Below are 57,671 nucleotides of genomic sequence, written 5' to 3' on the forward strand. Positions count from 1 at the left end.
CTAGTATACTATTATTTTCACTGCGTGTGTAATGTTTTCATAAAAAATGTTACATTTCTGTAATAATTGTCACTTCTTGTCACAATGTGTATGAAAAATATGTTGAAAAATATAATAAAAAGGCTGTCTAGAAAGATCTAGCAGCCTTTTTATTATAATTTTTTATGTTCATTTTTATTCGTAACACCGAGATGTTTTTGAAGGGTAGTTGAAATAGTATCGACGCTTTTTTCATTTGGCACGTAATAATAAATACCACCTATATATTTATCTGTACCTTCTACTTGCATTTTTTCCATCTTTAAATTTGAATCCATTGAATTTTTTGTAATTGTCATCATATCATCAAAAGTTAAATTGGTTTTTAAGTCTTTATCGACAGCGTCTAGTAGGCCACCGATTTTATTAATGGAATTAAGAGATAGTGCCTTTTCAGCAATGGCCTCTAATACAAGCTGTTGTCGTTGGCCACGCATATAATCACTATCGATGTGACGAGTTCTAGCTAGTGCCAGTGCCTCTTCTCCATTTAAATGTTGACGTCCTTTTTTTAGATGAATTGCATCTGCTTCATCTTTACTATTTTGCTCTGTGAATTCAACTGGAACGTCCACAGTAATGCCACCAAGAGAATCAACAATTTTAATAAAGGATTTAAAATTGAATTTTACATAATAATCAACTGGAACATCTAAAAAGTTCTCTACCGTATCAATTGTGCTGTCTACACCACCGAATACGTGCGCATGTGTGATTTTATCGTATTTATCACGTGATTTAATGTAGACGCGTGAGTCACGTGGAATGCTTACAAGTTTAACGGATTTATCGTTTTTATTAATTGTTGCAAGTAATAACGCATCTGTTCGAGTTGCTTTTCCATAACCTTTTTCCCTAATATCACTTTCATCAACACCCATAATTAGTACGGAAATATTGTCGGTCATAGGTTTAACAGCTTTTTCACGTTTACTGGACTTATCTCCTCGGCCTAGTTCAGCATAAGCATTATTTAAGACGGACTTTGCTTTACTGTATATATGGAAGGAATAGCCTCCTGCTCCAAGTGCTACAATTAGTAATGGAATAAGAAGGAACCAAAGTAGGCGTTTTTTCTTTGAGCGTCCTTTTTTGGCTCGCGTATCTTTGTTCGTGTCGGATTTCATCATTTTTTCTCCTTTAAAACTATCAAAGTGTATACATTTAGAAGTGTATTCAAACACATAAAAAATATTTTACGCTAAATAAAAGCGATTGTACATGTATAAAAAATAGATGTCTTGATTATTTATCCCGTATTAACGGGTAGTAAAACTCCCACCTCCAAGTCCAGTGAATGCAATGAAGTTAGGTGGGAGATAACTGCCCGTAAATACCCGATTGGTGAAGGCTAATAATCAGAGTGGGGATAGCCCCACTCTGATTATTAGCCTTCACTTTATAAGACATCTATTCGTTATTGTATACAAAAGATAGGGATAAGAAAATGATAAAATTTTACCTAATTACAACATAATGCTTACGATAATTGCAGATAAAATACTAACGAGAGTAGCTCCATATAGTAATTTAAGGCCAAACCTCGCAACAACGTTTCCTTGTTCTTCGTTTAGTCCTTTTACCGCACCTGAAATAATACCAATGGAAGAAAAATTGGCAAAAGATACAAGGAAAACAGAAATAATACCAACTGTACGGGGAGAAAGGCTATTAGAAATTTTACTAAGGTCCATCATTGCGACAAATTCATTCGTTACAAGCTTCGTTGCCATAATGCTGCCAGCTGCTACAATTTCAGAGCTTGGTACACCGATAAGGAATGCGATAGGTGCAAATACGTAGCCAATTAATTGTTGGAACGTAATACCGAATATAATGAGGAACAAGTCATTAATACAACTAATTAATGCGACAAATCCGATGAGCATAGCGCCGACAACAATGGCTACACGAAAACCATCAAGAATGTATTCTCCAAGCATTTCAAAAAAGCTTTGTTTTTCACCTTTGATTTCTAAAATATCTTCGTCATCTTTAACGTCGTAAGGGTTAATGATGAGTACGATAATAAAACCGCTAAATAAATTGAGAACGAGTGCAGTTACTACATACTTAGGTTCAATCATTGTCATATAGGCACCTACGATAGACATAGATACGGTTGACATAGCGGAGGCACAAAGTGTATAAAGACGGTGTTTTGGAATTTGAGCTAATTGCTTTTTCACTGTAATAAAAACCTCTGATTGGCCGACAATGGCAGAGGCGATAGCGTTGTAAGATTCTAATTTTCCAAGACCATTTATTTTACTAAGAAAGTACCCGATCCAACGAATGAAAAATGGTAGTATTTTGAAATGTTGTAATATACCAATTAAAACAGAAATAAAGACGATTGGTAATAATACAGTAAGGAAAAATGGCATTTCACCTTTATTTGCAAGACCACCAAATACGAAATTTATTCCATTAGCAGCATACTCGAGTAGCTTTGTAAACAAACTGGAAATGATTCTAATAAGTATGAGGCCGATTTCTGTATTTAATAGTAAATAGGTTAAAATTAACTGTATAATAAGCATGATAAAAATTGGTTTAAATTTAATATGCTTCTTATTATTGCTAGCAATATAAGCGAGCAAGAAAACAACAATTAATCCGACGAAAAAAGTAATGAATTTCATGGTAAGCCCCCTAAAAGAGATATTCTGCTATATATGTTTTTCATTTCAAGGGAGAATATGCATCTTTGGTAAAGAAAGGAATAGAGAGAGTATGAATATATGTAGAGTGCATCACGTTGCAATTATTTGTTCGAATTATGAGACGTCAAAGGATTTTTATACTAGAATATCAGGGTTTAAAGAAATGAATGAAGTATATAGAAAGGAACGAGATTCTTATAAATTAGATTTATGTGTAGGAGAAGAGTATCAAATCGAATTATTTTCATTTCCAAATCCGCCTGAGCGCAAAAGTTTTCCAGAAGCAGCCGGTCTTAGACATTTAGCATTTGCTGTTACAAATATAGAAGAAGCTGTGAAGCATTTAAATCAATGTGGTGTTGAGACCGAACCGATCCGATCCGTATTGATGAAATAACGGGGAAGAAATTCGTCTTTTTCCAAGACCCTGATGGTTTACCTTTAGAATTGTATGAGGTTTGAAAATTGGTGGATTTTATATAGAGTTGCTTTCCAATAATTGAAGAAACTAAAGTGAAACTTCTTTTTAAAAGGAGGTGTAACTTTAGCTAAGAAAGCTAAAGAGCATATGTGGATATTTTAAAATTATTGATGGTAGTCATTCTTATTGGGTTAACAGCATTTTTTGTGGCTGTTGAATTTGCAATTATTAAGGTACGTAGCAGTCGTATTGATCAACTCGTTAGCGAAAAAAGACGAGGTGCACTGGCCGCTAAAAAGGTAACTACAAATTTAGATGAATATTTATCGGCCTGTCAGCTAGGTATTACAATTACTGCTTTAGGGCTCGGGTGGTTAGGAGAACCAACCATTAAACATTTACTCGAGCCGTTGTTTTTAAAATTGCAATTCTCACCTGCAATTTCCAGTACAGTTTCATTTATTATTGCCTTTGCAGTAATTACATTTTTACATGTTGTCATTGGGGAACTTGCTCCAAAGACCTTTGCTATACAAAAAGCAGAACAAGTTAGCTTATTGTTATCGAAGCCACTTATTTATTTTTACCGAGTTATGTATCCGTTTATTTGGGCTTTGAATGGTTCAGCGAGGATTGTAACTGGTTTATTTGGATTACATCCAGCTTCTGAACATGAAGTAGCTCATTCAGAAGAAGAATTAAGGTTAATCTTATCTGAGAGCTATGAGAGCGGAGAGATTAACCAAAGGGAATTTAAATATGTAAATAATATTTTTGAATTTGATAATAGAGTAGCAAAAGAAATTATGGTACCTCGTACGGAAGTTGTAGGCTTATATGAGGACGAACCATTTGAAACACATATTAAAGTAATCGCGCAAGAAAAGTACACGAGATATCCTGTATTTGGTGAAGATAAAGATGAAATTATTGGGATGGTTAATGTAAAAGATTTATTTATTCGTTATATGGATGGTAGTCGGGACGAGGAGTGCTCGATTATGCCATATACAAGGCCAGTTATTGAAGTGCTAGAAAATATTCCAATTCATGATTTACTATTACAAATGCAAAGAAAACACATTCCATTAGCTGTATTGTATGATGAATATGGTGGTACAGCAGGGATTGTTACACTAGAAGATATTTTAGAAGAAATTGTTGGAGAAATTCGAGATGAATACGATGAAGATGAGAATCCACCTATAGAGCATATAAGTGAAGGCTATAAAATCGTAGAGGGAAAAGTGCTTATTAGTGAAGTAAATGATTTGCTTGGCATACATTTAATTGCTGATGATGTAGATACAATTGGTGGCTGGATTATGGTACAAAAACAAATCGTTGCTGAAGGAGATATTATTGAGAAACACGGTTTTTATTTTAAAGTCCTTGAAAAGGATATGCATCAAATTAAACGAGTGGAAATAAGGAAAGTAGGAGAATGATTTTCTATAAACTTTAATAAAAAGGATATACAGAAAAATAAATGTTTGCGCTTTCAAAAAAGGTGCTATATAGTGAAGGTGGATACTGAAAAATTCTTCTGAATGATACTCGTGTTTTTAGAGGGCGGATTTTTTGGATAAGGATTTAGAATGAAAAAGTATAGGTGATAAAAATGATAGCAACGAAGGATATACGTATAGAAAAAGATTTTTTAGGTGAAAAAGAAGTACCAAGTGCAGCTTATTATGGTGTACAAACATTACGTGCTGTAGAAAACTTCCCAATTACAGGATATCGCATTCATCCATCACTCATTACAGCAATGGCAATTGTGAAAAAAGCGGCGGCACTTGCGAATATAGATACTGGTTACTTAGCTAAAGACATTGGACATGAAATTGCAGAAGCAGCGCAAGAAATTGTTGATGGAAAGTTTCATGATCAATTTATCGTGGACCCTATTCAAGGCGGAGCCGGAACTTCTATTAATATGAATACAAATGAAGTAATTGCGAATAGAGCGTTAGAACGTATGGGATATGAAAAAGGTGCTTATGCGAAAATTAGCCCAAACACTCATGTGAACATGGCCCAATCAACGAACGATGCGTTTCCAACAGGGATTCATATTGCAACTCTTATGATGTTAGAAAAGCTTCTTATTACAATGGAAGAACTTCATTCTGCTTTTCGTAAAAAAGCAAAAGAGTTTGATCACGTTATTAAAATGGGACGCACACATTTACAAGATGCAGTTCCAATTCGCCTTGGACAAGAATTTGAAGCGTATAGCCGAGTGCTTGCGCGCGATATAAAAAGAATTAAACAGTCTCGTCAACATTTATATGAAGTGAATATGGGGGCGACAGCTGTTGGTACAGGATTAAATGCAAATCCTACGTATATTGAACAAGTAGTAAAACATTTAAGAACGTTTAGTGGGTTCCCACTTGTTGGTGCAGAGCATTTAGTTGATGCAACGCAAAATACAGATGCATACACAGAAGTATCTGCAGCACTTAAAGTATGTATGATGAACATGTCTAAAATTGCAAACGATCTTCGTATTATGGCGTCTGGGCCACGTGTTGGGTTGGCTGAAATTCAATTGCCAGCACGTCAGCCAGGTTCATCAATTATGCCAGGTAAAGTAAATCCAGTTATGGCAGAAGTGATTAACCAAGTCGCATTCCAAGTAATCGGAAACGATCATACAATTTGCTTAGCATCAGAAGCAGGACAATTAGAGTTAAACGTAATGGAGCCTGTGCTTGTATTTAATTTAATTCAATCTATAAGTATTATGAATAATGGATTCCGTGTATTCCGTGAATATTGTATTGAAGGAATTACAGCAAATGAAGAATTGCTGAAGCAATATGTTGAGAAAAGTGTTGGAATTATTACAGCAGTTAATCCTCATATTGGTTATGAAGCAGCATCTCGTATTGCACGTGAAGCGATTGAAACAGGAAAATCTGTTAGGGAGTTATGTTTAGAGCATGGTGTACTGACAGAAGAGGAATTGGATATTATTTTAGATCCATTCGAAATGACTCACCCTGAAATTGCTGGAGCTTCTTTATTAAAAAATAAAAAAATGTAATGTGAAAAACACCAATCCATTTGGATCGGTGTTTTATTTTTAAAAGATATTAAATACAGCGTTTAATTGAAGTAAGCTAATAACAGCTAAGAAGATTAAACTGTATTTCATTGCTGTTTTAAATAGAGCAGATTCTTTACCAACTAGTCCAACTGCGGCACAAGCAACTGCTACAGATTGTGGTGAAACCATTTTTGCCATTGTACCACCTACTACGTTTAAGGCAACGAGTGTAGAAGGGACGATGTTTAACTGGTCTGCTGTTACTGCTTGAAGTGGTGCGAATAAAGAACCACTTGAAACTACTGAACCTGTAATGAATACGCCAATCCATCCTAAGATTGGAGAAAGAATTGGGAATGCATTACCAGTAGAAGAGAATGCAAGTCCAAGTGTAGATGACATACCAGAGTAGTTCTCTACGTAAGCTAATGCGATAACGCTACAAATTGTATATACTGGAGCTTTTAATTCTTTCATTGTTTCAATCATTAATTCTTTAACCATTTTACCTTTTACGCGGTAAACGATAAGTGAAACGATAATTGCTAGTACAATCGCAGTAGTTGTAGAAGAGAATACATCAAATTTGAAAACAGCTGCGAAAGGTGTATCAGCTTTTGTAATTGGTGTAGTTTTCATAACAGCATTATGAAGACCAGGGAACTGAATGTTAAATACTAAGTTTGCTAACGCACCATCTGGAGCAAATAAAGCTTTAATCGGTTTTAAGTTAAAGATTGTTACAAATGCAGTTAAGAATACGAATGGAGACCAAGCATATAAAATTTGATTGAATGTATGTGATACTTTAGTTTCTTGTTTTTCTTCTTTAGTAGAAGATTTTGGTTGCCAAACACGTAAGAATAATGCAAGAGAGATCATACTTACAACGGCTGCGAAAATATTAGTAAGTTCTGCGCCTAAGAAGTAAGTTACAGCGAATTGAGTAATAGCGAAAGAAACACCACTTACAAGAATACCTTGCCAAGTTTCTTTAATACCTTTAATTCCATCGACCATTGAAACAAGTAAGAAAGGTAAGATAACACTAATGAAAGGTAAAATAAGAACAGTTTGACGACCAATAGTTAATGCGTCAAGTTGAGTTAATTGTGCTGGTACTGTAACTGGAATACCCATAGCACCCATAGCACCACCAGCAATATTAGCTACTAAACAAATACCTGCTGCTTTTAATGGATTAAAGCCCATACCTACAAGTAGTGCAGCTGTAATAGCAACTGGAACCCCTAGACCAGCTGCGCCTTCTAAGAAAGCACCGAAAGAATAAGCGATTAATAATACTTGTAAACGTTGATCATTTGTAATGCTTGAAATACTATCGCGAATAATATTGAATTGCTCTGTTTTAACAGTTAATTTGTAAAGGAAAATTGCAGCGATAACGATAGTACAAATTGGATAAAATCCAGATAAAACACCGAATCCGGCAGATGCTACAGCTACTGTTGCTGGCATTTTATAAACAAATATTGCAAGGATAATAGCGACAATCACACTATAAAGACCAGCCATGTAACTTTTCATTTTGAATCCCATTAAACAAATGATGAAACAAAAGATTGGAAGTGCTGCGATTAGTGCAGATAACCAAATATTGTTTAACGGGTCATAAATTTGTGTCCAAGTACTCATAATAATGACAACTCCTATCTATTATATGTGAAGAAATTCACATTATTTGTGAAACAATTCACAATCAACTTACATGCTTAGTATATTCTCCTTCAACACTATTGTCAACGTAAAAAAGTATAATTATTCCATAATAGTGTTAAAAGAAAAGCTTTGTTCATAAAGTAGACAAAAAACACACTCAAATGAATTTAAGTGTGCTGTATAAACTATTTGCATATTATTTTGCTTATTCAGATGGCATGTTCCTTATAGGCGTATATTAGATGAAGTCTTTTATATTAAGTATAAAGTTTGATATATGCAATTATCTGTCCTGTTTGATCTAGTGGGGGGAACGGTGAGTGGATTTAATAGGAAGTTTTGCACAACAATCCAACCGCTTGCAATACGAATAAAAAATAAGAAACAAATTTTTAATATCACATCATCTCTTTTTACTGAAAATTCCTTTTAGCGTAACAAAGAGGTTAATTATAGTTCAACTACATTACGATAGGTTATCAATTATAGACGGTATTTTACAATACCGTTACTGTGCATTTCAATGAGGTGAAAATATAACAAAAAGCCTGATAAAACAACGTTTGCAAGCAAAGTATTCGTAGGCCATTATTTTGCTTTTTCGTTATATCATATAGTATAATATTCAAAATCAGCAAGGATTTTTTCCTGAATTTTTGCTGATAAAGATGGAAAAATTTTTCGGCTTTATAGGTTGATAAAGTTATGTCGTAACAGGAAATATAAGAACAGATATATAAATAAATAAAAAGAACATAAAAACGCAAATAAAAACGAAAATGAGGGGAACTTTATGAGCCAAAATCAATTCGAATGTCGTATTTCAGAAGAAGATGTACAAATGTTAAGAGCGTTAGCTCACCCACTTCGTCTACGTCTAGTAATGGAACTTATGCAAAGAGGAACATGTAATGTAACACAGCTACAGGAAGTATTAGAAATTCCACAATCAACTGTTTCACAACATTTAACGAAGTTAAAGCAAAATAAAGTAGTACGCTTTGAAAGACGAGGATTAGAAGTGTATTATCAAATCCATAATGATAAAGTAAGTGCAGTAGTAAAAACATTATTTTCTTAAAATTTGAATATTATGGAAAAAGACGTGTAGAATATACGTCTTTTTTTATTTGTCAGAAAGGTAGCGAGAGAGTAAATATTAGCATGTTAGGAAGAAATGACTATCAATCAACATGCTGCCTGACGGAATATATTCTAAAAGGAAAAGAAAAAATAAAAAGGAGTGTAGTAAGCAAAAGGAGGGATAGTAGTATGGATGTGAAACGTGTGAAACAAATCTTATCTTCTTCAAGTAGAATTGACGTTACATATGAGGGCGTACCAGTATGGATTGAGAGCTGTGATGAGCAGAAGGGGAGTGCTCAAGTGTATGATGTATCTAATCCTGGTGAGAGCGTTCATGTGGACGTGACAGCTTTAGAGGAGAAGTAATAAAAAAGACGCTTCTAATTTTAGAAGCGTCTTTTTGTTATTCCATCATATGTGCAATTTTCTTAGAGAACATAAGAAGTACTAATCCCAGTACAATTACGATAATACCGATGCTTGCGAATACTTCTAAATATCCTAAAGATTGAGTGAAAGCGGCTAATTGTCCTGCTAATAAGTTTGCGAAGCCAGTACCAGCTAACCATACACCCATTAATAATGATGCTAATTTAACAGGAGCAATTGCACTTACCATAGATAATCCGATTGGTGATAAGAATAACTCACCGATTGTGTGGAACATGTAAGTGAATACAATGAATAGTAAGTTTGCTTTCATTGTAATGTTACCTTCATCGCTACCAGTTTTTAAAACAGCTAAAGTTAGAACTAAATATCCAATCCCTAGTAAAATCATGCCTAATGCCATTTTTGTTGGGATTTTCAAATCGCCATTTTTTGTTTTTGAAAGCTTAATCCATAACGCAGAAACAGGTAATGCTAGTAAGATAATGAATAGTGGGTTTACAGATTGGAACCAAGGTGTTGGAATTGTAAATCCACCAATTGTACGATCTACGAACTTATCTGTGTAAAGTGTTAAAGAACTACCAGCTTGCTCAAATCCTGCCCAGAAGAATACTACGAAACAAGTTAAAATTAAAATTGCAGCAGTACGTTTTTTCTCTTGTGTTGTTAAAGGTTTTTTCTCAATTGCTTTTGCATTTTTTTCTTTAGATTGTTTACCTACAACAGTTGTTCCGATAGACCCTAAGTAACGAGGTGCTAAGAAATTAAAGGCAAGCTGCCCAATAATCATACCGATACAAGCTGTTAAGAAACCGTATCTATAATCTGCGAAGTAACCGCAAATGAATGGAGCGATAAGAGCTCCTAAGTTAATCCCCATGTAGAAGATAGTGAAGGCACTATCACGACGAGAATCGTTGTCGCTATATAATTGACCTAGTAAAGTCGAAATATTTGGTTTGAAGAATCCGTTACCAATAACTAATAATCCTAATCCTAAGAAAAGTCCAGTTTTTGTGTTCATTGAGAATAATACAAAGTTACCAATTGCCATGATGATACCACCAATAGTAATGGCATGTCGCTTCGTAATGAAATGGTCAGTTAACCAACCACCAATAATAGGTGTGAAGTATACTAACATTGTGAAAATACCGTAAATTTGAACTGCAACTGCTTTATCAAATCCTAAACCGCCGCTTACTAAGCTCGTTGTTAAATAAAGAACTAATAAGCCACGCATTCCGTAATAACTAAATCTTTCCCATGCTTCTGTAAAGAACAACAAGTATAACCCTGGTGGATGTTTTTTTGGTGATTGTTGCTCTCCAGCTTTGTCTAATTTTAAAGCTGCATCCATGTTTGTTTCCCCCTAATCCTGTATAACGGATATTTATGTAATCATTTTAATTTACAAAATATTTAGAAGTCAATAGAATTATATGGAAATAGAAAGAAAATTTCTAAAAAAGTTCTATTTTTCTTCGACCGTTACTGTATTTTGCCCTGAAAACGAGATGATAAGCGTTTTCAAATGTAATAATTGAATTCTAAAAGAAAATAAAATAGTGATTAATCAGAAAATTTAGATTAAAACATTTATTCTGATATAAAGAAAATATATTCTATTTACTTTCTCAATATAACATATTGGGAATAAAAATACAAAACGAAATAATGTGACATTTAAGTGAATTGAAAAATAACCAGCTCCACAGAAGGGAGCTGGTTAAGGAAATATTATTTAACAAAGCGTTTTTCGATGTCATCTAATAGTAGGTTAGCGGCCATTACGCCACCAGCTGTATTCCAAATAACGTCATCAACTTTGTATGCTTTACCATTTTTTACTGCATTTAAATTTTTAAATAGAGGATCGTTTATATACTCTTTTTCTAGTTCAGATCCTTTTTTCTCATTTCCTTTATCGAATGTGAAGTAGAATAATACGTCACCATCCATAGCAGAAATACGCTCTTTAGATACGTTACGCTCTGCAAAATCATCTTTATTTTGATCTCCAGGACGTTTAAATCCAAGTTCTTTTAAAATAACACCAGAGAATGTATCGCCATGATAAATACGAACATCACCAGGCATGAAACGAACCATAGAGATTTCTTGGTTTACTTTATCGCCAAGTTTGCCTTTTAAATCTTTTATACGTGATTCGTAATCTGCTACAACTTTTTGACCTTCTTTTTCTTTATTTAATGCTTTTGCATAAAATTTGAAGTTATCTTTCCATTCACCACGTAATGTTTCTGAGAACACAGTAGGTGCAATTGCTTTTAGTTGTTCGTACACTTTTTCGTGGCGCATTTTATTACCGATAATTAAGTCTGGTTTTAAAGAAGCAATTGTTTCAACGTTAACTTGTCCTTCATCACCAACAACTTTTACATCTTTCATTTTATCCTTAATATGTGGATACCATGGGTCACCAGTCCAAGACTTTACAGCACCAACTGGTTTCACACCTAATTCAAGTAAAGCTTCAGTTCCTTCATTTGTTAAGATAACTACACGTTTTGGATTAGCAGGAACTTCTGTTTTACCCATTGCATGTTCTACAGTAACCACTTCTTTTTTATTATCTTCTTTTGTAGATTCTTCTTTGTTATTTGATTTTCCACAAGCGCTTAAAAGCATTGAAAATGCTAGTAAAAATACAAATACTGTAAACGATTTCTTCCGCATGAAATTCATTATGTACCCCCTACATGTTGAGAATATTTTTCAATAGCAAGCATGATATTAAGCCTTTATCTTTTGATTGTCAATACATATGGGTGAAAATAATTCTCATTTCCGTTGACAATGAGAATTAAGTTGAAATACACTAACAACGTATCATTATACATTGAAGGGGAAACGCTGCATGTTATTAAAAACAAATCGAGCAAAATGGATTGGATTATTTGTTGGAATCATTGCAGTCGTTATTTGTATTTGGGGAAGTATTATTTTCGGGTATACAAATACGAGTTGGAAACTAGCATTGGATGCTTTTTTCCATTTTAACGGTTCCAATGAACATATTATTATTCAAAATGTACGTCTGCCTAGGGCGTTAATTGCAGCTAGTGTTGGTGCTAGTTTAGCCATTGCTGGTTGTCTTATGCAAACTTTAACTAAGAATCCACTTGCTTCTCCAGATTTTATTGGATTAAATTCAGGTGCTGCGTTCTTCATAGTTGTAGCAATTGTAATCTTTTCAGTAACATCATTATCAGCTTTCACATGGATTGCCTTTTTAGGAGCGGCGGTTGCAGCTGTACTTGTATTTGCTTCTAGTTCTTTAGGAAAAGAAGGAACTACTCCTCTTAAGTTAACGTTAGCAGGGGTCGCAATTAGTGCGTTATTTTCATCATTAACACAAGGATTACTTGTGTTAAATGAAAAAGCACTTGAAGAGGTATTATTTTGGCTTGCTGGATCTGTGCAAGGGAGAAAGTTAGAAATTTTACAATCTGTATTCCCATATTTATTAATAGGATGGATTGCATCTCTTATGATGGCAGGGAAAGTAAATACATTGATGATGGGAGAAGACGTCGCGAAAGGACTTGGACAACGAACAATTTTAATGAAATCATTCGTGTTACTTATTATTGTACTGTTGTCTGGTAGTTCGGTTGCGGTTGCTGGCCCAATTGGATTTATTGGAATTATTACTCCGCATTTTGCGAGATTTCTTGTTGGAGTTGACCACAGATGGAGAGTGCCTTATAGCGGATTGTTAGGTGCAATACTACTAATATTGGCTGATATAGCAGCAAGATATGTCATTATGCCACAAGAAGTACCAGTAGGAGTTATGACAGCATTTATTGGAGCTCCATTCTTTATTTATATTGCACGTAAGAGAGGGCTTAGCAAATGAAGAAATATATTCCGTTTCGTATAGGAAAAGGTGAGCTCTCGTTTTTAATGTATAAACGAGCTTGTCTCGTCTTGTTAAGTTTACTAGTTGTTTTAATAGGATTATTCTTTGCGAGCGCAGGTATGGGAGACATGAAAATTGCTCCTTATGACGTATGGCAAGCAATTACTGGAAATGGCGATGCGATGTCAAATATGGTTGTGAATAAGTTTCGTATGCCACGTATTTTAATTGCTATCCTCGTAGGAATTGCGCTTGCTGTAGCAGGATGTATTTTACAAGGTCTCGTTCGAAATCCACTTGCTTCTCCGGATATCATCGGGATTACGGGCGGGGCAAGTGTTGCAGTTGTATTGTTTTTAGCTATATTTAGTGATAAAAATAATGCGCTAACTGTAAGTATTCATTATATGCCGTTAGCAGCCTTTGTTGGGGCAACGATTGTGGCGCTTTTTGTATATTTATTTGCATGGAGAAATGACGGGTTATCGCCGATTAGTCTTGTTTTAATTGGTGTGGGGTTTTGGGCATTAACGAAAGCGGCAACGACTTTGTTTATGTTGTTAGCACCAATTTATCAAGCGAGTCAAGCGAATGTATGGATTACAGGTACTGTTTATGGTTCTTCATGGCAAAACGTTATGGTGCTTGCACCGTGGGTTCTCATTTTAACGGTAATATCATTTATAGCTGCTAGACATTTAAATGCGCAAGAGCTAGGGGATGATATTGCGGTAGGACTTGGTGTTCCTTTAACGAAGTCACGCGTATTCATGTTATTACTTAGTACGGCTTTAATTGGGGGAGCAGTTGCCTTCGCCGGAGGAATTGGATTTGTCGGTTTAATGGCACCTCATATTTCACGAAGGCTAGTTGGTTCTTTATACGGTGCATTACTCCCAGTTGCAGCTATTGTTGGTGCAATTCTAGTACTTGCTGCAGATTTAATTGGGCGTACAGTTTTCACACCACTTGAAATTCCAGCAGGGGTATTTACATCAGCAATTGGTGCACCTTATTTTATTTATTTACTTTATAAAAGTCGGAATTCATAAAGGGAGATGAATATGCAAAAAGCATTGGAGACGAAACGTTTGACGTTGTCTTATGGTGAAACAATTATTATCGATGAGTTGAATTTAGAAATTCCAAAAGGTGAAATTACAATCTTTATCGGTTCCAACGGTTGCGGGAAATCAACTTTATTACGTTCACTAGCTAGATTATTAAAGCCAACAACTGGTGACATTTTGTTAGATAATCAAGCTATTCAAAGTATGCAAACGAAGCAAATTTCTCGTCAAATGGCAATTTTACCGCAAGGACCGCAAGCACCTGAAGGGCTTACAGTATTGCAACTTGTAAAACAAGGACGCTATCCATATCAAACATGGCTGAAACAGTGGTCAGAAAAAGATGAGGAAATGGTACAGAAGGCACTTGCAGCAACAGGTATGACAGAATTTGCTGAGCGTGATGTGCATGCTCTTTCAGGTGGACAACGACAACGTGCTTGGATTGCAATGACGCTTGCACAAGATACAGATATTATTTTACTGGATGAGCCTACTACATATTTAGATATGACTCACCAAATTGAAGTGCTAGATTTATTATTCGAATTAAATGAAACAGAACAAAGAACAATTGTTATGGTATTACACGATTTAAATTTAGCATGTCGCTATGCAGATAACATTGTAGCCATTCAAGATAAACAAATATATGCACAAGGTAAACCTGAAGAAGTGGTAGATGAGAAACTAGTACGTGATGTATTCCGAATGGAGTGTCAAATTAGTACGGATCCGTTATTTGGAACACCGCTTTGTATACCTCACGGAAGAGGAAGACGTGTAGTTAAAGAAGTTGCTCAGGCAATGAGATAAAAAAACGATGAGTGATTCATCGTTTTTTTATTTGGTACAAGAAAATAAGAGGAAGAGAGGAATACGTAAGCGACGTTTATACTCTTCTTCATCTTGAAAATAGGTTGGATTTGGTGTAGCTTCTTTTAATGATGTAATGGTAAATCCGGCTTGCTGTAATAATGTAAAATAATCTTCCGTTGTACGATGATATTTAATAACTTCTTGGTCAATCCATGGTTCAACCCGTTTGCCTAGTTTAAAGTAATCATCGACGAGCCAACTCGTTCTTTTACCACTTGTTTGTAAGCTTTCAAACGAAGAAGTAATAACGGGATGTTGAACGCTAAAGGTAAAGGTGCCATTTGTTTTTAAAGTTTGAAACACATTTTGAAAAATGGTATCAAGATGTTCAATATAATGTAAGGCGAGTCTAGATGTTACTAAATCAAAAGTGGAAGAGGGGTAGGTATAATCTTTGAGGTTTAAAAAATGAACAGTTCCATTTTTATTTTCTAGTTGTTTTTTAGCTTTTTCATACATAAGTTCGGAGCCTTCAATGCCGGTGTAAGAGTAGCATCCCTTTTCTAATAATTCCGCGCCAAACTTAGCATCACCACAGCCTAAATCGAGAATTTGTTTTCCTCGTACATGACCAATGAGCTGAAAGAATATTGGTTTTTCAATGGATTCATTTGGGCTATTTTCTCGGTATCTTCGTTTCATATATTGTTCGAAAAATGCTGTGTTATTGTATACATCAGATTCTGTAAATGCCATGTTTGAAACCTCCCGAAATATTTTTTTAATTCTATCAAATATGAAAAGTAAATAATAGATTTATTGTAATGAATCATATATAATCTAAAATTGTAAGCGGTTACTTTAAACTATTTTTCTATAATAAATTCTGAAAACGTGTTAAGCTAGTAGAGGGATTATTAGAACTATTAAGACAATAATCCGCTTACATGAACGATGGGAGGCTTCACGATGTCTAGTAAAACACTTGCGAAATTTTTAGAAGAAAATTTAGAGGATTTAAAATCAAAGGGGCTTTATAACGTAATTGATCCGCTTGAGAGTTCAAATGGACCGATCATTACAATTGGCGGAAAAGAATATATTAACTTATCTTCAAACAACTATCTTGGATTAGCAACAGATAGCCGTTTGCAAGAAGCAGCAATTGGTGCTATTCATAAGTACGGTGTTGGAGCAGGGGCTGTTCGTACAATTAACGGTACTTTAGATTTGCATATTAAGTTAGAAGAAACAATTGCAAAGTTTAAACATACAGAAGCAGCAATTGCTTATCAATCAGGATTTAACTGTAATATGGCAGCGATTTCAGCCGTTATGGATAAAAATGATGCAATTCTTTCAGACGAATTAAACCATGCTTCTATTATTGATGGTAGTCGTCTATCAAAAGCAAAAATTATTGTTTATAAACATTCGGATATGGAAGATTTACGCCAAAAAGCAATTGCGGCGAAAGAATCAGGTCTTTACAATAAATTAATGGTAATTACAGACGGTGTCTTTTCAATGGATGGAGATGTTGCAAAACTACCAGAAATTGTTGAGATTGCAGAAGAGTTAGATTTAATGACATACGTAGATGATGCACACGGTTCAGGTGTACTTGGAAAAGGTGCAGGAACTGTAAAGCACTTCGGTCTTTCTGATAAAGTTGATTTCCAAATTGGTACATTATCAAAAGCAATTGGGGTAATTGGTGGATATGTAGCAGGGAAACAAAATTTAATTGACTGGTTAAAAGTTCGTTCACGTCCATTCTTATTCTCTACAGCATTAACACCAGCTGATGCAGCAGCTTGCATGAGATCAATTGAAATCTTAATGGAAAGCACAGAGTTACACGATCGCTTATGGGAAAATGGTCGCTACTTAAAACAAGGATTAAAAGAACTTGGCTTTAACATTGGGGAAAGTGAAACGCCAATTACACCTTGTATCATTGGGGACGAAGTATTAACACAAGAATTTAGTAAACGTCTAAATGAAGAAGGTGTATACGCAAAATCTATCGTGTTCCCAACTGTAGCAAAAGGAACAGGGCGCGTTCGTAATATGCCTACAGCAGCTCATACGAAAGAAATGTTAGATGAAGCAATTCTTAAGTATGAAAAAGTAGGAAAAGAAATGGGCATCATTTAAGTAACGACATCTTTTGAATAGCTTGCAAATGAGGAGTGGGGAAAATGAAAAAAATTCTAGTAACCGGTTCTTTAGGGCAAATTGGTTCTGAACTAGTAATGAAACTTCGTGATGTATACGGCGCATCAAATGTTATTGCAACAGATATTCGTGAAACAGATAGTGAAGTAGTAACGTCTGGTCCATTTGAAACGTTAGATGTAACAGATGGACAAAAACTACATGATATCGCAAAGCGTAATGAAGTAGATACAATTATTCATTTAGCAGCTTTACTTTCAGCAACAGCAGAAAAAAATCCGTTATTCGCATGGAACTTAAATATGGGCGGACTTGTAAATGCATTAGAAGCAGCTCGTGAATTAAACTGTAAGTTCTTCACGCCAAGTTCTATCGGTGCATTCGGTCCATCGACGCCAAAAGATAATACACCGCAAGATACAATTCAGCGTCCTACTACGATGTATGGGGTAAACAAAGTGGCAGGAGAATTACTATGTGATTATTATCATCAAAAATTTGGCGTAGATACGCGCGGTGTCCGTTTCCCAGGTTTAATTTCTTACGTAGCTCCTCCAGGAGGCGGAACGACTGATTATGCAGTTGAAATTTATTATGAGGCGATTAAAAAAGGTGCATACACCTCATACATTGCTGAAGGAACGTACATGGACATGATGTATATGCCTGATGCTTTACAAGCGATCATTTCATTAATGGAAGCTGATCCAAGTAAGCTAGTGCATAGAAATGCATTTAACATTACAGCAATGAGCTTCGAGCCAGAGCAAATTGCAGCGTCAATTCGTAAACACATTCCGACGTTTACAATGGATTATGCAGTAGATTCAGCTCGTCAAACAATCGCTGATAGCTGGCCAAACTCTATTGACGCAACTGCAGCAATGAAAGAGTGGGGCTTTAAAGCAGAATACGATTTAGACAAAATGACAACTGACATGCTGGCTAAGTTAAAAAAAAAGCTCACAGCTGAGTTAGTGATGAATTAATAGGAAGAGTCGATTCTTAGGAATCGGCTCTTCATTATTTTTGGGAGGAGAGAAGTCTTATGCAAAGAGTTGATGTCGTATACGCACTAATACATGACGAAGAAACAGATAAAATATTAATGGTACATAATGTAGAACAAAACGTTTGGTCATTGCCAGGTGGGGCTGTGGAAAAAGGTGAAATATTAGAGGAAGCACTAATAAGAGAAGTGAAAGAAGAGACAGGTTTAACCGCCTTGGCTGGGGGGCTTGTTGCGATCAATGAAAAATTCTTTGAAGAATCAGGGAATCATGCACTATTTTTTACATTCCGAGCGAATGTAGTAAAAGGGGAACTTATTGCGGAAGATGAAGGTGAAATTTCTGCAATAGAGTGGGTAGATCGAACAATTGCGAATGAGCGTTTCCCATACTATGACGGAGGATTTGAATCTTTATTAGAAGTAGCCATTCCATACAAGTTTCAACCAGAAACAAAGTAATTGAACGAAAAAACAGGAGCCACAAGGCTCCTATTTTCTATTCAATCGTCTTCAGTAATAGTTTTTTCAGCAATGGTTTAATCTTCAATCGTAAATCTTCAGCATGATTTGCAACTAAGAAGTGATGGTTATAAATGTTTTTCATCAATTGATAAGTTGCTTCTTTCGCTTCGCCTTCTTCGATGAAGATACCGATTACTTCCATACCACTTTTACGCGCGAGTTTAACAGCTTCATGCGTATCTAAAATTCCGTCTTGTTGATAGTCTAGCGCAGAAGGCTCACCGTCTGTGAAGACTAGTAAGAATTTATGTTTCTCAGGTCTTTTGGCAAGTTTTTCAGAAACGATACGAATAATATATCCGTCGCGGTTATCTTCTTCTTCACGAAGTTGCATAATTTCTGGACCAACGTTTGGCAACGTTGAGTTTTTATAATTTACAACTTCATGGATAACGTTCGGCTTATCTTCAGGTTTAGCGCTAGAGGCATCTTCCCAAAATCCGCTAATAGCGTGCGGGATTTTTAAAGACTTTAAAGCTTCATGGAATAGTACAACACTCTTCTTCGTTTCTTCCATTTTGTTATACATAGAACCAGAACAGTCAACTAATAGTTGGAATGCAACATCGAGTTCTTGTGACTCTTGTCCTTTTTTATAAAACATACGCGGTTGTTTTTCGGTATAAATACGAAGGAATTTCTTACGAAGTCTTCCGTAATATTTATCACTATTCGCATTCGTTTTATTTTCAATTGTTTTTTCGATAATTTTCTTTAATTCTTTTACATCTTTATTGACGACTGATTTGATAGCTTGGTAATCTTTTTTCTCATCTGAGTTTGGTTTGCGAGCTTCTTTAAATGTATGAGAAGCACCTACATTATACTTACCGTATGCACCGTCGTGCTGGCTAGAAGCGTGTGAAGCCCTTGCTTCTTCTGTATCAGCGCCATCAAAGTTGGATTGTGTACTTTTTTGTGAGGTACCTTGTACAGAACCAAGTGCTTGGTCGCCATCTTCTGATTCACGGGCAGTATCACCCATCATATTAGTTTTTGTTCCGCTTTCTAATTCAAAGCGTAAAAAGTTCTCGTTTTCGTTATTTTTATTTTCACGATGCCATGTGGAGAAACTTTCATCCATTTTGTTTTTATTTTCATCGTCATCTATAAGCTGCGTATCATCATTTGCTAAATCTTCGACGCGACAGTTCTTTTCGTCTGCAAGGACAGATAAGTAAAGTGGAGCATGTCCGAAATAGTTGTTAAGCATATCGCTTTCAAGAAGCGCCTCTAAGCGATAGCGAATTTTCTCAACGATATACATAATATCTTCTGTATTACGTGCTTGGAATGTTTCATGTAAAATCGCTTCAATTTGCTCAAAATATTCATTATTAAACATTTCGTATTTATCGCTAGTTAATGAAAGATAGCATAGGCAAAATAGACGATCACCGTGATAATTACGAACACGGTTTATTTCATTTTGAGAGCCGAAATAATTGCGGTACATTTCTTTTCGACGTTTAAAAACATGCTTCGTGCCAGGACGTAAGTTCTTTACGATTTCCTCAACGCGTAAATCTTCTAATAGAACAAATAATTGTGTTAAAAACTTTTTTAGGGGCGATTCTTGCAATTCAATCGCATAAGAACGAATTAAAGTCATGTCCGAGTAATGTTTATTACCAAGTGCTTTTAAGAACACTTCGCTTTTTAATCCGATTACTGTATCTTCTTCTTTTCGATCATCCCAAAAGTGACTAATGACAACTTTCTTTTCAATTTCGTCGTAGTATGCTTTATAGCCATATTCAAGATAGGCATCGTCTTCTTTTAGAAGGGCATACATTAAGTTTTCCATTTGTAGAAACAGCGACGCATCAATTTTTTTGTCACTAAAAATTTGTCTCATAAATTATCCCTCAAAGAAATAACTTTCTGCTAATTCACGGACAGTCATTTGTTCTGTTTCATCATTAAGTTTTGCAATTATGCTTCGTTCAATCGCTCGCATAACAGGAATATATACACCTAAATCACATGCGTCGATAATACCACGAATACTTGCTGCTTCTTCACTTACACGTCCATCGCGAGCTAAAGGCATAAGGTCGCTTGCAAATGCAACAAACTTTTCAATTGTTGCAACATCATTTAATTTTGATTCTGCTAATAATAGTTCTTTTAATGTATCACCTTGAATGTAAGGAACTTCAATAATAACGAAACGGTTTTTTAACGCTTCATTTAGTTCACTTGTTCCAACGTAACCTTCGTTAATCGCAGCAATTACACGGTATTCGTCATCACCGTATACAACCTCTTGTGTAAATGGGTTTGTAATCATTTTACGGTAATCTAATGCGCCGTGAAGAAGTGGTAACGTTTCAGGTTTTGCCATATTGATTTCGTCAATATATAGGAAGTGACCGTTCTTCATTGCTTTCATAAGAGGACCGTTAACGAATGAAACTTCAGATGCACCATCTTTCGTTTGTAGTGTGTTGTATCCTAAAATACCCTCTACATCTAAGTCGACAGAGCAGTTAATGCTATGCATTGGTTTTTGGAATAAAGAAGAAAGAGTTTCCGCTAGTACTGTTTTACCACTACCAGTCGGTCCTTTTAATAGAATATTCTTGCCAAGAAGAAGTGCTGTAATCGCATCTTCAATAATGCTATTATCAGACGCTTTATATATTTTCGTTCCGATTAAATGTGCATTTTCACCAGCTTCTTGTTTATTCTTTTCATGAATCGTAGAAAGCTGTTGTTTTAAATCAGCATGTATATGAAATTGTTCTAACATGTATTTCCCACCTAACATTATTTTCATAAAGTAATACATCTTATGATAACTTGTTTTAATATGGTATGCAAAGAAAAGGAAGGAGGATAAAGGGAAAAGAAAAAGCAATCAAGATGAAGTTGATTGCCTACAGTAAAGGAGAAATGAGCCTCATGAAAGACTCCAATATGCGTTTTTTTATACTTCTTTTTTGGAAAGAGTTCCATTTAATTTCAGTTGAATGTTTAAAATCTTCTTCAAAATTACGTTTAATGTCGTGAACTGTTTTTGATTCATAAAGCACGCTAATAATTTCGTAATTCAATTCAAAGCTACGTACATCCATGTTCGCTGTTCCGATAGTTGCAATTGTATCATCAACGAGTACAATTTTTGCATGCATAAAACCATCTTTATAACTGTAAATAGAAGCACCAGCTTTTAAAAGCGGAGTGAAATAGGATTGAGATGCTTGATCACTAATGATGCTATCACTTTTACCTGGATATAAAATCCGTACATCTATTCCGGCAATTGCACTTAAGCGTAATAATGTTAAAGTTTCTTGATCTGGAATAAAGTAGGGTGTAGCGATCCAAATGGATTTTTTTGCAGAGCCCATAACAGCTAATAATGTATTACGAATACTTTTATCATCGGAGCTTGGTCCGCTTGCTACGATTTGAACAGCACCTTCTGCATTTGAAATCTCTTTACCTGGGAAGTATTGTCTATTCATGAATTGATCCCAGGAATAAGTATTTAAACCACTAGAGGCATAGAGCCAGTCTTCTAGAAAGATTGCTTGTAATTTATATAATGCTTTTCCTTCTATTTTTAAATGACTATCACGCCAAACAGGAAATTTCTTGGAACGGCCAAGATATTCATCACCGACATTGAGTCCTCCGGTAAAACCAATTTTTCCATCTACAATAACAATTTTTCGATGGTTACGATAATTGACAGTTTCAAGTAACCAAGCTGAAAAAATAGGGTCAAATTCTACAATTTCAATCCCAGCTTCTTTCATAGGTTGCAAAAATCGTCGTCGTAACGTATTACTTCCAAGGCCATCATAAAGGAAGCGTACAATAACACCATCTTTTGCTTTTTGTATTAAAGCATCTCGAACTTTTGTACCAATTTCATCAGATTTATAAATGTAGTATTGAATATGTATATGATGCTTTGCCTGCTCTATAGCTCGCAAAATTTCTGAAAATGTTTGATCTCCGTTTGTTAAAAGTTTTGTAGTTGTTTTATCTGCGGCAGGACCACCTCCAAATTTTTGTATGACTTCTGTTAAATGTATGGAACGTTCATTTAGTGGGACTGTGAGTAATAACTCTAGTCTTCTTCCTTCTAATATTTCACGGAATAATTTTCTTTGTTCTTCTGAACGATGGAGATGTTTTTTTCTTCTCCAGCGGCTGCGTCCGAAAATAGCGTATAAAAGCACACCTATAATAGGAAGAAGTGCTAATACTAAAAACCATGCTAACGTACTTTGTGGAGATCTATTTTCTATAAAAATAACGAATGAAATTCCGACAATTGTGATGGACCATAGAGCACCGACAAATGTATATAACGAAATATACGATGTATTTAATAGGAACAGAACGATAGATACAATTGTAAATATTAATAGTAATTGAACGATAGGCTTCTTCATTTCTATATAATTCCCCTAATCTTTTTTCAATATAGACTTCTTAAATAGAAGATGTAATATGACATCTTTATTATAAGGTGTTTTGCTTTTTTTACAAAATATAGACATTTCACCTATACTTTCCGCATTTGTCCTACATACAGTGTACTATCCCATTTTTTATCCCACTCTTAACGCATATGAAAATGAAAAAATCGAAAAGGAGCGGAGAAACATGAATTATATAGAAAATAATGGATTGTACTATCGAAATCATCATCATGGAGGACACAATCATGGTGGACATCATCACCATGGAGGACACAATCACTATGATCACCATCATCATCACGGAGGCGGATTTTTCCCTGGAAGCTTTGCAGGAGGAGTGTTAGGCGGACTGACAGCTGGTGCATTAACAGGTGCAACAAGTGGAGGATATTATCCGGCTCCATATCCAGTAGCTTATCCATCACCATACCCTGTAACGTATCCAATGCCATACCCAGGTTATCAGCAAATACCATATTCGTATTAAACTAAAAAAGAGGCTATCCTCTTTTTTAGTTTAATACAGTATTTATTTATAAAATAATTCCAAAGTTAAGGTGGAAATATGTTAATATTTTGTTATTGTAATTCAAAAACATGCACATTAATGTAGATTTTCATATTATTATTTGTGAATAGTTATGTAGTATGATCTAATTTCTATTTCGTTATTAAAAACAAAGAGATCAGATATGAGTGGTATTAGTTGGAAACAAGGCTTGCATAGAGCTACTTAAAAGGATTGCGGTATAATAAGGCGCGAAGTAATTAGAGATATGGGAAGCTACCAGTTATAATTGAAACGGTATAATATTGCTTTTTATTACAAATAATATTATGTTATTTTAATCGGTTTATTTAAAAAGATAATTTATGTAAAGGGCTAGTATTAGAAAATGAAATATCTCTATTTCTATGAAGAGAAACAGGTTGTGTTTTAGTCAGATAGAAGCAAGGAGAGATGCGCATGCTAGAACAGAGAGGTCATGCATTATATGACTCTTCGTTGCGAGATTTAAAGTTAGCATTAGATGAGTCTTCAATTGTTGCAATTACAGATCGAAAAGGTCTTATTACATATGTAAATGATAAATTTTGTGAAATCTCTAAATACAAAAGAGAAGAATTAATTGGAAAAGATCACCGTATTTTAAATTCAGGTCATCATCCGAAAACCTTTTTTCAAAACTTATGGAAACGTATTTTGAATGGGAAAGTATGGACAGGTGAGATTCGGAATCGAGCAAAAGATGGTACATATTATTGGGTCAAAACAACAATTGTTCCATTTTTAAATGAAAAAGGAGAGCCTTACCAGTTTATCGCAATACGAAATGATATTAGTAGTAGAAAAGAAGCGGAACAGAGGTTGCGGCTAAGTGAAAGTCGTTATAGGGAACTTGCCTATCATGATGCTTTAACGAGTTTGCCGAACCGTTTGCAATTAATAACGACCGTTAATAAATTGATTGCAGATAAAAAAGAATTTGGTATGATTTACTTTGATTTGGACCGTTTTAAATTAGTAAATGATACGTTAGGTCATATGATAGGGGACTTACTTTTAAGCGAAGTCGCTTCAAGGTTGCATTATGTACTAGGAGAGAAAGATGTTCTGGCTAGGCTAGGTGGCGACGAATTTGTGCTGTTAACAAAAAATCATAGACAAGATGATATGAGGCAGTTAGCGACATCTGTGTTGTCATGTTTCCAGGCACCATTTATTCTTGAAGGCCATGAAGTATATATTTCAGCTAGTCTAGGACTTTGTTCTTATCCACAAGACGGACAAGACGTGGAAACATTATTGAAAAACTCCGACTTAGCTATGTATAGTGCAAAAGAACAGGGGAGAAATGCTGCATGTTTCTTTACAGATGAGCTACGCGCGAAAATAAATCGTAGAATGAAAGTTGAGTTTGCTTTGCAAAAGGCAATTCGTGATGAAGAGTTAGATGTAGTATTGCAGCCTATTATTGATTTGAAAACGAAGAGATATTCTGGTATAGAAGCTCTAGTACGCTGTATGACAGAAGACGGACCTATTTCACCAAACGAATTTATCCCGGTAGCTGAAGAGTCTGGACTTATTATAAAGCTAGGGGACTGGGTATTAGAAAAATCGTGCCGATTGTTTAAAACATTGCCCAATTATCAAGAAGGACTAAAGTTATCAGTGAATTTATCTATACAACAATTAATGCAGAAACGTTTTATTTTCTCTGTACGTAGCATTTTAAAGAGAACTGGTTTTCCTCCGAACCGTTTAATATTAGAAATAACGGAAAGCATAGCAGTCCGCCATTTTGATTATATTATTGCTACATTACAAGAATTAAGAAATATGGGTGTTTTAATTGCTTTGGATGATTTCGGAACTGGCTATTCTTCCTTATATTATTTAAAACAACTACCACTGGATATTGTAAAAATTGATCGTAATTTTATTCGTGAATTTCATTATGATCACGCACAACCAGAACGAACGATTGTAAAATCCGTTATTGAAATTGCTCATAGTTTAAATTTAGCAGTAGTTGCTGAAGGAGTAGAAACAGTAGAGCAAGAGAGTTTGTTACAATCAATGAGCTGTGATTATGTACAGGGATTTTATTATGCGAAACCTTTATCTGTAGGAGAGCTAAAAGAAAAGTTAATTACAGATTTTTAATAAAAAAGAGAAGCCAGCAGCTTCTCTTTATTTAATCCGTTTTTTGTGAGTCTTTCATTAGTACTGGATAAAGAACAAGACCTAATACGAACAATCCAATTCCTAAGAAGAATGTTTTTAAATCAGCAGTTCCCGTTTTGATAACCCAAATAGAGTATACCAACGCTAATGTCGTAATGATTCCATCTTTTACTCGAGATCCGGGCAGTATATCATACGTTTCTCCTGTAATAACTAATTTTAATTGGTACAAGGTAGAAACAAGGTATGGAATTAAATAGGCTAATGTTGCTACGACGATAGCGAAACTATACGCTTCTGAAACAGTACCAGAAATCGTTGAAAATAAGAAAATTTGCGTCATTACATTTGTAATCAATAGTGATTTTGAAGGACTACCTTTTTTATTTGTTTTCCCGAAAAACTTAGGGAAAAGTCCATTTTTTGCTGCCTGGTAAGGTACTTCTGAACTAACAACAATCCAGCCAACTGTAGATCCAAATAAAGATATAAGAGCGAGTAAGGCCATTATATATGCACCTTTATTTCCAATTGCTAAATTTAATGCATCTACTAACGGTTTTTGAGACTCCTTTAAAGCATCTTGCGGAAGAGCTCCCATTGTAAGTAAAGTAATTGACATGTAAATAAGAAGAGCGATAATTAATCCGAAAATCGTAGCTTTTTTTACATCGCGCTGTGATTTTGCACGGTTAGAAAGCATAACCGCTGATTCAATACCGATAAATGCCCAGAGTGTTGCAATAGCAGCTGAATTGATTTGGCCACCTAACGAGATAGATTGTCCTGCTTCATTCATAAAGGTTTGACCGTCTCCGAAATTAGAAGCATTGAAAATGAATAATGTAATTACAATAAACATTGTAAATCCGATAATTTTTGCAATAGTAGCAAGTAGATTCATATTTCCAGCTCGATCAATATTTTGAGAAAGAATATATTGAATTCCCCATAGCATAAGGCTACATACAAGGAAAGTTAACCCTTTTCCGAGTTCTAGTGAAAATCCGTTTATTGAAAAAAGAATTTGCTTACTTTGTAAAACTGGAAAGAATGTTGATAAATATCCAGCAAAGGAAATAATAACAGATGCTGTTGCAGCCCAGTTAGCAGCCCAATATCCCCATGCCATACTATATCCTGCAACTTTACCAGCTTTTTTTGAAGGAAACATCGCTTGAGCATAGCTTTGTGGTCCAGCTTTTAATTCTGGTTTACGAATCGCTAAATTTCCAAATACAAGTGCAATCATAAATACGCCAAGGCCTGTAATACTCCATGCGAGTGTAGAACCCATTGGACCTGATACTTGTGCTAAATTTGCTGGAAGCATAAATACGCCACCGCCAACCATATTCCCGATAACAAATGCTGTTAAAACCCATAATCCCCATTTTTTCGTTTCCATTTTTGTTAACTCCTTTGTAGTAAGTTTTGCTTAAACATCATTTTTTACTAGCTTTTTGACAATAAAAAAAGAGCCATGTAGATAAAAAAATACCTACATGGCTCTTTTGCCAAAGCGTAGGTACAACGGGAATAACCCTTGTACCTACGCGTAATTTTTCCGCTAGGTTTCAAGGGTTACGTATGATGATGATGTTTTTGTGCAAATGTAACTACAGTTGTTGTATAAGTAAGCATAGTTCTTTGCTCCCTTTCTCCTCTGATTTTGAAGTTAGTATACTACATGTTTTTTTGAATGAAAAGAAAAATATAAAAATTTTTATAAAAATACGTTTTAAAGATTAAATATTTACCTATATTTTTCTTGTACTGGAAAATAAGTGAGAGATTGGCAGAAGAGTGAAGCATGTTATAATACATATAGAATTAGAAGGTGACAAGGGGCTATTGTAGATGATGAGTAAGTATGAACAAATTTATACAGAAATCAGTAAATCTATTGATAATAAACAATTAAAAGAGGGATGCAAAATCCCATCAGAAACAGAATTAATGAAGCAGTATGAGGCAAGCCGAGGCACGGTGAGAAAAGCTGTAGATTTACTGCAAGAGCGTGGATATGTGCAAAAAATTCATGGAAAAGGTGTTTTTGTTTTAAAGCGAAAAAATATTGAATTTAATTTTGGCGGTATTGTAAGTTTCCAAGAAGAAAATGAACGTTTGGGACGTCATTGTATTACGGAAGTTGTGGAAATGGACAAAGAAAAAGCCACAAAAGAAATTGCAAAATTATTAAATGTAAAAGAAAAAACAGAGATTGATCATATTAAACGTGTACGAAATATTGATGGAGAAAAAGTAATTTTAGATATAAATCATTTTGTATCTGAGTTTATTCCAGGATTAACGAAAGAAATTGCAACTGCATCGATTTATAAATACATCGAGAAAGAGCTTGGGCTACATATTAGTTATTCGCAGAGGGTAATTGAAGTACAGCCATGTACAGAGGATGACAGAAAGTATTTAGATTTAAATGGAACAGACTATGTTGTCGTTGTGAAAAACTTTACACATTTGTATGATGGAAGTCAGTTTGAATATACAGAATCACGCCACCGTTTAGATATTTTTCACTTTTCGGATGTGGCACGCAGGAAGTAAAGAGGTGGAACAAAATATTGTTTCATCTCTTTTTTTATAAAAAAAACACAAACTCGTATATACGAGTGTTGACTAACTTATATATACGAGTTAATATGTAATTGTAAACGGTATCAAAAAAAGAAAAGAGGGACGGGAATATGGGGAAAGACTATCGTAAAACAGCAGAGGAAGTGTTGCAGTATATTGGTGGGAAAGACAATATTGAACAAGCTGCACATTGTGTGACGAGGCTCCGTATCGCTTTAAAAGATGAAAGTAAAATAGATAATGATAAATTACAGTCTGTTTCATTAGTGAAAGGAGCATTTCATAACGCTGGTATATTTCAAGTTGTAATTGGTCCAGGGGATGTAGATCGTGTTTACGCTGAATTGATAACGCTTGCAGGTATGAAAGAATCGACTGTAGCTGATGTAAAAGACTCTGGAAATCAGAAGTTAAATCCAGCTCAAAAGTTTGTAAAAATATTTTCGGATGTATTTATGCCGATATTACCAGCGATCGTAACGGCTGGTTTACTAATGGGTATTAACAATCTATTAGGCGCAAAGGACTTATTTTTTGATGGGAAAAATTTATTAGATGTTTATCCGAACTTAGGCGGGCTTTGGGATTTAATTAATATGATGGCCAATACAGCATTCGTATTCTTACCAGCACTTGTCGGTTGGTCAGCAACGAAGCGTTTTGGTGGTAGTCCAATACTAGGGATTGTTATGGGATTAATGCTTGTGCACCCGGCCTTATTAAACGCTTGGGACTATGGAAAAGCAGCGACTGGTTTAGACGGACAAAAGATTGAGTACTTCGATATTTTAGGACTGTTCCAAATTGAAAAGGTAGGGTATCAAGGTCAAATCTTGCCGGTTTTAGTAGCTGCATTTGTGTTAAGTAAAGTAGAAATTTTCTTAAAGAAACATGTACCAAATGCAATTCAATTATTAGTTGTACCAATTACAACAATCGTTGTGACAGGTGTGTTAGCATTAGGAATTATTGGTCCGGTTACACGTCATATTGGAGATTTATTAACAGTAGGATTAGTAGGTGTATATGAAACAGTACCAGTAGTTGGAGCAGTATTATTTGGAGCGTTATATGCACCACTTGTAATTACAGGTATGCATCATATGTTTATTGCAATTGATTTACAATTGATTGCACAACATGGCGGTACATTTATTTGGCCGATGATTGCTCTTTCTAACATTGCGCAAGGTAGTGCGGCACTTGCGATGTTCTGGATTTCTAAAAATCAAAATGATAAAAGTATGGCATCAACATCAGCCATTTCAGCATACTTCGGTATTACAGAACCAGCGATGTTTGGTGTGAATTTACGAAATAAGTTCCCGTTTTATGCAGCGATTATAGGGTCTGCTGTGGCAGCGATATTCATTACATTAAATGGTGTATTAGCACCTGCTATCGGAATTGGGGGATTGCCAGCATTTATTTCTATCATTCCGAAATCGATTCCGATGTTTATTGTCGGAATGATTATTGCAGTTGTAATCCCATTTACTTTAACATGGTTATTTGCAAAAAGAGTGAAACAGAAGTAGGAGGAAGTTAAACATGAAGGATTGGCATAAAAGTGTAGTATATCAAATTTATCCGAAGAGCTTTAATAGTTATTACAATAGAGAAACCGGTGATATAAAAGGGGTTACAGAGAAACTAGATTATTTAAAAGAACTCGGAGTGGATTATATTTGGTTAACACCGATATACCAATCACCACAAAATGATAATGGATATGATGTAAGTGATTATTACAGCATTGATCCATCTTACGGAACGATGGAAGAGTTTGAAGAACTTTTAGCAGAAGCGAAAGTACGTAACATTGAAATTATGCTTGATATTGTTGTAAATCATAGTTCGACTGAACATAAGTGGTTTAAAGAAGCGAAGGAAGATAAAAATAGTCCATATCGTAATTACTATATTTGGCGTGATGAAAAAAATAATTGGCAGTCTAAGTTTGGTGGATCTGCTTGGAAATATGATGAGAAGACGGAGCAATATTATTTACATCTATTTGATGAAACACAAGCTGATTTAAATTGGGAAAATGAAAAACTGCGTGAAGAAGTATATGATATGATGCGCTTTTGGCTGGATAAAGGGGTAACGGGATTCCGATTAGATGTCATTAACTTAATTTCAAAAGACCAATGCTTTTTAAACGATGAAGGTAGTACTGCGACAAGTGATGGACGCAAGTATTATACAGATGGCCCGCGTGTTCATGAATATTTACAAGAGATGAACCGAAATGTTTTTGCAGGAAAAGATGTCATTACAGTTGGAGAAATGTCATCTACGACAATTGATAATTGTATTAAATATTCTAATCCTGAGCGTAATGAATTAAGCATGACGTTTAGTTTCCATCATTTAAAAGTAGATTATCCGAATGGTGATAAGTGGACGAAAGCAGAGTTTGATTTTATTAAATTAAAAGAGATTATGTCTAACTGGCAAATTGAAATGCAAAAGGGCGGAGGATGGAATGCGTTATTTTGGTGTAATCATGACCAGCCTCGCATCGTGTCACGCTTTGGTGATGATGGAAAGTACCGAAACAAATCTGCAAAAATGTTAGCGACAGCCATGCACATGCTGCAAGGAACGCCTTATATTTATCAAGGGGAAGAAATCGGTATGACGAATCCTAAATTTGAGTCCATCGAGCAATATCGTGATGTAGAATCGTTAAATATATACGATATAAAGCTAAAAGAAGGGCTATCAAAAGAAGAGATTATAGGGATTTTAAAGCAAAAATCTCGTGACAACTCTCGCACTCCGATGCAGTGGAATGAAGAGATGAACAGTGGTTTTACAACAAGTACACCTTGGATTTCAGCGGCTGAAAATTTTAAAGAAATAAACGTAGAGAAGGCATTAGAAGATAAAGAGTCCGTATTTTATCATTATAAAAAGTTAATAGAGCTTAGAAAAACGTATGATGTAATTACAGAAGGAGAATATGCTATTTTGGATAAAAATGATCCTAAAATTTGGGCATATACTCGTACTACAGAAAGTGAAGTACTACTTGTTATAAATAACTTCTATGGAGAAGAAATAACGTATTCAGTACCAGCGCACGTTCAGTTAGATGGAATGAAACAAGAAGTACTACTGTCGAATTATAAAGATGCCAGCAAGGATATTGCAAAACTTAACTTAAGACCATATGAATCAATTGTGTATCGATATACGAAATAAAAAGGTTGTATGCCCGAGCGGCATACAACCTTTTTATTTTAAGACACCACTATACAAAATGCTTACTTCTACTTCAGGTTTGAATTTTACTTTTGCATAATCTTTATTCCAATTTTTTTTCTTCCATAAGTTAGGATGATAAGCGATAAGATGTCTTCCAATACCGAAAGCATCACAATTTGCTTTTTGTAGTTTTCGTGTTATTTTTTTCGCTTCTTTCGTGAGTTGTTTAGAAAGTTCTTTATTTAGTTTTTCTCTATCGTCCATTGTATACATATTATCTCTCGGAGATTCAAGTGCTATAACTTTTAATTGGAGCTTAATGTGAGCATAAACATTTCCTTTTTTATCTGTTGTTATTTTTAAGTCGCGTTTTAATTTTCGATTACTAATTTCCATTGTTAAATAATCAGATGTCTTCTCAGATTCATCACTAGTCAGTTTTTGGGTTATACGGGCACTTGTTCCCATTTTTCCGGTTAATAATACGAATAAAACAGATTGTTGCAAAGGTAAATGCCCAGTTAATTTATCATTGTTAAATAAAGCTAACCCGTTTGTAACTACTTCTTTTCCTTTTATTTTTATAGAAGGAAGGGTAAAGTCTTTACCGGGATCTAACATTTTTGTAGCAGCTGTTTCTAAAGTTTCTTTTGGAAATACACTCATATCTTCTAAGCTTTTCACTTTTTTCTTTAGAAAATCTCCAATTAGTAAATTTCCTATTTTCTTTTTTTCGAGTATCTCCGATGTTTCACCATCTACTGCAATAAGTTTTACTAAAGCAGTTGGGTTTGTTGGATCTCGAAAGCTGACATCTAAATAGGGGAGTATACCCTTTTTTAGAATTTTGGTTCCGAGTAATTGAACACCATATTTAAAATAGCGAATATTCCCAGTCACATTTTTTTTTAGGGCATCGCCTGTATCCATTATGTTATGCCCGGTTGCTGAATATATTTCATTCTCAAATGAAGATTGCTCTCCGCTTGAACTTTTTACGAGCTCGATTGTTTGCTGGAGTTTATTCTCTTCCGTAATATCAGCTCCAACGCTATAAGCTAAACTTGCCTCCCTTAATGGTTCTTGATCCCAACAGCCAGAAAGGAGGGAACTAGCACATAATATTAAAAGTAATTTAACTCTTTTTGGGAACATACTGTTCTCCTTTCTTCTTTCTTATTATTGAATAAAGTAGAAATAAAAGAGGGAGAACAACGATGAAAATATAGGTGAACTTATCAGTGAAAGTTGAAATTACTTTTAATTCTTCAGGTGTATCTATAAATAAGGCTACACTAAAAGCAATAATACCAACGATTGGAACAGCCTTTTTATGATTAGCAAGGTTGAATATATGTCCAATTCCGATTGAAGCAGCGCAGTAATAACTAGCAATAGAAGCGACAACTGTTATCATCCAAATTGGGATGAAGATTAGGTCCGTTCGATCTATAATTCCAATATGCAAGGAGCGTAATAAGTAAGCAACTGGCTCTGGAATAAGCTCAATTTGCTTTGGACTAAATACGATAAAGCAAATCCAAACGGTAAAAGTATAAAAAAGAGTTACAAATCCATTGGCGATAGAAATGGCCTTCAGTTTTGCAATAGAACTCCCATTTACTTTTGGAAAAGCGATAAGAATAATTTCAAAACCATACATGGCTGTAATTGTTTCCTTGGATGCTTGAATTATATTCCACCATCCGGCTTCTGTAATAGGAAAAATATAAGAGAAATCAGCTCGTGAAAGCCCTAGGGCAATTAAAAGGGCCATTGGAATAATGAGAATAGAGGCCATGACATAAAATCGTACGATGACTTTAAATGTGTTATAAGCTACATAACAACAAGCTACTGTACATAATATGAGAATTGCAGACCACGGAGTTGCGTGTAAAACCCATACTTTAATGACGTTACAAGCATTCAACATAACCGTCATACCGATAAGGGTAAAATAAAAAACATAAGAAAAGCCCAATAGTTTTCCTAACTTATTACCAAATAGCATACAAACACTTTTATACATATCTGCATCAGGAAATCGTTTTAAGAAAAGCCACATAAGTAAAATAATAAGTTGAATGGCAAGCCCCGCAATGAGCGCAGAAATCCAACCACCACCTTTTGCTATCGGATGAAGCCGGTTAGGTAGAGATAGTATACCGACCCCAATTTGGCATTGAATAACGAAAAAGGTAAATTGAACAAGTGAAATTTTACTTTGCGTGTTTGTCACCGTCCTCATCCTCTCTCGTTACATGTTGGCGCTGCATTTTTTTCGGTTTTGGATCATGTGGTCTTTCCCAAAATGACCAAATTGGTAGTCTTATGAAAGAATCTTTCATATCTTTAATCCGCATCGGGGCAACAGGAGAAAGATATGGTGTATGAAATGAATGAAGCTGACATAAGTGAACGAAAGTTATAATGAGACCGAATGATATTCCTACATATCCGAATATGGCAGCAAGGAGCATTAATGGAAAACGAAGAATCCGAACTGCTGAACTCATATCGTTTGATGGAACGAGAAAAGATGAGATTGCAGTTAAAGCTACAACGATGATCATTGTGTAAGAAACGAGTCCAGCTTTTACAATTGCATCCCCAATTACTAAACCACCTACAATACCGATTGTTTGTCCAACGCGGCTCGGCAAGCGAATACCAGCTTCTCGTAATAACTCGAAAATTAACTCCATTAAGAGAGCTTCAAAAATAGGAGGAAGCGGTACTTTCTCTAATGAAGCTTTAATCGTATACACAAGTTCGAGCGGTAACACATCAGGATGAAAAGCAACAGTTGCAATATATAAAGCTGGTAAGAGAAAGGCAATTAAAAAACTTACTAAGCGAATCATTCGGACGAAAGAACCGACAATCCAACGGTTATTATAATCATCTGGTGATTGATAGAAAGCAAATAACGTAACAGGAACGATGAGCGCTGTTGGATCTCCATCAGATAAAATAGCAACACGCCCTTCCATTAAATTAGCAACAGTTCTATCTGGACGCTCTGTATTTAATTGCTGTGGAAATGGGGAGAAAGACGTATCCTCTATAAATTCTTGTATGTATCCTGGTGGCATAAGTGCATCCGTTTTAATGGTTTCCAATCTTCTTTTCACTTCTATAACTAAATCGTCATTCGCTATATTTTGCATATAAGTAATTGCCACTTTCGTGTGCATTTCTTCACCGAGTGTAAAATACTTAACAACTAAATTTGGACTCTTAATGAGTTTACGAATAGAGGTTAAATTAGTTGCTAGATCCTCTACAAAACCAGTATGTGGACCGCGCACAACTCCTTCATTATCAGGCTCTGCTATATCTCTCTTTAAAGATAAGGTTGTTTCGAAAATACAAAAACTGTCGACGTGTTCATGAAAATATAAGGATTTACCTTGTAATAAAAGTTGTATCCCATAATTTAAATTCGTTTCTTTTTTCATATTTAACGTAGAAAAAGCTTTATCTAAAGATAAATCTGATCGCGTTAATAATGGCTCAAGGACTAACTGATGAATTAGATTTGGATCTGCTAAAGATTCGATATATAAGATTGCTCCTTTTCCGTTTTGAAAAGGGAGATCTAATTTTTTTATATCATCAGAATGAGAAAGTTTATTTTCAATGTAATTAATGTTCTCCGGAAGTGATGGAAACATATGCTTTTGTTTTTTACTCTCTTGTTGTTCTTTTCGCTCTGTCATAATTTCCACCTCTCTTAAAGTGCAATTGTTTCTGTTAATTTTTGTCGTTTGTGAGAAATTTATGCTTGAATTATTTTAAAAAAAGAGGATTGAAGGTTACGTTACATTGTCTTTTGTGCATTATTCAATTTCATAGCAGTACTTCTAACATTTGTGTCGAATTAAGAAGATATATAGGAGGGATATATATGGAAATAGCTGTAGAACGTGTTTTTACGAAAGAGATTTTAAAAAGAGCAGCGAATTTGTTTCATGTAACAGTGGAAGAAAAGCCACTTGGAGATTTTGAGAATTATATTTTTAAGGCGAAGGGTGATAATGATGAAGATTACGTATTACGTTTAACACATTCTTCTCATCGTTCTAAACAAGAGGTAGAGGCTGAACTAGATTTTTTACGATATGTTGCGGAGAATGGGGCAAAGGTAGCAGGACCTCTTTATTCAACGTCTCGAAATCTCGTAGAAGAAATCGTAGCAGAGGATGGAACGTTCTTTTCCGCTTCTTTATTTACATATGCAAAAGGTGAGCAAGTAAAAGGAGAGGAATCGCCTTATTGGGGCGAGCCTCTCTTTGAAGCATGGGGAAAAGCGATTGGGCAACTGCATCGCCTTACAATGGAATATCCTAAAACAGACTACCGTGATACGTGGGAAGAAGACGAAAGTGGAATTGTTAATGAATTAGAAGATGGTCAAGTGAAAAAGATTGCAGCGGTACTAATGGATGAAATTAAGGCCCTTCCAGTTGAAAGAGAAACGTTCGGTCTTATGCACGGTGATATCCATCAAGGTAATTTTCATTATGATGGTAAAGAGCTAACAATCTTTGATTTTGATGATGCGGCTTATAATTACTTTATACATGATTTAGCGATGGTTCTATACTACTCTGTTCTATTTACAACGTGGACAGCAGAAGAGAAGACAGATTTTGCTCGTAAACAGTTACAAGTGTTACGAAAAGGATATGAGTATGAGTACAGGCTGGCGGATAGTTGGTATGAATCGTTGCCACTATTTTTACGTTTACGTGATATAGGTTTATATGGAACGCTTCAGAAGAAGTTTAAAGGGAAAGATATGCCTGATAACTTCTTGAAATTATCAGAAGAGCTATACGAAAGAATTATTAAAAGAGAAGCAATTGTGAATATATAATACATTTAGTTCAAAACAAAGTATATAAAACAAATATATACTTTGTTTTTTTATACAAAAATATGTTTACTTTATTAAAATAATATTGTCCTAGATTCGGTATGCACTTATAATTTTATATATATTCTGAATATTCTTTATAAAGAAGGAGGGGGAATGTTGGAAACTTTCGTAAATTGGTTAAATAATATTGTTTGGAGTCCAGCACTTGTTTATTTATGTTTAGGAGTAGGTTTATATTTTTCTATTCGAACGAAGTTTTTACAAGTAAGGCACGTAGGAGAAATGGTGAAGCTGACATTTCAAGGAGAAAAATCAGAGGCTGGTGTTTCTTCATTCCAAGCGTTAGCACTTTCGTTATCAGGACGTGTTGGGACAGGGAATATCGCTGGGGTAGCAACAGCGGTTGCATTCGGTGGACCAGGAGCTGTATTTTGGATGTGGGCAGTAGCCTTTTTAGGGGCAGGATCAGCTTATGTAGAATCAACACTCGCGCAAATATATAAGACGAAACATCAAGGGCAGTTTCGTGGTGGACCTGCTTATTACATCGAAAAAGGTCTAGGAGTTAAATGGTATGCTTTAGTATTCGTTGCAGCGACAATTCTTGCAACAGGACTTTTACTACCAGGCGTACAAGCAAATAGTATTGCTGTAAGTTTAGAAACGGCTTTTGGTATTAATACTACCGCATCAGGGGCTATATTAGTTGTTGTATTAGCTCTTATCATTTTCGGTGGAGTAAAGCGAATTGTTAACGTAGCGCAAGTTGTCGTACCTTTTATGGCAATAGGCTATATTTTAGTAGCTTGCGTCATTGTTGCTATGAATATTGAAAAATTGCCAGAAGCATTTATGTTAATTATAAGAAGTGCATTTGCATTAGAAGCTGCTTTCGGTGGTATTATCGGTTTAGCAATCTCTTGGGGGGTAAAACGTGGTATTTATTCCAATGAAGCAGGACAAGGGACTGGACCACACGCAGCAGCAGCAGCCGAAGTATCACATCCAGCTAAGCAAGGTTTAGTGCAAGCATTTTCCGTTTACATTGATACATTATTTGTTTGTTCAGCAACAGCATTTATGATGATTATTACAGGCATGTATAACGTATTTGATGCAAGCGGAAAAAACTTTATCGTTAATAAACTAAATGGTGCTCAGCCAGGACCAGGATATACACAGGCGGCGGTAGAATCTGTTTTCCCTGGATTTGGAAACGGTTTCGTTGCAATCTCGTTATTATTCTTCGCGTTTACAACAATTATGGCGTATTACTACATTGCAGAAACGAATATTGCGTACTTAAATCGTGATAAAGACCGTCCTTGGATGTCTATGGTACTAAAGTTTGTATTTTTAGGAGCTGTATTCTATGGATGTATAAAAACAGCAGCAACGGCTTGGGCTTTAGGCGACATTGGGGTAGGAATTATGGCATGGGTAAATATCATTGCGATTTTACTATTACAAAAACCTGCATTAGTCGCATTAAAGGATTATGAAAAACAGAAAAAAGAAGGAAAAGATCCAGTATTCGATCCAGGGCCATTAGGAATTAAAAATGCTGATTTTTGGGAGCATGAATACGGGAAAGATAAGAAAGAAGAAGTATCTTAACAGAATAGAAATGAAGAAGCAAAGGGGAAACTCTTTGCTTTTTTTTATGGACAAATTGAAGCTAAAAGTTATTTTTGGGACTATTTTTGAATATAAAAAGAATGTACATGCATTGTTAGGGGAAGGGGGAGTATGTTGATAGAATTTCGTAATGTAAATAAATATTATGGTAACTTTCAAGTTTTGAAAAATATTAATGTGCAAGTGAAAAAAGGCGAAGTGGTAGTAGTTGTTGGGCCTTCAGGATCAGGAAAAAGTACATTGCTTCGATGTATAAATCAATTAGAGGCAATTACAGATGGAGAATTAATTGTACAAAATACAGAGGTACACAATAAAAAAACGGACATGAATGAATTGCGGCGAAATATTGGGATGGTCTTTCAACATTTTTATTTATATCCACATAAAACGGTTCTTCAAAATATTACATTAGCACCGATTAAAGTAAATAAAGTTTCCAAAGAAGAAGCAGAGAAAACAGCAATGCTTTATTTAGAGAAAGTAGGAATCCCAGAGAAGGCTAACGTATATCCACATCAATTATCAGGAGGACAACAGCAACGGGTGGCAATTGCTAGAGGACTTGCAATGCAGCCGGAAATTATGCTATTCGATGAGCCTACGTCTGCTCTTGATCCAGAGATGATTGGAGAGGTACTTGATGTTATGAAAGCACTGGCTAAAGAAGGGATGACAATGGTCGTTGTCACGCATGAAATGGGATTTGCTAGAGAGGTAGCAGATAGGATCTTATTTATGGATGATGGTCAAATTATTGAAGATACAACACCGGCGCACTTTTTTGCAAACCCTGAACAACAAAGAGCTCGTTTATTTTTAAGTCGGGTGCTAAATCATTAGAGGAGGAATTTTATGCTTAAAATGAAAAAATTATTTACTTTAATCGTATTTTCATGTTTATTCGTGCTTGTTGTTGCTGGTTGCGGAAGTAAGAAAGATGAGGCAAAGGAAACAAATACGAAGCAAGGCGGGGCTGTTGAACAAATTAAGAAACGAGGGAAATTAGTAGTCGGGGTAAAGAATGATACGAATTTATTTGGATTGAAAAATCCTTCAACAGGGCAGGTAGAAGGATTCGATGTTGATGTCGCGAAGGCACTTGCGAAAAAGATTCTTGGAGATGAAAAGAAGCTAGAGCTGAAAGAAGTAACGTCTAAAACACGTATTCCAATGCTGAAAAATGGTGATATTGATGCAATTATTGCAACAATGACAATTACGGAAGAACGCAAAAAAGAAGTGGATTTTTCAGATGTATATTTTAAAGCAGGACAATCGTTACTTGTGAAAAAAGGAAGCAATATTAAGAGTGTCGATGATATAAAACAAGGCGTTAAAGTATTAGCTGTAAAAGGGTCAACATCTACAAATAACATTCGTCAAAAGTCACCAGAAGCGACTGTATTAGAGTTTGAAAATTATAGTGAGGCATTTACAGCGTTAAAGGCAGGTAAAGGTGATGTGTTAACGACAGATAATGCGATCCTTTACGGAATGGCAAAACAAGATTCTAATTATGAAGTAGTAGGAAAAATTTTCACAGATGAACCGTATGGAATTGCAGTGCAAAAAGGGGCAGATGATTTAACGAAAGAGATTAATACTTTAATTAAAGACATGAAAGCAAGCGGAGAGTATGACAAATTATATGAGAAATGGATTGGACAAAAACCAGAAAAGTAGATAGTAAAAGTGAGAGGATGAGAGTACTCATCCTCTTCTTGTAAAGAAAGAGGGGAGAATATGTGCCTGATTTTTCTATATTAACGAATAACATTGATATGTATTTAGAAGGATTTAAATATACAGTTATGTCTAGTGTAATTGCATTGATAGGTAGTTTTATTTTAGGAGTAATTTTGGCAGTAATGCGTATTGCACCTATTCGTATTTTAAATTGGATAGGATCAGCTTTTGTGGAGTTTGTAAGAAATATTCCACTCGTATTAATTGCATTTATATTCTATTTTGCTTTACCTGTAATAGGAATTACTTTAAATGGTTTTGTAGCAGGAACAGTTACGCTTACGGTATATACGGCAGCTTTTATTGCAGAAGTAATTCGCGCTGGTATTTTATCAGTTGCGAAAGGGCAAATGGAAGCTGCTCGCTCTTCAGGGCTAACGTATGTGCAGGCGATGTATTATGTTGTCTTACCACAAGCTGTGAAAATTGTAATTCCCCCTTTAGGAAACCAGTTTCTCAATTTAGTTAAAAACTCCTCAATACTTGGAATCATTGCTGGTGCTGATTTAATGTATCAAGGAGATTTAATTTCAACGAAGACGTTTGTTACGTTTGATGTTTATATATTTGTCGGGATGTTTTATTTAATATTAACAATTCCGCTCAGTATGCTAGTGCGTTATTTAGAAAAACGCTTAGCAAAGGAGGCGGTGTAAATGGATTTCAAGGGAGCAATTACAGGAGATCATATTCTATTTTTATTAAAAGGATTACTTATAACATTAGAGGTAGCGCTCATAGCAATTGTACTTAGTTTTATTATTGGAAGTGTAATCGGTATATTGCGCTACACGAAAATACCTGTCGTCTCACAAATATTAGGAGTTATAGTTGAAGTGATTCGAAACTTACCACTACTGTTAATTATATTTTTCACGTATTTTGCACTTCCAGAAGCAGGCTTGAAATTAGAAATTATAACAGCTGCAATTGTTGCTTTAACAATATTTGAGGCAGCAATGATATCTGAAATTGTTAGAAGTGGTTTATTGTCTATTGAAAAAGGGCAGGTTGAAGCCGCAAGATCTTCGGGATTAACTTATGTGCAAGCGCTGTGGCATATTATTTTGCCACAAGCATTAAGGAGAATGGTTCCGCCGCTTGTCAGTCAATTTATTTCATTGCTGAAGGATACGTCGCTAGCGGTTGTTATATCACTCCCTGAGCTTATGCATAATGCTCAAATTATTAGCGGACAAAATGTGAATTACATGATTCCAACATTTATATTAGTAGCTTGTATGTACTTTATCGTAAATTATAGTTTATCAATTTTATCGAGAAGATTAGAACTTCGTTGACTCTTACAATATATGTAAGAGTTTTTTCCTTGTTTCTCCTTATTTTCCTCTAAATAGAATCTAAATCTTGCAATAATTCGATTTTTATATTATTTTATCAGAAAAGTTTTAATTTTATATAGAAAATGTAATCGCTTTCGTGTATATTTTTATTATCAGAAAATTTTAACAAGATATAGGGGTATTGGTAGGGGGAGGATTTAGATGCAGCAACCAACGAATGAGAAATTACATCGCACGATGAAGAGTAGACATTTATTTATGATCGCACTTGGTGGTGTAATCGGAACTGGTTTTTTCTTAGGTTCAGGTTACACTATTAATCAGGCTGGACCAGGGGGAGCCATCCTTTCATATTTAGTAGGCGGATTTATTATGTATTTAACAATGCTTTGTCTTGGAGAGTTAACGGTAGCGATGCCGGTTTCAGGATCTTTCCAAAAGTATGCAACGAAGTTTATTGGACCAGGAACGGGCTTTATGATTGGCTGGTTATACTGGCTTGGCTGGGCAGTAACAGTGGGGCTAGAATTAACGTCAATCGGTTTAATGATGAAAAGATGGTTTCCAAATGTTGATGTTTGGGTATGGTGCTTTGTATTCGGTGTTATTTTATATGCTTCAAACGCAATTTCGGCAAAAAGTTATGCTGAATTAGAATTTTGGTTTTCTAGTATTAAAGTAATTACAATCCTTGCATTTGTTGTTCTTGGTGGTAGTGCATTATTAGGATTTATATCATATGACGGAAAAGAAGCAGCACCTCTTTTCTCTAACTTTGTAAGCGATGGTGGACTTTTCCCGAATGGACTAGCTGCCGTACTACTTACAATGATTACAGTTAACTTCTCATTTCAAGGAACAGAGTTAATCGGAATTGCAGCGGGAGAAAGTGAAAATCCAGAAAAAACAATTCCACGTGCGATCCGTAATACAGTATGGCGCATTATGTTATTCTTCATTTTAACAATGACAATTTTAGTAGGATTAATTTCTTGGAAAGAAGCAGGTGTAATTGAAAGTCCATTCGTAGTCGTATTTGATAAAATTGGTATTCCATACGCAGCTGATATTATGAACTTCGTTATTATTACTGCGTTATTATCTGTAGCGAACTCTGGATTATATGCAGCGACGCGTATACTATGGTCACTTGCAAATGAGGGAATGGCACCAACTTCCTTCCAGAAAGTAAATAAGCGTGGTATTCCAATTACAGCGCTAGTCGTAACGATTGCGGTAGCTGGATTATCTCTATTCACAAGTTTCCTTGCAGAAGATACAGTATACATGTATTTATTATCGATAGCTGGTTTATCGGCTGTTTCAAGTTGGATCATTATTGCTCTATCGCAACTTCGCTTTAGAAGTCAGTATATAAAAGGCGGAGGAAAGTTAGAGGACTTAAAGTATAGAACACCACTATACCCGATTGTTCCAATTTTAGCTTTAATTACAAATAGCATTGTTGTTATTAGTTTAGCGTTTATTCCTGAACAAAGAATGGCGTTATACTGTGGTATTCCATTTATCATTTTCTGCTATATATATTATTATATTAGTAAGAAACGGCAGAAACCGATGAAAGTGGAGATGGAAAAAACAAATGAAACTAACAATCAAACACGATGATATAGAAGCAGATTTATCGTATGGTCAATTAGCGATTGGAAAAGAAAACGGTTATTCACCGTTACAATTACTCGTTTCTTCTATCGCAGGGTGTAGTGCAATTGTCTTTCGAACGATTTTAGAAAAGAAACGTATTCCATACGATACGTTTACAATCGAAACTGAAGTTGGTAGAAGTGAAGCTTTATCGAAGCCAGTTGAAAGTGTTCATTTGCACTATAAAATTAAAGCACAAAATGTTACAGAAGAGCAGCTGGACAAGGCGCTGCAACTTGCAGTGAAAAATTGTACGATTGTTCAATCTGTAAAAGATAGTATAAAGGTTACGGAAACAATTGAACTAATAAAATGAAACATAAAAACGTGAGAATACGGCTCTCACGTTTTTATGTTTTTAATAAAGGGGGAAATATGATGGAATGTTTAGGGTGTAAATTAGCAGGCGGAGAGGAAATTATATATAAAATATATGAAGATGATTATGTAACTTGCTTTTTAGATCATGCGCCTTTCTACCCAGGACATACTTTAATTGTGCCAAAGCAACATGTTGTAGAAGTAGACGAATTAGATGATGTTGTAGCAAAATCCGTTATGGATGCTTCTAAGCTTATTGCAAAAGCGATTAAGATAGTATATAAACCTGACGGAGTTACAGTTTGTCAAAATGGTGGAGTATTTAACGAGTTAACACATTATCATATGCATGTCGTACCAAGATATAAAGAGCGTTCGTTTGCTGAGTTTTATATGGTACAACCGGGACAAAAGAAGAATCATAATTTGGAAGAAATAAAGACGTTGTTAAAAGAAGAGATAGAGAAAATACTGCACACTAAAAAGGCGTAAGAGAATTTCTCTTACGCCTTTTTAGTCTTCATACATATGTAAAACTTCTTTCGCACGCATACGTAAACCATCTATCAATTCTATCGGTTCTAAAACTTTTGCATCTTTTCCGAGTCTATAAAATAAAGGGGTAATAAAATTGATTTCTCCTTTATCAATTGTTGAATGTATATATCCGGTCCCGTTTTCGTTTGTTACAACGAATTCTTCAAGGTAAGGCACGCTTTTACATTGGCGTACGCCTTCTGTTGACAGTAAAACATGTAACTGAGTAGGATTATGTACTACGTGAGAGTTAGAGGCAAACCACTCTTCTAAATTCATGAATGTATCTTCATTTTCTTCCGTTAATAATATAGAAAGAATACGATCGACGCGATACAGTAATGTTTTTTCTACATTAAAATCATAAGCAGGTAAATACCATAAACCATCATGCGCATATACACCGATAGGATGAACGTGTTTTGTTTTGATCCTTGATTTAGATTCGTATTGAAAGTGTAAATTTTTATTTTCAATAGCCGCTGTTAACACTTCGTTTAAAAGTGGTGTCTCAATTGTTCTTTTCGGATTCCAAAAGGCGATATAAGAACGTATTTTGTCAACTTTAGCTTTCGCATCATGTTGTAGGGAGCTATATAGTTTATGTGTAACGGAATTTATTTCTGTGTTAAAAGGCAAGTCTCTGTAGTAGCTTAAAGATTGAAAGGCAAAAAAGATAGAGACTGCTTCTTCTTCGGTAAATAAAATAGGTGGAATTACTCTATTCGTTAATACTTTATATCCTCCGTTGCGACCTTGTTCAGCGTAAATGGGTAATCCCATATCACTTAAATCTAAAATGTATCTATGGACAGTACGAACAGAAATATTAAATTCATCGGCTATTTCTTGAGCTGTAAATGCTTTTTTCGCAGAAGCAAATATAAGAATATCTAATAAGCGTTTAGCTTTTGACAAATGTATCACCTTTTTTCTTTTTAAACATGACATAAATTGTCGTGTTTTATTGTTAGTATATTGTTTACATCATAATGTTATCAAGATGAGGTATAAGGAGGAAAAAATATGTCACGTGAAATAGTTTTATTTATTGCGGCGAGCTTAGATGGATATATTGCGAAAGAAGATGATGATTTACAGTGGTTAATGGAAACCGAAGGAGAGGGAGATAACGGTTATACAGAAATGTACGAAACTATTGATACAATAATTATGGGAAAAAGAACGTATGATTATGTAGTAGAGCATATAGAACCATTCCCGTATTTAGATAAAAAATGTTATGTTTTTTCTAACTCAGAAAAAGGTTCAAACGAACACGTGGAGTTTGTAAATGAAGATGTAGTGGAGTTTACAAAAAGGTTAAAAGCACAAGAAGGATCTAAAATATGGATGGTTGGTGGAGGGAGTCTCTTAAGAGAGTTCTTTAAGAATAATCTAATTGATGAATATGTTGTTACGATTACACCTCACATATTAGGTTCTGGAGTTCCGTTATTTCAAGACAAGAACCCGGAAATTAATTTAACTTTAACGGATACGAAACGTTTTGGGCAATTTGTAAATTTATATTATAAAGTAAAGTGATAAAAAACACGACTATTGATGATAGTCGTGTTTCTTTATGGATGGTAATGAAATTATAAAGCAAGACCCATAATCGACTTCGCTCGTTACAGTAATATTTCCGCCGTGTAGTTCTACAATTTCTTTTACGATAGATAGTCCTAAACCAGTTCCGCCTGTAGCTCGTGTTCTCGCTTTATCAACTCGATAAAAACGATAGAAAATGTGAGGGAGGTCTTCAGGCGGAATACCTTCGCCTTCATCTTCAATTGTAATGAAAATACGTCTATGTTCTTCTGTAACAGAAATGTTTATATGAGAATGTTCTTTTGAATGCCTATAAGCGTTATTTAAAATGTTTATTATAACTTGTTCAAATCGCTGTTCATCTAAGTTTACTACCAGTGTAGGAGGACAAGAGAAAGAAACTTTAATGTACCTTTCTTTATACATAGCGTTAACTTTTTTGGCTATGCGAGTAAGGAAGGTGTGTAAATGTACTTCCTTTACTTGAATAGAAAAGTTATGTTGTTCCATTTGTGCAAGTGAAAATAAATCTTGAACTAAGTTTGTAATGTAATCAGACTCATCTTTTATAATAGATAAATATCGCAAACGTTGCTCAGGAGATGTGGTCTCTTTTAAAGCAATGTCAGCGTAACCTCTTACGTATGTTAATGGTGTTCGTAATTCGTGAGCAACACTTGCTAGAAATTCACTTCGCTCTGTTTTCATATAATGTAAATCATTTGCGAGCGTTTGAATAGATGATGCTAGTTCACCAATTTCATCATTTCGAGTAGTCGTTAATGAAACGGACAAATCGCCTTTACTCATTTTTTCAGTTGCATGTTTCATGTGTAACAATGGTTTTGTTAATAAACGTGATAATAGGAAAATTGTGATGACTGTGAGTAGAAACGTGATGGCGCCAGCAATAATGAATTGTTTCGTTAATCCATTTACCAACTTTTCAATGGATTTTGTTCCAAGAAACATATACACATACCCTTCATGTTTTCCAGCTACTATGATAGGACTAACTGTACATATATAATTAGATGTTTTCCAATGATTTTCTATAATCGCTCCGTTATGGTCTGTTCGAGTCTGCATGCTACTAATGTGATTTTTTATAGTCGTGTTTATTTCGTTAGATTTAGCTAGCACTTCTTTATTTGTATTTGTAATAACGACAGTTGTTTCAGCTTCAGATTCCATTAATGCTACGTGAGAGATGGTTTGCTCATCGTAATATTTTTCAAGTACATCTCGATGACTATTTCCTCGCTTTAATAAAGCTGTCATTTCTTCATTTACTCTAGTGTTTACGAGACTATAATAGAGCAAAATAAAGAGAACACTTTCAATTAAAAGTGTAACAATTAAAAAATAAAATCCGAATTGAATTGAAATTCGTTTCATCGTTTTGCCCCTTACTGTTCAGTATCAACCCATCGATAACCTACTCCATACACGGTTTTTAAATGATGATCAATAGGGAAATTTGCTTTTCGCAATTTATCACGTAAATTACGAATATGCGAATCGACTGTGCGATCTTCTGTATTTGTGTTTAATCCCCAAATTCGTTCGATGAGCTGATCACGGTTTAATACGTAGTTCACATGGCGTAAAAATAATCCGAGTAAAGAAAATTCAATTGGTGTGAGAAGGAGTTCTTCACTATGGACAGAAACGAAGTGTTTTGTTTCATCCCATACAATACCGTGATATTGGATTTGTTTATGTTCATTTGTACGTCTTAAAACGGCTTCAATTCTTGCGAAAAGTTCTTCTTCATGGAAAGGTTTCGTTACGTAATCATCGGCTCCAAGTTTTAATCCTTGAACGACATCTACTGTTTGATCACGAGCTGTAACCATAATAATAGGAATGTTACTAAAAGATCGGATTTTTTTGCACGTTTCCCATCCGTCCATCTTTGGCATCATAATATCGAGTAAAACAAATTTAAAGTTTCGATTTTCTATATGTAAAATAGCTTCTTCTCCTGAAGTCGCACATACGCATTTATATCCAATTGGGGTAAGATAAAGCGTTAATAATTCAAGCATTCTCGGTTCATCGTCTACGAGCAGTATATCAATCATAGAGAGCCCTCCATAGTTATAATCGTTACTTAAAGTGTAATGCAAAATCATGAAGAAATGGTGCAGATTATGATGCGTCTGCATAATTTCTTCAGAATTGCTTGTTATTGTGGAGTTGAAATTACATTTTAGGTAATCATATTGGCTCAAAAATGATTAATACGGAGGCGGTATAGTGAAAAAAATGACCCAAATTTTTGGGATAACAATAATTACAGCAGTTGGTCTTGCTGCATGCGGACAAACGAATACAGACCATAAAAACCATGAATCTACAAAAGAGAAGAAAACAGAGCAAAAGGAAATGAAAATGAATCAGGAGGTAACGGCGCCAAAAGAAATGAACGAAGGTGCATCTAATGATTTATTAACGACAAGTCTAAAAAATGTGACGAGGTTAAATACAAATGACCCCCTAAAAATGGCAGTATTAACTTCGCAAACGATATGGCCAGCAACTCATAAGGAGAACCAGCCAGGTGCTGTTATTTTAGTACCAGCAAGCGAGTGGCAATTAGGTATTGCGAGTGCAGACCTTATTCATCATCCGAATAACGGGCCGATTTTATTTATAGAAAAAGAAAAGATACCGGAAATGACGTTAAAAGAAATAAAACGATTAAATCCAATCGGAACGAAAGACGGAACACAAATTATGGTGATGGGAGATGTAGGTACTAGCGCGCTTGAACAATTAAAAGGTTATAAAGTAAAACAAATAAAAGAAACGGATCCAGCTATATTTGCGAAGGATGTTGATAAGGAGTATGCCGATATAACAGGAAGCTACCCAAATAGTGTTATTATTGGTTCGTCTGCAGAAGAAGGCCGTTTATATACAACACCCGCTGTAAATTGGATTTCTCATATGCCGGAACCACTACTCTATACAGAAAAGAATAAAGTGCCAGAAGCGACAATAGAGGCATTAAAAATGAGAAAAGACAAAGCAAATATATATGTATTAGGGCCAGAAAAAATTGTTTCAAAAGAAGTGGAAAAAGAGCTGAGCAAATACGGGAAAGTAACGCGTATTAGTGGAGAGACTCCAACAGAAAATTCGGTTGCGTTTGCGAAATTTAAAGATGAAAAAACAAAATTTGGCTGGGGATTCACAAAACCTGGTCACGGTTTATCATTTGTTTCAAGCAAAACACCAGATTTAGCAGTTGCTGGGGCACCTTTTTCACATATGGGTAAACACGCACCTGCTGTCTTGTTAGAAGAAGGGAAAGCTTCACAACCAGTGTATGACTTCCTTGCAAGCATTCAGCCGAAGTTTAAAGATGATCCAACACTTGGACCATATAATCATGGCTTCTTATTAGGAAGTACGAGTGATATTTCATTTGAAACACAAGGAATACTAGATGAGAGGTTAGAAATTGTTCAGGAAAGTGGTCAAGGACACGGTGGACATTAATGAAATGAGCAAAGACGCTACTGATATAGCGTCTTTTTTTATTTTTCTCGACAAAATATGACAAAAAAGTTGTAACTGTTTCTGTTATGATAGTTTCGGAAATCTTACATTTTACATAATCGGAGGAAAAGAAATGTATAAAAAATTGGGTACTATTGCTTTAACAGGTGCACTTGCTTTTAGTTTATCTGCTTGTGGTGAAACTGAAGTTAAAGAAGTGAGTAAAAACGATGCTCCTAAACAGGCTGAAAAGAAAGATAAAAAGGAAAAAGCTGAAAGCAAGATTTATAAAATTGGAGATACGGTAGAAGTTAATGGCTTACAACTTACTTTCAGTTCAGCTAAATTCGTTGAGCCTAACGAATACGTAAAAGCTGAAAAAGGGAAAGTACTAGAAATCGCTTTTAATGCTAAAAATAATGGCAAAAAAGATATATATTTTGGAACTTCTGAATTAAAAATTGCTGATACTAACGGCAACCAATTCAAAGAGTACTTTGGTGGGGAAAATACGTTTATAAACGAAAATATTGCGCCAGGTAACCAAATTACAAACAAAATGTTATTTGATGTACCAGAAGGCGATAAGTTTGTTGGTACATTTAAACCTACATTTACATTTGACGAGAAATCAGTGAAATTTGAATTTGAAGTTGCTAAATAAGGAGAGATTAAAATGAAGAGAACAGCTGAATTTGTATTAGGTCTTATTGGAGGTATTTTTGGTATTATTTGTGCATTTGTTGCTTTATTGATCGGCGGTATGGGAGCTGCTTTTGAAGCTGATGGAGCGAATACTGTTATTGGTTTAGGTTGGGGAGCTGTGGCTCTATCAATCTTAGGAATTGTTGGATCTGTTATGGTAAGAAGTAAAGCGAAGGTTGGCGGTATTATGATGACTGTGGCTGCTATCGGTGGATTTATTTGTATTTCTATAATTTACTTATTACCAGGCGTATTATTATTAATCGGTGGGTTAATGGGCATATTCCGTAAGGATAAAGCAACTGTATCTGCATAAAATGAGCACTCGAAAGAGTGCTTTTACTAATTTCATTAAATTAGCATAAACTCCTCTAATCCTAAACCCTCAAAACTAAACCTCATATATGAAGTGGAAATATCTATAGAACTGTAAATGAATTTCCTTGGTAGCTAATATCTTGATCCTTGGACTATTCAATTAAATGAGCTGAATTACATGTGCATTTTGCATCCATCCAAACAAAGTTCTCTTCATTTGACATACGGTAGAATCCGAAATCATTGTACGATAAGTCAACAATAGGTAATAGTATATTTAAAGTCTTCCTGATATTCTCAGAAAAGAAGCTACGAAGGTAATATCTTTTTTAGGAAACTTTTACATAGTAAAAAATCTTCTACTCGTTATATAATAGCTTTCGTGCAGTCGGCTGATTTTCTTATGGAGAAAATCAAATGATAAAGGAGTAGAGGAGTGGTATTTTGTTTCAAACGATAAAAAATGATTGGTTTTCTAATGTGAGAGGGGACGTGTTATCAGGAATTGTCGTTGCTTTAGCATTAATTCCTGAAGCGATAGCCTTCTCTGTTATCGCTGGTGTGGATCCGACCGTTGGACTATACGCAGCCTTTTGTATTGCAGTTACCATTTCATTTGTTGGCGGAAGAACTGGGATGATTTCAGCTGCAACAGGTGCAATGGCATTATTAATGGTGACGCTCGTTAAAGATCATGGTTTGCAATATTTATTTGCTACAACAATATTAACAGGTATTGTCCAAATTATTTTTGGCGTGTTCAAACTGAGTTCATTTATGAAGTTTGTCCCTAAGTCAGTTATGAGTGGTTTTTTAAATGCCCTTGGAATTTTAGTTTTTACAGCGCAATTACCGCATTTTAAAAATGCAAATTGGCAAATGTATGCACTTGTCGCATTAGGTCTTGTAATTATATATGTATTTCCACGTGTTACGACGGCTGTCCCGTCTACACTGATTTCCATTATTATTGTGACGAGTATTGCACTTATGAGCGGATTACAGTTGAAAACAGTAGGGGATATGGGAAGCTTGCCGAAAGAATTACCATTCTTTAGCATTCCTGACGTGCCTTTTACAGTTGAGACATTAGGGATTATTTTACCGTATGCAGTTATGCTTGCAATTATCGGTTTACTAGAATCATTATTAACAGCTTCAGTTTTAGATGATATGACGCATACGGAAAGTAATAAGCATAAAGAGGCACGCGGTCAAGGAATCGCAAACATTGTTGCTGGTTTCTTCGGAGGAATGGCAGGTTGTGCAATGATCGGTCAATCTGTTATTAATATTAAATCAGGTGGACGAGGTCGCCTATCAACATTTGTAGCGGGCGGATTTTTAATCGTATTACTATTTGTTTTAGGAGATTATGTCGTTCATATTCCGATGGCAGCTTTAGTTGCAGTTATGATTATGGTTTCAATCGGAACGTTTGATTGGAACTCTGTAACAACAATTCATAAAGTACCAAAAGGAAACGCATTTGTTATGATCGTAACAGTTGTGATTGTCCTAATTACACATAATTTAGCATTAGGTGTAATTATCGGAACAGTAATTAGTGCGGTTTTATTTGCATTCAATATGGCAAAGATTCACGTGAAACATTTATATATTGAAAATAAGAAAATATACGAAATTCACGGTCAACTTTTTTTTGCATCTACAGCCGACTTTATAAATAATTTTTCATTTAATGAAGATGTAAAAGAAATCGAAATGAACTTTACTCATGCGCACGTATGGGATGATTCGGCAGTGGCATCAATTGATAAAGTTATCATGAAGTATGAACAAAGTGGTGTGAAAGTAACTATAACAGGATTAAATGAACGTAGTTCAAAACTTGTTGCAAATTTAGCTACTTATAATAAAAGAATTGCTAGTTAAAAGCCTCCTTTTTAGGGGGCTTTATTATATAATACGAATAGGATAACGAAAAGGGGATTCAGCATATGTACAAACAAATTATATTAGCATGTGACGGTTCTGAACATGCACTTCGAGCAGCGGAGCATGCAACCTATATTGCGAAATGTAGCGAAGAAACAAATGTTGAAGTTGTGTACGTAGTAGATAATAGAACGGCAAAATCAGATATTATACAAGGTCAAACAGATTTAGAAACAATATCGGCTAGTCGAAAAGATAAATTAAAAGAGATTGAAGGTTTATTAAAGAAAGAGAACATTTCTTATACAATTACGATATTACATGGTGATCCTGGAGATACAATTGTTCAATATGTAAATACAGGAGATATAGATCTTGTCATTGCTGGAAGTAGAGGGCTCAATACACTGCAAGAAATGGTGCTGGGAAGTGTAAGTCATAAAATAGCAAAGCGTGTGAAATGTCCAGTGATGATTGTAAAATGAAATAGAATGTAACGAAGACCTTAGTATAACTGAGGTCTTTTTTTATGTATAAATGACTCTTATTTGTGGAAATACTAGATATATAAGTTGAAAAGATGTTAACTTACAAATTTGTAAGTTAGTTGTTAGAGAAATCGATGTTATGAAATTTTTCCCATTGGTAAAATAAAAGTATCAAAGGGGAGATAGGGAGGATGGAAGCAATGAAATCATTTCAAAATTTGTCATATAGCCAAGGTGTCAGTCTTATTTGTTTAGGGGGATTTGCTGCATCTGTTACGTTAGCTGTTTTAATAAAGGTGTTTCATCAAATCTTTTAATCTTATAGTAGGGAAGGAATTGGTTGTTATCATTAGTAGGAACAGCAATGAAAATAAAAAATAGCTCTTAGCATGTATGTAAATGCTAAGAGCTATTTTTATGCTTGTTATATATTATTTAAGCTTGCTTTTGTTTTACTGACCCTGTATTTAAAGTAAGAGCAAGGAAGAACATTGCAAGTACACAAGATGCAAGTAATAAGATGAATCCGCCATCCCATCCGAATGCATCCACGATAAAGCCCATAGCTGCACTAGCGAAAGCGGCTCCGCCTAAGTAACCGAAGAATCCAGTTAAGCCTGCTGCAGTTCCAGCAGCTTTCTTTGGTGTTAAATCTAGAGCGTGTAGACCAATTAACATAACCGGTCCGTAAATTAAAAATCCAATTGCGACAAGTGCGATACTATCAACCATTGGATTACCAGGAGGGTTTAACCAGTAAACAAGAACTGCGATAAATACCCCGACCATAAATAAAATACCAGCAGGTGCACGACGTCCTTTAAATAGTTTATCACTCATCCATCCGCAAAGAAGTGTACCTGGAATACCAGCCCATTCATATAGAGCGTAAGCAGTACGTGAGCTACTATGAGTAAAGCTTTTTTCTTCTACTAAATAAGTAGGAGCCCAGTCTACAACTCCGTAACGTACGAAATATACGAAAACGTTCGCAATAGCGATGTACCATAAAAACTTATTGTTTAATACGTATTTAAATAAAATTTCCTTTACTGAAAGCTCGCGTTCGCGATCTTTTACTTTTTCATCTGGTGGATATTCCCCAGTATGTTCTTCAATAGAAGGTAACCCACAAGATTGAGGCGTATCTTTCATCGTAATTAATACATAAATACCAACTAAAATTGAAAGAATACCTGGGAAGTAAAAAATACTTTTCCAGTCATCTGCGAAGAAGTATAAGCCTAATGTTACAAGTGAAGGCATAAGCGCTCCGCCAACATTATGAGCGACGTTCCAAATAGACATTTTTGTACCACGTTCGCTAATAGAGAACCAGTGAACCATCGTACGACCACAAGGAGGCCATCCCATACCTTGTACCCATCCATTTAAAAACTGAAGTACAAACATAAGTATAATGCTCGTTGTAATGAAAGAAAATGAGCCGAAAATAATATTAATGATACCTGATAAAAATAGCCCAGCTGCTAAAAAGTAGCGAGGATTACAACGATCGGATACGATACCCATAAGAAATTTACTTAATCCGTAAGCGATAGAAACTGCTGAAAGGATAACCCCAAGTTCCCCTTTACTAAAGCCTTGCTCGATTAAGTATGGCATTGCTAGTGAAAAGTTTTTTCGAACAAAGTAGTAACCTGCATAACCGATGAAGATACCTAAGAATACTTGTAAACGTAATTTACGGTATTCGCTATCAACGCGATCAGCTGGTAAGCGTTCCGCATGGGGCGCAGGTTTAAATAATTGTGTGAAAAACATAAAATGAAAATCCTCCCCTAATTAATTCGAAGCGTTTTAAGACAGAGAACATAAAAAGGCCATGAAATATAAAAAAGTTTCCTCTTTTATGATTCATAGCCGTGTACTCCGTTTCTCCGTGACTGTCAATATTAACTTCGTCGAAAATTATACAACTTTGTGACAAAAATGTAAACGTTTTTATGAATAAAAGTATTGACGGATTTTGTTCGTGGGATTAATATTTAAATACATTAAATATTTTATTGTTTAAATAAGAGGTGGATAACATGCCAAATGATATGACGCATATCGATAAAATTCAAGCTCTTGCCTTTTCGATTGGAAAGAAAATGCAGACGGAGTTATTAGAACAAATGCAAGCGACAGGACTTACACCACCGCAGTTTTATATTTTAAAGATTTTAGATCATTATGGGGCTTCAAGAGCGACAACATTAGCGAAAAAGATGTATGTGAAGCCTAGCGCGATTACAGTGATGATTGATCGTCTAATCGATCAAGAACTTGTAGAACGCTATCACGACAAAGATGACCGTCGCGTTGTCATCATCGAGTTAACAAAAAAGGGGAAAGCTAGAGTAGAAGAGGCAATGACAGCTCGTAACGAGCATATTGCAAAATACTTTTCACATTTAGAGTTGCAAGAAAGAGAAGATTTATTACGTCTCTTTGAGAAGTTAGAAACCATTATTTGCGGGACACAAGAGAAAAAAGAGAATAACTAAGAGGAATTGAGGAGATTACATGGAGCAACAAGAAAATCAAAATAGAAAGTTGTTGTTAATCGGTTTAATTATCGCGATGCTATTTGCTGCATTAGATGGAACAATTGTTGGTACAGCAATGCCACGTATCGTCGGTGACCTAGGTGGATTAAGTTTAATGACATGGTTAACAACAGCTTATATGTTAACATCAACGACAGTTGTACCAATTGCAGGTAAATTAGCGGATTTACTTGGTCGTCGTAACGTATATATAACAGGGCTAGTTATTTTCATGATTGGTTCGGCGTTATGTGGTATGGCAAATGGTATGACAGAATTAATTATTTTCCGTGGTATTCAAGGTCTTGGTGGCGGTATTATGATGCCAATGGCTATGATTATTATTGGAGATATGTTCACGGGGAAAGAACGTGCAAAATGGCAAGGTATTTTTGGTGCGTTATACGGCCTTGCTTCTGTAATTGGACCACAAGTTGGTGGTTGGATTGTAGATGCAGTGAACTGGAGATGGGTATTCTACATTAACTTACCGGTTGGTATTTTAGCAACAATCTTTATTGCAATGGGATTAAAATCGCATAAACAAACAGGACCAATTAAAATTGATATCGCTGGAATCTTTACGATGATTCTCGGTGTTGTAAGTTTATTACTTGCGCTAACGTTTGGCGGAAAAGATTATGCATGGGATTCTTGGCAAATTATCGGTTTATTTGCACTAGCTGTAATTGGTATCGTTAGCTTTGTTATCGTTGAAACGAAAGCTGAAGAGCCAATTTTACCAATGCATTTCTTTAAAAATCGCACATTTACAATACTGAATGCGATTGGATTCTTTATGAGTATTGGAATGTTCGGCGCGATTATGTTCGTACCATTCTTCATGCAAGGTATTGTAGGAGTAAGTGCTGCTGAATCAGGAACAATTATGACTCCAATGATGATTACAATGATTGTGATGAGTATTATCGGTGGGCAACTTGTATTAAAAGTTGGTGTAAAACCACAAATTATCGCAGGTATGCTTATTATGGCCGGTGGTTTCTGGTTATTAACAACGATGGATATGCACACAACGAAGCTTACAGCTACTTCTTATATGATGGTTATCGGTTTAGGAATGGGTCTTGTAATGCCGACATTAACATTAGCGTTACAAGAAAGCTTCCCGAAAAAAGACCTTGGTGTTGTAACATCATCAAGTCAGTTCTTCCGACAAATCGGTGGTACATTTGGTATTACAATTTTAGGATCAATTATGAATAACACTTCAGGTACGACATTAACAAAGAATTTAGTACCTGTATTAGATACATTCCCGAAAGAAGCGGGACAAATGGTAACGAAATTTAAAGATATGATTCACACAGATCCACAAGGTTTATATTCAATGCTATTTAGCCCAGAGGCATTAAAACAAATGCCAGAAGCGTTCGCTAACAGTATTGTACCTATTTTGAAAAACTCTTTAGTAGACTCGCTTCATACTGTATTCTTAACAGGATTAGTATTTATCGTAGTAGGTGCTATCTTTACGATTTTCTTACAAAAAATTAAATTATCAGATCGTAAAAAAGATGCTAAAGAGCCTGTTGTAGAAGAAAAAGAAAAAACTGTATCATACTCGTAATGAAGAAGCATCGCCTTATGGCGGTGCTTTTTTGAGTATAACCTTAAAAGCTTTTTAGTGAGAAATGATTGACGTATTTTTAGAAATACGTTATATTATTTTCTGTAAACGGTTACATGAAATGAGGAGAAAAGAGAATGAGTACGATCAAAGACGTTGCGAAATTAGCGGGAGTATCTGTTGCGACCGTTTCCAGAGTTCTAAATAAAAATGGATATGTTCACGAAGATACATTAAAAAAGGTAGAACGTGCAATTGAGATGTTAGATTATAAGCCTAGTACAGTAGCGCGTTCACTGTATAATAAAAAGTCTCGTTTAATTGGCTTAGTTGTTCCAAATATCGTGAATCCATTCTTTCCGGAAGTTGCACGTGCCGTAGAAGATGTAGCACATAAACAAGGTTACACAGTTGTCCTTTGTAACTCTGATGAAAGTTTAGAAAAAGAGAAACAATATATTGATGTGCTTAGACAAAATAATGTAGATGGATTTATTGTAGCAACGAATCCACAAAATAGTGTTAATTACATGAATGTATCTGTTCCAGTTGTTGCGATTGACCGTATGTTTAATGAGCGTATTTCTACTGTATATGCAGATAACTATGCAGGAAGTCAGGCTGCGACAAAGTTGTTACTAGATAAAGGATGTAAACATATTGCACATATTCGCGGTCCACGTGATGTGAGTACTGCAAATGAACGCTTTGAAGGTTTTGTAGACGTTATTACGCAAAATAATCTTTCGTATATGATTGCAGAGAGTACGTTTGATCCAGCAAATAGTGAGCTTGTAGCGATGGAATTATTAGAAGAATACCCGCATATTGATGGTATTGTTGCTGGGAATGATTTAATTGCGATCGGTATTGTAAAGGCTGCACTTCAAAAGGGGATTGTCATTCCAAATGATTTACAAATTATCGGATTTGATGGCATTTCTTTAACGGAAATGATGTATCCATCTATTACAACAGTTGCACAACCGATATATGAAATGGGGAAAATTGCAACAGAGTTGTTGTTAGAGCAAATGGAAGGAAATACATTAGAAGAGAAACATTATCGTTTGCCGATTGAAATTATAGAACGAAATACAACGAAGTAAGGAGATGAAACAGATGCCAAATATTGCAGTAGTAGGGAGCATTTCAATGGACT

At 35.2% G+C, this 57,671-nt stretch carries 52 protein-coding genes and 1 pseudogene (1 of these 53 running past the window's edge); 36 read left to right on the plus strand and 17 right to left on the minus strand.

Annotation, left to right across the window (positions count from 1 at the left end; all coding sequences use genetic code 11):
• Positions 1–152: 152 nt before the first annotated feature.
• Both GBN78_RS09050 and GBN78_RS09055 read right to left on the minus strand, forming a co-directional pair.
• Positions 153–1,169: an LCP family protein gene (locus GBN78_RS09050; protein WP_044584123.1), complete on the minus strand. Its 1,017-nt coding sequence runs from the start codon at positions 1,167–1,169 to the stop codon at positions 153–155.
• 336 nt (positions 1,170–1,505) lie between these two features.
• Entirely contained in the window at positions 1,506–2,684 is a 1,179-nt protein-coding gene (locus GBN78_RS09055; protein ID WP_000668870.1) for a NupC/NupG family nucleoside CNT transporter, read from the minus strand.
• A gap of 91 nt (positions 2,685–2,775) precedes the next feature.
• Between GBN78_RS09055 and gloA2 the strand changes: the two are divergent.
• From gloA2 to aspA, 3 genes and pseudogenes are all read left to right on the plus strand, one after another.
• Positions 2,776–3,167: pseudogene (gene gloA2 / locus GBN78_RS09060) on the plus strand (SMU1112c/YaeR family gloxylase I-like metalloprotein).
• Positions 3,168–3,275: 108 nt separating this feature from the next.
• Entirely contained in the window at positions 3,276–4,574 is a 1,299-nt protein-coding gene (locus GBN78_RS09065; RefSeq protein WP_152127286.1) for a hemolysin family protein, read from the plus strand.
• 173 nt (positions 4,575–4,747) lie between these two features.
• Positions 4,748–6,181, plus strand: coding sequence for an aspartate ammonia-lyase (gene aspA / locus GBN78_RS09070; RefSeq protein ID WP_000562130.1), 1,434 nt, complete (start codon positions 4,748–4,750; stop codon positions 6,179–6,181).
• 39 nt (positions 6,182–6,220) lie between these two features.
• Here aspA and GBN78_RS09075 read toward each other — a convergent pair whose 3' ends face one another.
• Complete coding sequence (locus tag GBN78_RS09075; protein ID WP_000109103.1) at positions 6,221–7,840, minus strand: L-lactate permease; 1,620 nt, start codon at positions 7,838–7,840, stop codon at positions 6,221–6,223.
• 817 nt (positions 7,841–8,657) lie between these two features.
• Here GBN78_RS09075 and GBN78_RS09080 point away from each other — a divergent pair.
• Both GBN78_RS09080 and GBN78_RS09085 read left to right on the plus strand, forming a co-directional pair.
• Positions 8,658–8,945 (plus strand): ArsR/SmtB family transcription factor, encoded by a 288-nt coding sequence (locus GBN78_RS09080; protein WP_000081428.1) that lies wholly within the window; start codon positions 8,658–8,660, stop codon positions 8,943–8,945.
• 191 nt (positions 8,946–9,136) lie between these two features.
• Entirely contained in the window at positions 9,137–9,316 is a 180-nt protein-coding gene (locus tag GBN78_RS09085) for an acid-soluble spore protein H (RefSeq protein ID WP_000382679.1), read from the plus strand.
• 37 nt (positions 9,317–9,353) lie between these two features.
• On the opposite strand, the gene GBN78_RS09090 is transcribed toward GBN78_RS09085, so the two are convergent.
• Together GBN78_RS09090 and GBN78_RS09095 are read right to left on the minus strand one after the other, a co-directional pair.
• A complete protein-coding gene (locus GBN78_RS09090) occupies positions 9,354–10,703 on the minus strand; it encodes a peptide MFS transporter (protein WP_044584126.1) in 1,350 nt (449 codons plus the stop codon).
• A gap of 380 nt (positions 10,704–11,083) precedes the next feature.
• Positions 11,084–12,052 carry an ABC transporter substrate-binding protein gene (locus tag GBN78_RS09095; protein ID WP_001010274.1) on the minus strand — a complete coding sequence of 323 codons (969 nt, stop codon included), beginning with the start codon at positions 12,050–12,052 and terminating at the stop codon, positions 11,084–11,086.
• Between the two features lie 172 nt (positions 12,053–12,224).
• Between GBN78_RS09095 and GBN78_RS09100 the strand changes: the two genes are divergently transcribed.
• The 3 genes from GBN78_RS09100 to GBN78_RS09110 are packed head-to-tail and all read left to right on the plus strand — an operon-like array spanning position 12,225 to position 15,118.
• Positions 12,225–13,229, plus strand: a complete 1,005-nt coding sequence (locus GBN78_RS09100) for a FecCD family ABC transporter permease (protein WP_152127288.1) — start codon at positions 12,225–12,227, stop codon at positions 13,227–13,229.
• Entirely contained in the window at positions 13,226–14,284 is a 1,059-nt protein-coding gene (locus GBN78_RS09105) for a FecCD family ABC transporter permease (protein ID WP_000760054.1), read from the plus strand. Before GBN78_RS09100 ends, GBN78_RS09105 begins: the two co-directional genes overlap by 4 nt.
• 12 nt (positions 14,285–14,296) lie before the next feature.
• On the plus strand, positions 14,297–15,118 hold the full coding sequence (locus GBN78_RS09110) for an ABC transporter ATP-binding protein (protein WP_152127289.1): 822 nt from the start codon (positions 14,297–14,299) through the stop codon (positions 15,116–15,118).
• Positions 15,119–15,145: 27 nt separating this feature from the next.
• Here GBN78_RS09110 and GBN78_RS09115 read toward each other — a convergent pair whose 3' ends face one another.
• Positions 15,146–15,877: a class I SAM-dependent DNA methyltransferase gene (locus GBN78_RS09115; protein ID WP_000885966.1), complete on the minus strand. Its 732-nt coding sequence runs from the start codon at positions 15,875–15,877 to the stop codon at positions 15,146–15,148.
• Positions 15,878–16,090: 213 nt separating this feature from the next.
• Between GBN78_RS09115 and GBN78_RS09120 the strand changes: the two genes are divergently transcribed.
• From GBN78_RS09120 to GBN78_RS09130, 3 genes are read left to right on the plus strand one after another with little or no spacing between them, the layout of a single operon-like run.
• A complete protein-coding gene (locus GBN78_RS09120; RefSeq protein ID WP_000095905.1) occupies positions 16,091–17,281 on the plus strand; it encodes a glycine C-acetyltransferase in 1,191 nt (396 codons plus the stop codon).
• 44 nt (positions 17,282–17,325) lie between these two features.
• Entirely contained in the window at positions 17,326–18,291 is a 966-nt protein-coding gene (locus tag GBN78_RS09125; protein WP_000723129.1) for an L-threonine 3-dehydrogenase, read from the plus strand.
• Between the two features lie 59 nt (positions 18,292–18,350).
• Positions 18,351–18,773, plus strand: a complete 423-nt coding sequence (locus GBN78_RS09130) for an NUDIX hydrolase (protein ID WP_001189940.1) — start codon at positions 18,351–18,353, stop codon at positions 18,771–18,773.
• A gap of 37 nt (positions 18,774–18,810) precedes the next feature.
• Here GBN78_RS09130 and GBN78_RS09135 read toward each other — a convergent pair whose 3' ends face one another.
• The 3 genes from GBN78_RS09135 to GBN78_RS09145 form a co-directional block, all read right to left on the minus strand.
• The gene (locus GBN78_RS09135; RefSeq protein WP_001248851.1) at positions 18,811–20,694 is read right to left on the minus strand and encodes a vWA domain-containing protein; all 1,884 of its coding nucleotides are present in this window, start codon (positions 20,692–20,694) and stop codon (positions 18,811–18,813) included.
• Positions 20,695–20,697: 3 nt separating this feature from the next.
• On the minus strand, positions 20,698–21,591 hold the full coding sequence (locus tag GBN78_RS09140) for an ATP-binding protein (protein WP_000892973.1): 894 nt from the start codon (positions 21,589–21,591) through the stop codon (positions 20,698–20,700).
• A 127-nt stretch (positions 21,592–21,718) separates the two neighbouring features.
• Positions 21,719–23,248, minus strand: coding sequence for a cardiolipin synthase (locus GBN78_RS09145; RefSeq protein ID WP_152127291.1), 1,530 nt, complete (start codon positions 23,246–23,248; stop codon positions 21,719–21,721).
• A 214-nt stretch (positions 23,249–23,462) separates the two neighbouring features.
• Between GBN78_RS09145 and GBN78_RS09150 the strand changes: the two genes are divergently transcribed.
• Together GBN78_RS09150 and GBN78_RS09155 are read left to right on the plus strand one after the other, a co-directional pair.
• Entirely contained in the window at positions 23,463–23,765 is a 303-nt protein-coding gene (locus tag GBN78_RS09150; RefSeq protein WP_152127293.1) for a cobalt transporter, read from the plus strand.
• A gap of 480 nt (positions 23,766–24,245) precedes the next feature.
• Positions 24,246–25,949: a putative bifunctional diguanylate cyclase/phosphodiesterase gene (locus GBN78_RS09155; RefSeq protein WP_000893350.1), complete on the plus strand. Its 1,704-nt coding sequence runs from the start codon at positions 24,246–24,248 to the stop codon at positions 25,947–25,949.
• Positions 25,950–25,980: 31 nt separating this feature from the next.
• Here GBN78_RS09155 and GBN78_RS09160 read toward each other — a convergent pair whose 3' ends face one another.
• Positions 25,981–27,378, minus strand: a complete 1,398-nt coding sequence (locus GBN78_RS09160) for an amino acid permease (protein WP_000448450.1) — start codon at positions 27,376–27,378, stop codon at positions 25,981–25,983.
• 452 nt (positions 27,379–27,830) lie between these two features.
• Here GBN78_RS09160 and treR point away from each other — a divergent pair, with 452 nt between their 5' ends.
• The 3 genes from treR to treC all read left to right on the plus strand — a co-directional run bounded on the left by treR (position 27,831) and on the right by treC (position 31,784).
• Complete coding sequence (treR, locus tag GBN78_RS09165) at positions 27,831–28,541, plus strand: trehalose operon repressor (protein ID WP_000987242.1); 711 nt, start codon at positions 27,831–27,833, stop codon at positions 28,539–28,541.
• Positions 28,542–28,681: 140 nt separating this feature from the next.
• Positions 28,682–30,109, plus strand: a complete 1,428-nt coding sequence (treP, locus tag GBN78_RS09170) for a PTS system trehalose-specific EIIBC component (RefSeq protein ID WP_000513940.1) — start codon at positions 28,682–28,684, stop codon at positions 30,107–30,109.
• 13 nt (positions 30,110–30,122) lie between these two features.
• Complete coding sequence (gene treC, locus GBN78_RS09175; RefSeq protein ID WP_069605036.1) at positions 30,123–31,784, plus strand: alpha,alpha-phosphotrehalase; 1,662 nt, start codon at positions 30,123–30,125, stop codon at positions 31,782–31,784.
• Between the two features lie 33 nt (positions 31,785–31,817).
• On the opposite strand, the gene GBN78_RS09180 is transcribed toward treC, so the two are convergent.
• The 3 genes from GBN78_RS09180 to gerKA are packed head-to-tail and all read right to left on the minus strand — an operon-like array spanning position 31,818 to position 35,512.
• Positions 31,818–32,942 carry a Ger(x)C family spore germination protein gene (locus GBN78_RS09180; RefSeq protein WP_000484126.1) on the minus strand — a complete coding sequence of 375 codons (1,125 nt, stop codon included), beginning with the start codon at positions 32,940–32,942 and terminating at the stop codon, positions 31,818–31,820.
• Positions 32,923–34,029: a GerAB/ArcD/ProY family transporter gene (locus tag GBN78_RS09185; RefSeq protein ID WP_000185796.1), complete on the minus strand. Its 1,107-nt coding sequence runs from the start codon at positions 34,027–34,029 to the stop codon at positions 32,923–32,925. The genes GBN78_RS09180 and GBN78_RS09185 overlap by 20 nt, the downstream gene beginning before the upstream one ends.
• Positions 34,010–35,512 carry a spore germination protein GerKA gene (gene gerKA / locus GBN78_RS09190; RefSeq protein WP_000140076.1) on the minus strand — a complete coding sequence of 501 codons (1,503 nt, stop codon included), beginning with the start codon at positions 35,510–35,512 and terminating at the stop codon, positions 34,010–34,012. The genes GBN78_RS09185 and gerKA overlap by 20 nt, the downstream gene beginning before the upstream one ends.
• 188 nt (positions 35,513–35,700) lie before the next feature.
• Between gerKA and GBN78_RS09195 the strand changes: the two genes are divergently transcribed.
• The 9 genes from GBN78_RS09195 (at position 35,701) to GBN78_RS09240 (ending at position 43,844) form a co-directional block, all read left to right on the plus strand.
• Entirely contained in the window at positions 35,701–36,672 is a 972-nt protein-coding gene (locus GBN78_RS09195) for a phosphotransferase enzyme family protein (protein ID WP_152127295.1), read from the plus strand.
• Positions 36,673–36,831: 159 nt separating this feature from the next.
• Positions 36,832–38,292 (plus strand): alanine/glycine:cation symporter family protein, encoded by a 1,461-nt coding sequence (locus tag GBN78_RS09200; protein WP_000447396.1) that lies wholly within the window; start codon positions 36,832–36,834, stop codon positions 38,290–38,292.
• A 132-nt stretch (positions 38,293–38,424) separates the two neighbouring features.
• On the plus strand, positions 38,425–39,156 hold the full coding sequence (locus GBN78_RS09210; protein WP_029960811.1) for an amino acid ABC transporter ATP-binding protein: 732 nt from the start codon (positions 38,425–38,427) through the stop codon (positions 39,154–39,156).
• A 12-nt stretch (positions 39,157–39,168) separates the two neighbouring features.
• On the plus strand, positions 39,169–39,999 hold the full coding sequence (glnH, locus tag GBN78_RS09215; protein WP_000916491.1) for a glutamine ABC transporter substrate-binding protein GlnH: 831 nt from the start codon (positions 39,169–39,171) through the stop codon (positions 39,997–39,999).
• Positions 40,000–40,061: 62 nt separating this feature from the next.
• Positions 40,062–40,718 (plus strand): amino acid ABC transporter permease, encoded by a 657-nt coding sequence (locus tag GBN78_RS09220; protein WP_001112667.1) that lies wholly within the window; start codon positions 40,062–40,064, stop codon positions 40,716–40,718.
• Positions 40,719–41,363 carry an amino acid ABC transporter permease gene (locus GBN78_RS09225; protein ID WP_000345955.1) on the plus strand — a complete coding sequence of 215 codons (645 nt, stop codon included), beginning with the start codon at positions 40,719–40,721 and terminating at the stop codon, positions 41,361–41,363. It begins immediately after the preceding gene.
• A gap of 204 nt (positions 41,364–41,567) precedes the next feature.
• Entirely contained in the window at positions 41,568–42,995 is a 1,428-nt protein-coding gene (locus GBN78_RS09230) for an amino acid permease (protein WP_001187085.1), read from the plus strand.
• Positions 42,970–43,347 carry an OsmC family protein gene (locus GBN78_RS09235; protein WP_000778836.1) on the plus strand — a complete coding sequence of 126 codons (378 nt, stop codon included), beginning with the start codon at positions 42,970–42,972 and terminating at the stop codon, positions 43,345–43,347. The genes GBN78_RS09230 and GBN78_RS09235 overlap by 26 nt, the downstream gene beginning before the upstream one ends.
• The gene (locus GBN78_RS09240; protein WP_152127297.1) at positions 43,344–43,844 is read left to right on the plus strand and encodes an HIT family protein; all 501 of its coding nucleotides are present in this window, start codon (positions 43,344–43,346) and stop codon (positions 43,842–43,844) included. The genes GBN78_RS09235 and GBN78_RS09240 overlap by 4 nt, the downstream gene beginning before the upstream one ends.
• Positions 43,845–43,865: 21 nt before the next feature.
• Here GBN78_RS09240 and GBN78_RS09245 read toward each other — a convergent pair whose 3' ends face one another.
• Complete coding sequence (locus tag GBN78_RS09245; RefSeq protein ID WP_142238158.1) at positions 43,866–44,840, minus strand: helix-turn-helix transcriptional regulator; 975 nt, start codon at positions 44,838–44,840, stop codon at positions 43,866–43,868.
• 75 nt (positions 44,841–44,915) lie between these two features.
• On the opposite strand from GBN78_RS09245, the gene GBN78_RS09250 reads away from it, so the two are divergent.
• On the plus strand, positions 44,916–45,437 hold the full coding sequence (locus GBN78_RS09250; protein WP_000085764.1) for a dihydrofolate reductase family protein: 522 nt from the start codon (positions 44,916–44,918) through the stop codon (positions 45,435–45,437).
• A 12-nt stretch (positions 45,438–45,449) separates the two neighbouring features.
• Here GBN78_RS09250 and GBN78_RS09255 read toward each other — a convergent pair whose 3' ends face one another.
• Both GBN78_RS09255 and GBN78_RS09260 read right to left on the minus strand, forming a co-directional pair.
• Complete coding sequence (locus tag GBN78_RS09255; RefSeq protein ID WP_074625081.1) at positions 45,450–46,841, minus strand: sensor histidine kinase; 1,392 nt, start codon at positions 46,839–46,841, stop codon at positions 45,450–45,452.
• 11 nt (positions 46,842–46,852) lie between these two features.
• Positions 46,853–47,530 carry a response regulator transcription factor gene (locus GBN78_RS09260; RefSeq protein ID WP_152127299.1) on the minus strand — a complete coding sequence of 226 codons (678 nt, stop codon included), beginning with the start codon at positions 47,528–47,530 and terminating at the stop codon, positions 46,853–46,855.
• A gap of 175 nt (positions 47,531–47,705) precedes the next feature.
• Between GBN78_RS09260 and GBN78_RS09265 the strand changes: the two genes are divergently transcribed.
• From GBN78_RS09265 to GBN78_RS09290, 6 genes are all read left to right on the plus strand, one after another.
• Positions 47,706–48,953, plus strand: a complete 1,248-nt coding sequence (locus GBN78_RS09265) for an ArsR family transcriptional regulator (RefSeq protein ID WP_088045311.1) — start codon at positions 47,706–47,708, stop codon at positions 48,951–48,953.
• A 133-nt stretch (positions 48,954–49,086) separates the two neighbouring features.
• Positions 49,087–49,617 (plus strand): DUF4352 domain-containing protein, encoded by a 531-nt coding sequence (locus GBN78_RS09270; protein WP_000277062.1) that lies wholly within the window; start codon positions 49,087–49,089, stop codon positions 49,615–49,617.
• 12 nt (positions 49,618–49,629) lie between these two features.
• Positions 49,630–49,974 (plus strand): DUF4064 domain-containing protein, encoded by a 345-nt coding sequence (locus GBN78_RS09275; protein WP_000831286.1) that lies wholly within the window; start codon positions 49,630–49,632, stop codon positions 49,972–49,974.
• A 446-nt stretch (positions 49,975–50,420) separates the two neighbouring features.
• Complete coding sequence (locus GBN78_RS09280; RefSeq protein ID WP_025966741.1) at positions 50,421–51,872, plus strand: SulP family inorganic anion transporter; 1,452 nt, start codon at positions 50,421–50,423, stop codon at positions 51,870–51,872.
• A gap of 65 nt (positions 51,873–51,937) precedes the next feature.
• Positions 51,938–52,360, plus strand: coding sequence for a universal stress protein (locus tag GBN78_RS09285; protein WP_000277999.1), 423 nt, complete (start codon positions 51,938–51,940; stop codon positions 52,358–52,360).
• A 203-nt stretch (positions 52,361–52,563) separates the two neighbouring features.
• Positions 52,564–52,680: a DUF4027 family protein gene (locus GBN78_RS09290; protein ID WP_000834733.1), complete on the plus strand. Its 117-nt coding sequence runs from the start codon at positions 52,564–52,566 to the stop codon at positions 52,678–52,680.
• Positions 52,681–52,798: 118 nt separating this feature from the next.
• Here GBN78_RS09290 and glpT read toward each other — a convergent pair whose 3' ends face one another.
• Positions 52,799–54,148: a glycerol-3-phosphate transporter gene (gene glpT, locus GBN78_RS09295; RefSeq protein ID WP_152127301.1), complete on the minus strand. Its 1,350-nt coding sequence runs from the start codon at positions 54,146–54,148 to the stop codon at positions 52,799–52,801.
• Positions 54,149–54,417: 269 nt separating this feature from the next.
• Here glpT and GBN78_RS09300 point away from each other — a divergent pair, with 269 nt between their 5' ends.
• From GBN78_RS09300 to rbsK, 4 genes are all read left to right on the plus strand, one after another.
• A complete protein-coding gene (locus GBN78_RS09300) occupies positions 54,418–54,876 on the plus strand; it encodes a MarR family winged helix-turn-helix transcriptional regulator (RefSeq protein WP_001132365.1) in 459 nt (152 codons plus the stop codon).
• Positions 54,877–54,895: 19 nt separating this feature from the next.
• Positions 54,896–56,509: an MDR family MFS transporter gene (locus GBN78_RS09305; RefSeq protein ID WP_000437641.1), complete on the plus strand. Its 1,614-nt coding sequence runs from the start codon at positions 54,896–54,898 to the stop codon at positions 56,507–56,509.
• 137 nt (positions 56,510–56,646) lie between these two features.
• Positions 56,647–57,618 carry a ribose operon transcriptional repressor RbsR gene (rbsR, locus tag GBN78_RS09310; protein ID WP_050821615.1) on the plus strand — a complete coding sequence of 324 codons (972 nt, stop codon included), beginning with the start codon at positions 56,647–56,649 and terminating at the stop codon, positions 57,616–57,618.
• Positions 57,619–57,631: 13 nt separating this feature from the next.
• Positions 57,632–57,671: the 5' portion of a ribokinase gene (gene rbsK, locus GBN78_RS09315; protein ID WP_152127303.1), read on the plus strand. 857 nt of this gene lie beyond the right edge of the window; only the first 40 of its 897 coding nucleotides appear in the window; it begins with the start codon at positions 57,632–57,634; the stop codon falls past the right edge of the window.

Origin of the sequence: Bacillus sp. B2-WWTP-C-10-Post-4 (assembly GCF_009183805.1) — a bacterium.
GTDB lineage: Bacteria > Bacillota > Bacilli > Bacillales > Bacillaceae_G > Bacillus_A > Bacillus_A cereus.

Coding starts and splice junctions, on each gene's coding strand:
- GBN78_RS09050 (WP_044584123.1), bottom strand. CDS start 1,169: ATGATGAAATCCGACACGAACAAAGATACGCGAGCCAAAAAAGGACGC.
- GBN78_RS09055 (WP_000668870.1), bottom strand. CDS start 2,684: ATGAAATTCATTACTTTTTTCGTCGGATTAATTGTTGTTTTCTTGCTC.
- aspA (WP_000562130.1), top strand. CDS start 4,748: ATGATAGCAACGAAGGATATACGTATAGAAAAAGATTTTTTAGGTGAA.
- GBN78_RS09075 (WP_000109103.1), bottom strand. CDS start 7,840: ATGAGTACTTGGACACAAATTTATGACCCGTTAAACAATATTTGGTTA.
- GBN78_RS09080 (WP_000081428.1), top strand. CDS start 8,658: ATGAGCCAAAATCAATTCGAATGTCGTATTTCAGAAGAAGATGTACAA.
- GBN78_RS09085 (WP_000382679.1), top strand. CDS start 9,137: ATGGATGTGAAACGTGTGAAACAAATCTTATCTTCTTCAAGTAGAATT.
- GBN78_RS09090 (WP_044584126.1), bottom strand. CDS start 10,703: ATGGATGCAGCTTTAAAATTAGACAAAGCTGGAGAGCAACAATCACCA.
- GBN78_RS09095 (WP_001010274.1), bottom strand. CDS start 12,052: ATGAATTTCATGCGGAAGAAATCGTTTACAGTATTTGTATTTTTACTA.
- GBN78_RS09100 (WP_152127288.1), top strand. CDS start 12,225: ATGTTATTAAAAACAAATCGAGCAAAATGGATTGGATTATTTGTTGGA.
- GBN78_RS09105 (WP_000760054.1), top strand. CDS start 13,226: ATGAAGAAATATATTCCGTTTCGTATAGGAAAAGGTGAGCTCTCGTTT.
- GBN78_RS09110 (WP_152127289.1), top strand. CDS start 14,297: ATGCAAAAAGCATTGGAGACGAAACGTTTGACGTTGTCTTATGGTGAA.
- GBN78_RS09115 (WP_000885966.1), bottom strand. CDS start 15,877: ATGGCATTTACAGAATCTGATGTATACAATAACACAGCATTTTTCGAA.
- GBN78_RS09120 (WP_000095905.1), top strand. CDS start 16,091: ATGTCTAGTAAAACACTTGCGAAATTTTTAGAAGAAAATTTAGAGGAT.
- GBN78_RS09125 (WP_000723129.1), top strand. CDS start 17,326: ATGAAAAAAATTCTAGTAACCGGTTCTTTAGGGCAAATTGGTTCTGAA.
- GBN78_RS09130 (WP_001189940.1), top strand. CDS start 18,351: ATGCAAAGAGTTGATGTCGTATACGCACTAATACATGACGAAGAAACA.
- GBN78_RS09135 (WP_001248851.1), bottom strand. CDS start 20,694: ATGAGACAAATTTTTAGTGACAAAAAAATTGATGCGTCGCTGTTTCTA.
- GBN78_RS09140 (WP_000892973.1), bottom strand. CDS start 21,591: ATGTTAGAACAATTTCATATACATGCTGATTTAAAACAACAGCTTTCT.
- GBN78_RS09145 (WP_152127291.1), bottom strand. CDS start 23,248: ATGAAGAAGCCTATCGTTCAATTACTATTAATATTTACAATTGTATCT.
- GBN78_RS09150 (WP_152127293.1), top strand. CDS start 23,463: ATGAATTATATAGAAAATAATGGATTGTACTATCGAAATCATCATCAT.
- GBN78_RS09155 (WP_000893350.1), top strand. CDS start 24,246: ATGCTAGAACAGAGAGGTCATGCATTATATGACTCTTCGTTGCGAGAT.
- GBN78_RS09160 (WP_000448450.1), bottom strand. CDS start 27,378: ATGGAAACGAAAAAATGGGGATTATGGGTTTTAACAGCATTTGTTATC.
- treR (WP_000987242.1), top strand. CDS start 27,831: ATGATGAGTAAGTATGAACAAATTTATACAGAAATCAGTAAATCTATT.
- treP (WP_000513940.1), top strand. CDS start 28,682: ATGGGGAAAGACTATCGTAAAACAGCAGAGGAAGTGTTGCAGTATATT.
- treC (WP_069605036.1), top strand. CDS start 30,123: ATGAAGGATTGGCATAAAAGTGTAGTATATCAAATTTATCCGAAGAGC.
- GBN78_RS09180 (WP_000484126.1), bottom strand. CDS start 32,942: ATGTTCCCAAAAAGAGTTAAATTACTTTTAATATTATGTGCTAGTTCC.
- gerKA (WP_000140076.1), bottom strand. CDS start 35,512: ATGACAGAGCGAAAAGAACAACAAGAGAGTAAAAAACAAAAGCATATG.
- GBN78_RS09195 (WP_152127295.1), top strand. CDS start 35,701: ATGGAAATAGCTGTAGAACGTGTTTTTACGAAAGAGATTTTAAAAAGA.
- GBN78_RS09210 (WP_029960811.1), top strand. CDS start 38,425: ATGTTGATAGAATTTCGTAATGTAAATAAATATTATGGTAACTTTCAA.
- glnH (WP_000916491.1), top strand. CDS start 39,169: ATGCTTAAAATGAAAAAATTATTTACTTTAATCGTATTTTCATGTTTA.
- GBN78_RS09225 (WP_000345955.1), top strand. CDS start 40,719: ATGGATTTCAAGGGAGCAATTACAGGAGATCATATTCTATTTTTATTA.
- GBN78_RS09230 (WP_001187085.1), top strand. CDS start 41,568: ATGCAGCAACCAACGAATGAGAAATTACATCGCACGATGAAGAGTAGA.
- GBN78_RS09235 (WP_000778836.1), top strand. CDS start 42,970: ATGAAACTAACAATCAAACACGATGATATAGAAGCAGATTTATCGTAT.
- GBN78_RS09240 (WP_152127297.1), top strand. CDS start 43,344: ATGAAACATAAAAACGTGAGAATACGGCTCTCACGTTTTTATGTTTTT.
- GBN78_RS09245 (WP_142238158.1), bottom strand. CDS start 44,840: ATGTCATGTTTAAAAAGAAAAAAGGTGATACATTTGTCAAAAGCTAAA.
- GBN78_RS09250 (WP_000085764.1), top strand. CDS start 44,916: ATGTCACGTGAAATAGTTTTATTTATTGCGGCGAGCTTAGATGGATAT.
- GBN78_RS09255 (WP_074625081.1), bottom strand. CDS start 46,841: ATGAAACGAATTTCAATTCAATTCGGATTTTATTTTTTAATTGTTACA.
- GBN78_RS09260 (WP_152127299.1), bottom strand. CDS start 47,530: ATGATTGATATACTGCTCGTAGACGATGAACCGAGAATGCTTGAATTA.
- GBN78_RS09270 (WP_000277062.1), top strand. CDS start 49,087: ATGTATAAAAAATTGGGTACTATTGCTTTAACAGGTGCACTTGCTTTT.
- GBN78_RS09275 (WP_000831286.1), top strand. CDS start 49,630: ATGAAGAGAACAGCTGAATTTGTATTAGGTCTTATTGGAGGTATTTTT.
- GBN78_RS09285 (WP_000277999.1), top strand. CDS start 51,938: ATGTACAAACAAATTATATTAGCATGTGACGGTTCTGAACATGCACTT.
- GBN78_RS09290 (WP_000834733.1), top strand. CDS start 52,564: ATGAAATCATTTCAAAATTTGTCATATAGCCAAGGTGTCAGTCTTATT.
- glpT (WP_152127301.1), bottom strand. CDS start 54,148: ATGTTTTTCACACAATTATTTAAACCTGCGCCCCATGCGGAACGCTTA.
- GBN78_RS09300 (WP_001132365.1), top strand. CDS start 54,418: ATGCCAAATGATATGACGCATATCGATAAAATTCAAGCTCTTGCCTTT.
- GBN78_RS09305 (WP_000437641.1), top strand. CDS start 54,896: ATGGAGCAACAAGAAAATCAAAATAGAAAGTTGTTGTTAATCGGTTTA.
- rbsR (WP_050821615.1), top strand. CDS start 56,647: ATGAGTACGATCAAAGACGTTGCGAAATTAGCGGGAGTATCTGTTGCG.